Annotated in this window: 41 protein-coding genes (1 of these 41 running past the window's edge); 20 read left to right on the plus strand and 21 right to left on the minus strand. The window is 56.6% G+C overall.

Features of this window, described 5'->3' with window-relative positions; all coding sequences use genetic code 11:
* The 4 genes from VSS37_RS16860 to VSS37_RS16875 all read right to left on the minus strand — a co-directional run.
* Positions 1 to 904: DUF4340 domain-containing protein (locus VSS37_RS16860; RefSeq protein WP_324697081.1), on the minus strand; the 904-nt coding region annotated here is incomplete at its 3' end.
* A gap of 3 nt (positions 905 to 907) precedes the next feature.
* Positions 908 to 3,871: a Gldg family protein gene (locus VSS37_RS16865; protein WP_324697082.1), complete on the minus strand. Its 2,964-nt coding sequence runs from the start codon at positions 3,869 to 3,871 to the stop codon at positions 908 to 910.
* A complete protein-coding gene (locus VSS37_RS16870) occupies positions 3,864 to 4,790 on the minus strand; it encodes an ABC transporter ATP-binding protein (RefSeq protein ID WP_324697083.1) in 927 nt (308 codons plus the stop codon). Before VSS37_RS16870 ends, VSS37_RS16865 begins: the two co-directional genes overlap by 8 nt.
* Before the next feature lie 266 nt (positions 4,791 to 5,056).
* On the minus strand, positions 5,057 to 7,405 hold the full coding sequence (locus VSS37_RS16875) for a Tex family protein (protein ID WP_324697085.1): 2,349 nt from the start codon (positions 7,403 to 7,405) through the stop codon (positions 5,057 to 5,059).
* 393 nt (positions 7,406 to 7,798) lie between these two features.
* On the opposite strand from VSS37_RS16875, the gene VSS37_RS16880 reads away from it, so the two are divergent.
* Complete coding sequence (locus VSS37_RS16880; RefSeq protein ID WP_324697087.1) at positions 7,799 to 8,362, plus strand: YfbM family protein; 564 nt, start codon at positions 7,799 to 7,801, stop codon at positions 8,360 to 8,362.
* A gap of 63 nt (positions 8,363 to 8,425) precedes the next feature.
* On the opposite strand, the gene VSS37_RS16885 is transcribed toward VSS37_RS16880, so the two are convergent.
* Positions 8,426 to 11,662 carry an efflux RND transporter permease subunit gene (locus VSS37_RS16885; RefSeq protein WP_324697089.1) on the minus strand — a complete coding sequence of 1,079 codons (3,237 nt, stop codon included), beginning with the start codon at positions 11,660 to 11,662 and terminating at the stop codon, positions 8,426 to 8,428.
* Positions 11,655 to 12,749 (minus strand): efflux RND transporter periplasmic adaptor subunit, encoded by a 1,095-nt coding sequence (locus VSS37_RS16890; RefSeq protein ID WP_324697090.1) that lies wholly within the window; start codon positions 12,747 to 12,749, stop codon positions 11,655 to 11,657. The genes VSS37_RS16885 and VSS37_RS16890 overlap by 8 nt, the downstream gene beginning before the upstream one ends.
* 100 nt (positions 12,750 to 12,849) lie before the next feature.
* Here VSS37_RS16890 and VSS37_RS16895 point away from each other — a divergent pair, with 100 nt between their 5' ends.
* The 3 genes from VSS37_RS16895 (at position 12,850) to VSS37_RS16905 (ending at position 17,782) form a co-directional block, all read left to right on the plus strand.
* Positions 12,850 to 13,485 carry a DUF4124 domain-containing protein gene (locus VSS37_RS16895; protein ID WP_324697092.1) on the plus strand — a complete coding sequence of 212 codons (636 nt, stop codon included), beginning with the start codon at positions 12,850 to 12,852 and terminating at the stop codon, positions 13,483 to 13,485.
* A gap of 311 nt (positions 13,486 to 13,796) precedes the next feature.
* A complete protein-coding gene (locus VSS37_RS16900) occupies positions 13,797 to 17,171 on the plus strand; it encodes a chemotaxis protein CheB (protein WP_324697093.1) in 3,375 nt (1,124 codons plus the stop codon).
* Positions 17,168 to 17,782 carry a response regulator transcription factor gene (locus VSS37_RS16905; protein WP_324697095.1) on the plus strand — a complete coding sequence of 205 codons (615 nt, stop codon included), beginning with the start codon at positions 17,168 to 17,170 and terminating at the stop codon, positions 17,780 to 17,782. The genes VSS37_RS16900 and VSS37_RS16905 overlap by 4 nt, the downstream gene beginning before the upstream one ends.
* A gap of 475 nt (positions 17,783 to 18,257) precedes the next feature.
* On the opposite strand, the gene VSS37_RS16910 is transcribed toward VSS37_RS16905, so the two are convergent.
* Positions 18,258 to 19,169: a LysR family transcriptional regulator gene (locus VSS37_RS16910; protein ID WP_324697097.1), complete on the minus strand. Its 912-nt coding sequence runs from the start codon at positions 19,167 to 19,169 to the stop codon at positions 18,258 to 18,260.
* 147 nt (positions 19,170 to 19,316) lie between these two features.
* On the opposite strand from VSS37_RS16910, the gene VSS37_RS16915 reads away from it, so the two are divergent.
* From VSS37_RS16915 to VSS37_RS16935, 5 genes are all read left to right on the plus strand, one after another.
* Positions 19,317 to 20,738 (plus strand): form I ribulose bisphosphate carboxylase large subunit, encoded by a 1,422-nt coding sequence (locus tag VSS37_RS16915; RefSeq protein WP_324697099.1) that lies wholly within the window; start codon positions 19,317 to 19,319, stop codon positions 20,736 to 20,738.
* Positions 20,739 to 20,764: 26 nt separating this feature from the next.
* Positions 20,765 to 21,121: a ribulose bisphosphate carboxylase small subunit gene (locus VSS37_RS16920; protein WP_324697101.1), complete on the plus strand. Its 357-nt coding sequence runs from the start codon at positions 20,765 to 20,767 to the stop codon at positions 21,119 to 21,121.
* Positions 21,122 to 21,192: 71 nt separating this feature from the next.
* The gene (locus VSS37_RS16925; protein WP_324697103.1) at positions 21,193 to 21,507 is read left to right on the plus strand and encodes a hypothetical protein; all 315 of its coding nucleotides are present in this window, start codon (positions 21,193 to 21,195) and stop codon (positions 21,505 to 21,507) included.
* Between the two features lie 25 nt (positions 21,508 to 21,532).
* Complete coding sequence (locus VSS37_RS16930) at positions 21,533 to 22,348, plus strand: CbbQ/NirQ/NorQ/GpvN family protein (RefSeq protein ID WP_324697105.1); 816 nt, start codon at positions 21,533 to 21,535, stop codon at positions 22,346 to 22,348.
* 16 nt (positions 22,349 to 22,364) lie between these two features.
* Positions 22,365 to 24,704 carry a nitric oxide reductase activation protein NorD gene (locus VSS37_RS16935; protein WP_324697107.1) on the plus strand — a complete coding sequence of 780 codons (2,340 nt, stop codon included), beginning with the start codon at positions 22,365 to 22,367 and terminating at the stop codon, positions 24,702 to 24,704.
* 6 nt (positions 24,705 to 24,710) lie between these two features.
* On the opposite strand, the gene VSS37_RS16940 is transcribed toward VSS37_RS16935, so the two are convergent.
* From VSS37_RS16940 to VSS37_RS16950, 3 genes are read right to left on the minus strand one after another with little or no spacing between them, the layout of a single operon-like run.
* The gene (locus tag VSS37_RS16940) at positions 24,711 to 26,249 is read right to left on the minus strand and encodes a SpoVR family protein (RefSeq protein ID WP_324697109.1); all 1,539 of its coding nucleotides are present in this window, start codon (positions 26,247 to 26,249) and stop codon (positions 24,711 to 24,713) included.
* On the minus strand, positions 26,249 to 27,538 hold the full coding sequence (locus VSS37_RS16945) for a YeaH/YhbH family protein (protein ID WP_324697111.1): 1,290 nt from the start codon (positions 27,536 to 27,538) through the stop codon (positions 26,249 to 26,251). The genes VSS37_RS16940 and VSS37_RS16945 overlap by 1 nt, the downstream gene beginning before the upstream one ends.
* Positions 27,539 to 27,550: 12 nt before the next feature.
* Entirely contained in the window at positions 27,551 to 29,476 is a 1,926-nt protein-coding gene (locus VSS37_RS16950; protein WP_324697112.1) for a PrkA family serine protein kinase, read from the minus strand.
* A gap of 421 nt (positions 29,477 to 29,897) precedes the next feature.
* On the opposite strand from VSS37_RS16950, the gene creD reads away from it, so the two are divergent.
* Positions 29,898 to 31,271, plus strand: a complete 1,374-nt coding sequence (creD, locus tag VSS37_RS16955; RefSeq protein WP_324697113.1) for a cell envelope integrity protein CreD — start codon at positions 29,898 to 29,900, stop codon at positions 31,269 to 31,271.
* Here the strand turns inward: creD and VSS37_RS16960 are convergent.
* Positions 31,243 to 32,721, minus strand: a complete 1,479-nt coding sequence (locus tag VSS37_RS16960; RefSeq protein WP_324697114.1) for a DEAD/DEAH box helicase — start codon at positions 32,719 to 32,721, stop codon at positions 31,243 to 31,245. The genes creD and VSS37_RS16960 overlap by 29 nt on opposite strands.
* Positions 32,722 to 32,971: 250 nt before the next feature.
* Here VSS37_RS16960 and pckA point away from each other — a divergent pair, with 250 nt between their 5' ends.
* Positions 32,972 to 34,585 carry a phosphoenolpyruvate carboxykinase (ATP) gene (pckA, locus tag VSS37_RS16965; RefSeq protein WP_324697116.1) on the plus strand — a complete coding sequence of 538 codons (1,614 nt, stop codon included), beginning with the start codon at positions 32,972 to 32,974 and terminating at the stop codon, positions 34,583 to 34,585.
* Between the two features lie 254 nt (positions 34,586 to 34,839).
* Positions 34,840 to 35,172, plus strand: a complete 333-nt coding sequence (locus VSS37_RS16970; protein ID WP_324697118.1) for a hypothetical protein — start codon at positions 34,840 to 34,842, stop codon at positions 35,170 to 35,172.
* A gap of 53 nt (positions 35,173 to 35,225) precedes the next feature.
* On the opposite strand, the gene VSS37_RS16975 is transcribed toward VSS37_RS16970, so the two are convergent.
* The 6 genes from VSS37_RS16975 to sufB all read right to left on the minus strand — a co-directional run bounded on the left by VSS37_RS16975 (position 35,226) and on the right by sufB (position 42,217).
* On the minus strand, positions 35,226 to 35,795 hold the full coding sequence (locus VSS37_RS16975) for a YcjF family protein (protein WP_324697120.1): 570 nt from the start codon (positions 35,793 to 35,795) through the stop codon (positions 35,226 to 35,228).
* A gap of 30 nt (positions 35,796 to 35,825) precedes the next feature.
* Positions 35,826 to 36,446: a YcjF family protein gene (locus VSS37_RS16980; protein WP_324697122.1), complete on the minus strand. Its 621-nt coding sequence runs from the start codon at positions 36,444 to 36,446 to the stop codon at positions 35,826 to 35,828.
* Between the two features lie 217 nt (positions 36,447 to 36,663).
* Positions 36,664 to 38,553, minus strand: a complete 1,890-nt coding sequence (htpG, locus tag VSS37_RS16985; RefSeq protein ID WP_324697124.1) for a molecular chaperone HtpG — start codon at positions 38,551 to 38,553, stop codon at positions 36,664 to 36,666.
* A 141-nt stretch (positions 38,554 to 38,694) separates the two neighbouring features.
* Entirely contained in the window at positions 38,695 to 40,011 is a 1,317-nt protein-coding gene (sufD, locus tag VSS37_RS16990) for a Fe-S cluster assembly protein SufD (RefSeq protein ID WP_324697126.1), read from the minus strand.
* Positions 40,008 to 40,757, minus strand: a complete 750-nt coding sequence (gene sufC, locus VSS37_RS16995; protein WP_324697128.1) for a Fe-S cluster assembly ATPase SufC — start codon at positions 40,755 to 40,757, stop codon at positions 40,008 to 40,010. The genes sufD and sufC overlap by 4 nt, the downstream gene beginning before the upstream one ends.
* Positions 40,758 to 40,768: 11 nt before the next feature.
* Complete coding sequence (gene sufB, locus VSS37_RS17000) at positions 40,769 to 42,217, minus strand: Fe-S cluster assembly protein SufB (protein ID WP_324697130.1); 1,449 nt, start codon at positions 42,215 to 42,217, stop codon at positions 40,769 to 40,771.
* A 214-nt stretch (positions 42,218 to 42,431) separates the two neighbouring features.
* Here sufB and VSS37_RS17005 point away from each other — a divergent pair, with 214 nt between their 5' ends.
* Entirely contained in the window at positions 42,432 to 43,352 is a 921-nt protein-coding gene (locus tag VSS37_RS17005) for a pirin family protein (RefSeq protein WP_324697131.1), read from the plus strand.
* A 52-nt stretch (positions 43,353 to 43,404) separates the two neighbouring features.
* Positions 43,405 to 43,599: a hypothetical protein gene (locus VSS37_RS17010; protein WP_324697132.1), complete on the plus strand. Its 195-nt coding sequence runs from the start codon at positions 43,405 to 43,407 to the stop codon at positions 43,597 to 43,599.
* Between the two features lie 32 nt (positions 43,600 to 43,631).
* Here the strand turns inward: VSS37_RS17010 and VSS37_RS17015 are convergent, their stop codons facing one another.
* Complete coding sequence (locus VSS37_RS17015) at positions 43,632 to 43,970, minus strand: hypothetical protein (protein ID WP_324697134.1); 339 nt, start codon at positions 43,968 to 43,970, stop codon at positions 43,632 to 43,634.
* Between the two features lie 70 nt (positions 43,971 to 44,040).
* Positions 44,041 to 49,428 (minus strand): DUF7379 domain-containing protein, encoded by a 5,388-nt coding sequence (locus VSS37_RS17020; protein WP_324697135.1) that lies wholly within the window; start codon positions 49,426 to 49,428, stop codon positions 44,041 to 44,043.
* A 220-nt stretch (positions 49,429 to 49,648) separates the two neighbouring features.
* On the opposite strand from VSS37_RS17020, the gene VSS37_RS17025 reads away from it, so the two are divergent.
* From VSS37_RS17025 to VSS37_RS17050, 6 genes are read left to right on the plus strand one after another with little or no spacing between them, the layout of a single operon-like run.
* On the plus strand, positions 49,649 to 51,772 hold the full coding sequence (locus VSS37_RS17025) for a heavy metal translocating P-type ATPase (protein WP_324697136.1): 2,124 nt from the start codon (positions 49,649 to 49,651) through the stop codon (positions 51,770 to 51,772).
* The gene (locus tag VSS37_RS17030) at positions 51,772 to 52,530 is read left to right on the plus strand and encodes a maleate cis-trans isomerase family protein (protein ID WP_324697137.1); all 759 of its coding nucleotides are present in this window, start codon (positions 51,772 to 51,774) and stop codon (positions 52,528 to 52,530) included. Before VSS37_RS17025 ends, VSS37_RS17030 begins: the two co-directional genes overlap by 1 nt.
* A gap of 53 nt (positions 52,531 to 52,583) precedes the next feature.
* Entirely contained in the window at positions 52,584 to 53,225 is a 642-nt protein-coding gene (locus tag VSS37_RS17035) for an iron-containing redox enzyme family protein (protein WP_324697139.1), read from the plus strand.
* The gene (locus VSS37_RS17040; protein ID WP_324697141.1) at positions 53,203 to 53,955 is read left to right on the plus strand and encodes a nucleotidyltransferase domain-containing protein; all 753 of its coding nucleotides are present in this window, start codon (positions 53,203 to 53,205) and stop codon (positions 53,953 to 53,955) included. Before VSS37_RS17035 ends, VSS37_RS17040 begins: the two co-directional genes overlap by 23 nt.
* The gene (locus tag VSS37_RS17045) at positions 53,952 to 54,434 is read left to right on the plus strand and encodes a VOC family protein (RefSeq protein WP_324697143.1); all 483 of its coding nucleotides are present in this window, start codon (positions 53,952 to 53,954) and stop codon (positions 54,432 to 54,434) included. Before VSS37_RS17040 ends, VSS37_RS17045 begins: the two co-directional genes overlap by 4 nt.
* A 28-nt stretch (positions 54,435 to 54,462) precedes the next feature.
* Positions 54,463 to 55,416 carry a cystathionine beta-synthase gene (locus tag VSS37_RS17050; RefSeq protein ID WP_324697145.1) on the plus strand — a complete coding sequence of 318 codons (954 nt, stop codon included), beginning with the start codon at positions 54,463 to 54,465 and terminating at the stop codon, positions 55,414 to 55,416.
* A gap of 89 nt (positions 55,417 to 55,505) precedes the next feature.
* Here the strand turns inward: VSS37_RS17050 and VSS37_RS17055 are convergent, their stop codons facing one another.
* Both VSS37_RS17055 and guaA read right to left on the minus strand, forming a co-directional pair.
* Entirely contained in the window at positions 55,506 to 57,566 is a 2,061-nt protein-coding gene (locus VSS37_RS17055) for an acyltransferase family protein (protein WP_324697147.1), read from the minus strand.
* Positions 57,567 to 57,587: 21 nt separating this feature from the next.
* Positions 57,588 to 57,671 carry the 3' portion of a glutamine-hydrolyzing GMP synthase gene (gene guaA / locus VSS37_RS17060; protein WP_324697148.1) on the minus strand. It continues 1,494 nt past the right edge of the window, so 84 of the gene's 1,578 nt are visible here — the last part of the coding sequence; the start codon falls outside the window, past its right edge — the gene reads right to left on this strand; the stop codon is at positions 57,588 to 57,590.

Genomic DNA, 57,671 nt, shown 5'->3' on the forward strand with positions numbered 1-57,671 from the left:
CGCCATCCAGCAAGGGTTTGACGGCAAACCCTGCAAGTTGGAAAAATTCTGGCCGGTCAGAGACTTTCAGGACATAGTTATCGCCATCCTTGAGCTTGCCGAACTGATAGGAGCGCGCGCTTTTCCCATACGTCAAGGTGACCGTTAGCGCCGGTTTGTCCAGCCCGTAGTCGGGTTTGGCTTCCTTGCCCAACACCTTATCGAAACTGATCGCCGTCAGCTGTGACAACCACTGGTTCACCGCCGCCTGTTTGGGGCGCTTGCCCGCTTCCAGCGCGGATGCCTGCCAATCGACGGTTTTGTCCGCCGCCACAGTCCGGGTCAGTTTCAGGCCGCTGTTGAGGTCAATTGCGGAAACCTCCTTGTCGGCCAGACCCAGGACGGTTTTGTCTTCCCAGCCATCCGGATTGGTGGGCAAATCATATGTGCCAACCGCTGCATCATAGACCGCCTTGTCCTGGCTGATGCGGGCATAGGAGCGGTTCACCCCCGCCCCGTTGCCAAGATACAGGTCGGCCACGACATCATTGCCTTTTTTCAGCAGCACATGGCGCTCAAAGCTCTTGCCGTCCACCTTGAAGCGGGTGAAATCAGCCCCGCTGGCGGCAACCGGCAAACCCCGTTTCAGTCCGTGCAGGGTATCCAGCATTCTGCCAACCTTGGCCTGATCCGCCGGGAAACCGTCAGCTGCGGGCAAGACCCATTTGCCGCCCTGTTTGACGATTTCTGTCGAAGCCTGTCCTGCGTCATTCACCACCAGATGGTCAACCTGCCCAACCTCGAAACTGAGCAGGCTGCTGTTGGCAGGCGTGGCCTCCAGCGAGGAACGCCCCATCAGGCTATAGGCGGAAACGGCCGCCTGCACCGCCAGCACGATGGCAAGGATACGGATTGTCTTATTCATGGCTTATACCTCCGCCAGCACTGTCTGGTAATACGCCTGTGTGCGCTTGCGCGCCATGCGCCGCCACAACCAAACGGCCCCCAGCCCCAGCAAGGCCAGCGCGTAATTCAGGTATTCCCAGAACAGTTGCGCGGAATGGCCCATCGGCGCGAGGGTGCGGGCGAAGCTGGCGCGGCCACGGATACTGAGCAGCCCCTGGTCTTCCAGCGACCAGTCGAGCACATTTTGCAGGAAATCCAGCGGGCGGGTGTATTGCGCGCCCATCCCCTGTGAAGCCAGTTGCAACACATCATCGCTGGCGAAAGCGTTGCTGCTGACCAGGGTGATGCGGGCGGAATCCGGCGAACGGTCAATGATGCTGCTGACCACGGTTTTGTCCGCCAGTTTCGCATCCTTGCCAGCATCCGGGTTGGCAGGGTCGGAAGGCGCATCCTTGGCGGCGTCCTGCGGCTTGTCCTGGCTGTCCGTTTTGTCCGCCGTTTTATCCACCATTTTTTCCAGCAATGGCGACTGCTTGCCCTTGAACCAAGAATCGAAGCGGCCTTCCACCGTAACCCCCAGCAATTCCGGTGCGCGCGCGTCTTCAGGCCGGAAGCCAGTGTCCGGATACTGGCGGTAGTCCGGCAGGATGTTCAACTCGTTCGAAGTCCAACTCTGCGGGGAGGAATGCAGCAGTTCCGTCACCTTGCGGCCTTGGTTTTTGGTTTTGTCCACGTTGATTGGCGAAGCCCAGTTCAGGGTCAATTGATCCAGCGCCGCAGTCACCGGGCTGTCGGCATTCAGGCCCTCCTTGCGGATGTCGGGGAAATGCGGGTAAGGCATCATCCTGATTTCATCGACTGTAATCGGCCCGACCTGGCGGGGAACCGGAACCGGCAACTGCGCATTCTGCGGGTCCAGCACCATGCTGTCGGCCAGCGTCAGGCCATTGGCCTTGAGCCAGTCTTCCAGGCCGGAAGTGTTCTTGTGCGCCTCCAGCGACTGGCCGATGGCGACATCGAATGGCGAAGTCGCCACCACCACGGAGCCGCCTTTCATCAGGAACTGGTCCACCGCGAACAGTTGCTTCTGGTCGAGGTTTTCCGGTGCCAACAGCAGCAGCAGGTCAGCGTCCGCCGGAACCATGCCGGTTTTCAGGTCAGTGTCTTCCAGGCGCACATTGTCTTCCAGCGCCTTGCGCAGCTCTTCGTAGCGTTTGCTGCCCTGCGGGGGCATGTAGGGGTTGCCGCCTGCCGGAGCCGCTGGGGTGACGATCGCCACGGTCTTGAGGAAACCGGGTGCCATGCGTTGCAAACCGGCGTTGATGGCCTGCTTGAGGCTGTTGTTGTCCAACTGTTCAGGTAGGGGAACCTGCACGGTGGAGCCGTTGCCCTCCAGTTGCATGTAGAACCAGAACGGCTTGGGGTCAAACAGGCTGGCGATTTGCGGGCCGTAGCCATAATCATTCTGCAATTTTTTCGCCAGCGCGCCGCCATTGGCGTCAGGGTCTTCAAAGCTGACCTTCAGTTTGCCGTTGGCGGCCTGTTGCATTTCATTCAGGGTGGCTTCCAGCTCCTTGCGCAAATCCGCCAACGCTTTGGGCAATTTGTCGGCGGAGGAAACATAGGCATGGAAGGTGACCGGTTTGTCCAGGCTGGTGAAGGTGTTGCCGCCCGCCTGATAGGCGTTGGCCGTCTTGCGGATCGCGCGGGTGATGGCGTATTCGGGATTTTTCAGCAACACATCCAGGTCGCGTTCGCCGTTGGCCTTGACCTCAATCAGGTCTTCGTAACCCAGAGTCTGGAACTGGTCACCGTAAGACACCAGGATATTGAAGTAGGAATTGACCACGCCGGACTGGTAACGGCTGGCCATGCGGAATGGCACCGGACGGATACCGTATTTTTCAGCGGCTTCCGACTCCAGCGCCTGGTCGGTATGCGGGTCAACAAATTCCACCCGCACCTTGCCGCCACCCGCGACCTGATATTCCTTCAACAAGTCCTTGATCTGGGGAACCAGCGGCTCCAGCAGCGGATGGGTTTTATCCGAAAAATAACCACGGATCAGCAGCGGCTCCTGCAAGCCCGCCATATACTGTTTGGTGGCTGACGACAGCGAATAAATGTGCCCCTGGGTCAGGTCTAGCCGCGCCCAGCCGACGCTTTGCAGCCAGACATTCGCCAGCAACAGGTTGGCGACCGCCAAGCCAACCGCCCAATACCACGTTTTATGGCGGGGAGAAGCCGGATTGCCCGCCCAGCGCAGCCGTTCCAGCGTCAGCAGGTTCAGCGCCAAGAAAACGCCGGTGATCGACAGGTAGTAATACAAGTCGCGGATGTCCAGCACCCCGCGGGTAATGGAGTCAAAGCGTGAACCGCTGCCCAGCAACGCCAGCAAACCGCCCGCCTGTTGCCCGAACAGCGCGGTCAGCAGATTGGAACCCAGCAGATAAAACACGCCGCCGCCCGCCGCCGTCAGGATCAGCGCCACAATCGGGTTGTCGGTGCGGGCGCTCATGTACAGGCCAATGGCGATATACGCAGCCGCCAGGAACAAGCTTGCCAGGTAGCCGCCAAATACCGGCCCCCAATCCAGCGAACCCAGCCGCGCCACCGTCAGCGGCAACGGGAATGTCAGCAGCAACGCCAGCGCCACCAGCGCGAGACTGGCGGCGAATTTGCCCAGCACCAGTTGCAGCGGGCTGACTGGGCTGGTGAGCAAGCTTTCCAGCGTCCCGGCGCGGCGCTCTTCCGACCAACTGCGCATGGTCAGCGCAGCGACCAGGAAAATCAGCAGGATGGGCATCCATTCAAACAGCGGCGTGACATCCGCCAAGTTGCGGGCGAAAAAGGCTTCCGCCCAGAAAAAGATGAACAGGTTGACAGCGAGAAAAGCGCCGAGAAACAGCCACGCCGCAGGCGAAGCAAAAAAGCTGTTGAATTCCTTCCGGAAGACTGACAGCCATGGGGCAGAATGTTTAGCCATGCGCAACCTCCACGCCACCGCTGTTGACCTCGGCGAACACGTTTTCCAGGGTGCGGGATTCCGCTTGCAGGCTGAATAGCTGGTCACCGGCGGCATGCACCGCGGCGGCCACTTGCGGCGCGGTGGCGGGGTCGGCTTCCAGCGTGTAAATGTAGCGTCCGGCGCATGCCTGCTGCGCCTCCACCTTGCCCACGCCAGCCAGCGTATCCAGATAACGTTTGGCCCTGGGATTGTTGAGGGTCAGCAATAAATGTTTGCTTTGCTGTAGCGCATCCAACCGTGAATCCAGCACCAGCTTGCCGGAACGCATGATCAGCACCCGCTCACATACCGCCTGCACCTCTTGCAGGATGTGGGTGGAGAGGATGACCGTGGCGGATAGCGCAAGGTCATGGATCAGGCTGCGCATTTGGTTGATCTGCACCGGATCAAGGCCATTGGTGGGTTCGTCAAGGATGATGATGTCGGGGTTGTGCAGGATGGCTTGGGCGACGCCGACCCGTTGGCGGTAACCGCGCGAGAGGGTCTGGATCAACGCTGTCGCCTTATCCTGCAAAGCGGTGCGGCGGATGGCCCTGGCGACGGCGGTAGTTTGCTGGTCTGGCGTTATGCCGTGCAAACTGGCCTGATACGCCAGGTAATCGATAACGGTCATGTCCATCCACAACGGGCAGTTTTCCGGAAGATAACCGATGCGGCGCTGGATGGCCGCCGTGTCCGCGCCCATCGCCAGTTTGCCGATGGCGATGCCGCCTGCGGTTGGCTCCAGAAAGCCGCTGACCATTTTCATAATGGTGGTCTTGCCTGCCCCGTTGTGTCCCAGTAACCCAACCACCTCGCCGGGCTGGATACTGAACGACACATCATCAACCGCCTTGAATTCGCCGTAATGGCGGCTCAGGTTTGTGACTGTGATCATGTTCTACCCTTGCATGTCTGTTCGAATTATTTACAAGCGCCATGGAAGCAACAGCGGACAGGCAAGCTACGTGGAGGGAAACGTAGCCGCCTGCCTGTCTGCCCTTTCCAAATCAAAGACCAAACGCCGTTGCAGGGGTAATTCTAGGGAAGGGATGGAAGCAGACGCCAGTTACGGATTTTTAATCAGTTGGCAAGGTTCCGGTAAGGCGGCGCAAGCAGGTGGCGAGGTGCCGCCTTACCGGAGGATGGGGAGAAGATCAGGTTCTACTTTTGCAGGCGGGCAAAGGCGGCGGCCAGTGCGTCACCCATGGCCGAATTGGCCGCAGGCGCTTCCCGACCTGCCTTCTTCGCGGGTTTAGGGGCCTCCGCCTTAGGGCTGCGCGGTTCTGGCCTGCCTTGCCGTTTGCGGTTTTCGTGATTGGCAGGCTTTGGCGCGGCGGCTTTCTGGCCGCTGTCATCCAGACGCATGGTCAGGGAGATGCGGCGGCGCTGCACGTCCACTTCCTCCACCCGCACCTTGACCACATCGCCGGTGCGCACCACTTCGCGTGGGTCTTTGATAAATTTGCTGGTCAGCTGCGAGATATGCACCAGGCCGTCCTGATGGACGCCGATGTCAACGAATGCGCCGAAATTGGCCACATTGGTGACCACCCCTTCCAGGATCATGCCGGGTTGCAGGTCTTCCAGTTCGTTGACGCCTTCGCGGAAACTGGCGGTGACAAATTCGGGGCGCGGGTCACGGCCCGGCTTTTCCAGTTCGGCCAGGATGTCGCGGATGGTGGGCAAACCAAACTGTTCAGTGACGTAATCGGCAGGCTTGAGCTGGCCGACAAACTCGCTGTTGCCCACCAGCTCCTGCAAGGGGTGACGGTTGACCGCCGCAATTTGCTCCACCAGGAGGTAGGCTTCCGGATGCACGGCGGAGGCGTCCAGAGGATGTTCGCCATCGCGGATACGCAGGAAACCGGCAGCCTGTTCGAAGGTTTTTTCACCTAGGCGTGAGACTTTTTTCAATTGGTTGCGGTTGCGGAACGGGCCATTGTCATTGCGGAACGCCACGATATTTTCGGCAATCCCCTGGTTCAAACCAGCGACCCGCGCCATCAACGCAGCGGAGGCCATATTGACGTCCACCCCGACGGCATTCACGCAATCCTCCACCACCGCATCCAGGCTGCGCGCCAGTTCCGGCTGGTTCACATCGTGCTGGTACTGGCCAACACCAATGGATTTGGGGTCGATCTTCACCAGTTCCGCCAGTGGGTCTTGCAAGCGGCGGGCGATGGAAACCGCCCCGCGCAGGGAGACATCCAGGCCTGGGAATTCCTTGGCGGCCAGTTCCGATGCGGAATAAACGGAAGCGCCCGCTTCCGACACCACGACCCGTGACAGGTTCAGCTCCGGATGGCGCTTGATCAGGTCGGCGACCAGATGGTCGGTTTCGCGCGAAGCCGTGCCATTGCCGATGCTGACCAATTCGACGGCATGCTTGGCGCACATTTCCGCCAGCACTGCAATCGATTGCTCCCATTGTTTTTTCGGCACATGCGGGTAAATGGTGGCGAAATTCAGCAGTTTGCCGGTGGCGTCCACGACGGCGACTTTTACGCCAGTGCGCAGCCCCGGATCCAGGCCCATGGTGGCGCGTGCGCCCGCCGGGGCGGCCAGCAGCAAGTCCTTGAGGTTGGCGGCGAACACCCGGATCGCTTCAGCTTCCGCCTGTTCGCGCAGGCGCAGGTTGAGGTCGGTGCCCAAACGGCCATGCAGCTTGACTTTCCAGGCCCAGCGCACGGTGTCGAGCAGCCAGCGGTCTGCCGCCCTGCCTTGGTCGCGGATATTGAACGCAGCGGCAATTTTTTCTTCACAAGGGTGGCTCGCGCCTTCAGCGACCGGCACATCCAGCTTAAGGTCCAGGATGCCTTCATTGCGCCCACGGAATAACGCCAGCGCACGGTGGGACGGAATTTCGCCGACCGCTTCGCTGTAAGAAAAATAATCAGCAAACTTTTGCCCTTCCTGTTCTTTGCCCGGAATGACGCCAGATTCAAGGCCGCCCTGCTCCCACAGGTATTCGCGCAATTGCCCGCTAAGTTCGGCGTTTTCGGCGAAATCCTCCATCAGGATTTGCCGCGCGCCATCCAGCACCGCCTTGACATCGGCAAACTCCATGGCGGGGTTCAGGTAGTTTGCGGCCTCCGTTTCCGGGTCCAGGCGCGGATCAGCCAGCAACGCCTCCGCCAGTGGTTGGATGCCAGCTTCGCGGGCAACCATTGCTTTAGTGCGGCGTTTGGGCTTGTAAGGCAGGTAAATGTCTTCAAGTTCAGTGCGGGTCGCCGCTGCCAACACCTGCTGCTCCAATTCCGGACTCAGCTTGCCTTGCTCCCGGATGCTGTTGAGCACGGTTTCGCGGCGTTTTTCCAGTTCACGCAGACTGCCCAGACGCGCTTCAAGGAAACGCAGTTGGGTGTCGTCAAGACCGCCGGTCTTTTCCTTGCGGTAACGGGCGATGAAGGGGACAGTGGAGCCTTCATCCAACAATTCGACAGCAGCAGCCACCTGCTTGTCCTGAACCGCCAACTCGGCGGCAATGCGCGAGAGGATATTTTGCATATAAAACTCATTGTTGTGATCAGGTGGAGGATAATAGCAAAGTCATATATGGCTGCAAAACAAAAGCGATTAATATTATTAATCCATGATTTTGCGAATCTATTAATATTAAATAGATTTTACTAATAAAAACAGTAAATAGTAATATCAGCACCAATATGAAGATCCTCAAGCCGCTTTGGTGATTACTATCACAGCAAATCAATTTGCCTACTGCAATAATACGGCTACAAAGTGTTCAGATAGTCTTCGCAGACAGCTCTCTACAAGAATACTGAATCGACAAAACACAGACGATTGGAGAGAGCCAACCAATCTGAAACGACTAATTCGAAATTATTGATAAAGGCTTATATTGCCTAAATTTTTCTATTTTTTGCAAGGGGTCTATCCATGGATGTACATTTACATCTGGCTGCCATTTCGGATTCCAACATTGAGCAGTTAATTAAAAATCCAACATTGATTTGGACAGTTGTGTTTCCCAGCCAGGGCAATGCGTCAGGCTCCGTAGGCAAACAGGCCGTTGCGCGCAAAACCTTGCATCCTGAACCCATTTATTTGCGGGAGTCGTTGGGGGAATACTGGCACGGCATCCATTACCTCATGTGCGGGGAAGGGTGGAACGGGGCGTTCCCGACTTCTTTCCTGCTTGACGGCGGCAGTTATGTGGGCGATGTGGATCTGGGCTACGGCCCCGCCCGTATTTTTGGTTCCTGCGAAACCCGGAAAATTGCCCAGGACATCAGCCATCACACCTCCGCAGAACTGATGAAACGCTTCGACCCGTTGCAGATGCTGGATGACGACATTTACCCGGAACGGTTATGGGATGAAGATAAAGGCGCATTGAACGCCTGTCTGGAGCGGTTTGCCGCCATGCAGCACTTCCTGCGCCATGCCGCAGAAAACGGCATGGGCCTGACCCTGTACCTGACGAAGGCGTCTGAAACGTAAAACCCCAGTCCGCATACGCGGAGCCGGGGATTACGTCAGATTGAACACGGTCTGTAACAGGCCCTATACGGTTTTTCCGGTAATTATATCCAGCCGGTTATGGGCGTACATATAGTACATCAGCGGAATCAACACCAGTGTCAATACGGTTGACACCAGAATCCCAAAAATCAGGGACACCGCCAAGCCACCGAAAATCGGGTCATCAATAATGAAGAACGCCCCGACCATCGCCGCCAGCGCCGTCAGGGCGATCGGCTTGGCGCGGACAGCGCTGGAATTGATGACGGCGTCCTTCAACGCCATCCCACCCCTCACTTGCTCATTGATGAAATCCACCAACAGGATTGAGTTGCGCACGATGATGCCCGCCAGCGCAATCATGCCGATCATGGAGGTGGCGGTGAATTGCGCCCCCAGCAATGCATGCCCCGGCATGACGCCAATAATGGTCAATGGAATGGGCGACATTATCACCAAAGGGATCATATATGACCTGAATTGCGCCACGATCAGCAGGAAGATCAGGATCATGCCCACACCGTAGGCGATGCCCATGTCGCGGAAGGTTTCGTAGGTCACCTGCCATTCGCCATCCCATTTCATGCCATACAAATAAGGGTCATCCGGTTGGGCGATGAAATGCTGGTTGACCGGATTGCCATAGACAGACAAATCTTGGATGCCGGAGAAAATGCTGAACATCCCGTAGAGCGGGCTATCGGTTTTCCCCGCCATGTCGCCCATGACATACACAACCGGCAGCAAGTCCTTGTGGTAAATGGAGTTTTCCCGTGTGGTTTCCTGCACGTTCACCAGTTCGGACATCGGCACCAGTTCGCCGGACTGGCTGCGTACCCGCAAAGCCAGGACGGAATCCATCTTGTCCTTGAGCGCCACGGGGAATTCCAGCCGGATCGGCACGGCGTACTTGATGCCCTTGCCATGCAGGAACACCACGTCTTCGCCATGCAATGCCGTATCCACCGCCGAGGCGATCGCATCCTGCGACACACCCAGCAGCGCAGCCTTGGAACGGTCGACCTGCACCACCAGCCGCTTTTGTGGGTATTCCACGCTGTCGTCAATGTCCACAATGTCGTCCGTTTTTTCAAATACGCCGCGAATTTGTTTGGCGACCTTAATCTGCCCCGGATAATCCAGCCCGTAGACTTCGGCCACAATCGGCGACATGACCGGCGGGCCAGGGGGAACTTCGACCACCTTGACGCTGCCATTGTATTTTTGGGCAATTTCCTGCAAATGCGGGCGCACGTCCAGCGCAATGGCGTGGCTTTGGCGGTTGCGCTCATGCGCATCAGTCAGGTTGACCTGGATGTCGCCGACATTGGAGCCTTCCCGCAGGTAATACTGGCGCACCAGGCCATTGAAGTTGATTGGCGCCGCTGTCCCGGCGTAAATCTGGTAATCCGTGACATCCTCCACCTTACCAAGATAATCCGCCATCTCATTAAGGATGCGGGATGTCTGCTCCAGGGATGTCCCTTCCGGCATATCCAGCACCACCTGGAATTCCGACTTATTGTCAAACGGCAGCATTTTCAGCACCACCAGTTTGACCACCGCCAGCGAAGCCGACAGGGCAATCAGCAGGGTAATCACCAGGAACAGCGTGGCGCGGCGTTTGCCGCCTTTTTTGTCATCCAGGAAAGGCGACATGATGCGGCTGAAAAAGTTTTTCAGTTTGTTGCTGCCCTCAGCCTCATGCGCATGATGGCTGAAATCGACCCTGGCCAGCATCTTGTTGGTCATCCATGGCGTCACCACGTAGGCGACCGCCAGCGAAATCAGCATCCCCATACTGGCATTGATCGGGATCGGCGACATGTATGGCCCCATCAGGCCGGAGACAAAGGCCATCGGCAGCAAAGCCGCAATCACGGTAAAGGTCGCCAAGATGGTCGGGCCACCCACTTCATCGACCGCCAGCGGGATGACTTCCAGCAACTTTTTTCCGCCCTTCTGCATATGGCGGTGAATGTTTTCCACCACCACGATGGCGTCATCCACCAAGATGCCGATGGAGAAAATCAGGGCGAACAACGACACCCGATTGAGGGTGAAGCCATACGCCCAGGAAGCGAACAGCGTGACCGCCAGGGTGATAATGACCGCAGCGCCGACAATCAATGCCTCCCGCCAACCCAGCGCCAGCCAGATCAACAGGACTACCGCGATGGTTTCAATAATCAGCTTGTGGATCAGTTTTTCGGACTTGGCCTGCGCAGTTTCACCGTAGTTGCGGGTGACCGTAACCTTGACGCCTTCTGGAACAAAGGTGCCGCGCAGTTTTTCAAAACGGTCAATCACATTGTTGGCAATATCAACCGCATTGGTGCCCGGCTGTTTGGCCACCGCAACCGTCACCGCAGGGGCACGGATGCCACTTGCCAAACCCTTATGTCCCGCCGCCACTCCAGAGCCGAAACTGACGTAGGCTTCCGGTGAATCCGCAGAACGCTTCACCTCCGCCACATCCCTAAGGAAAACGGGTTTGCCGTCAAACACACCCACCATCAGGTCGCCCACTTCATCGGCGTCCATCAGGAATGTGCCTGCCTGCACTTGGATTTCCTCATTATGGTTGACCAGGGAAACCGCATCGCGTGCGGAGTTGCTGGCTTGTAGGGCGCTGCGCAAATCAGAAAGCGAGATGCCGTGTCCCGCCAGTTTGTCGGCATCCAGCAGCACATGCACCACCTGTTGCGGCCCGCCAATGGTGTAGATGTCGCGGGTTCCCGGCACCCGCTTGAGCTCGGCCTCAATCGCGTGGGCGACCTGGTTAAGCTCAAACGCGCCCCGTTTCTCATCATCCGTCCACAGCGTCAGCGCCACAATCGGCACATCATCGATGCCCTTTGGCTTGATCAATGGCGTGCCAACCCCCAGGTTTTTCGGCAGCCAGTCCTGATTGGAGGCAATCTTGTTGTACAGGCGCACCAGTGCGGCGGTACGCTCTTCGCCTACCTTGTACTGCACCGTCAGCACCGACATCCCCGGCATTGAAATGGAATAGATATGTTCCAGCCCTTCAATTTCCGACAGCACTTGTTCGGCAGGGGTGCTGACCAGGCTTTCCACCTGTTCAGCGCTCGCGCCCGGAAATGGGATAAAAACGTTGGCGAAGGTCACATTGATCTGCGGGTCTTCTTCTCGCGGCGTCACCATGACGGCGAACAGCCCCAACAGCAGGCCAACCAGCGCCAGCAGCGGTGTGATTTCCGTGGTCAGGAATTTTTTCGCAATTCCGCCGGAAACGCCAAGCTTTGGCTCATTCATCGTGTTTGGCCTCCGCTGTCTGCTGCTTCAGGAAAATGGCCGCCTGCACCGGGTCAAGCGCAATGGTTTCACCCGCATCCAGGCCAGCCAGCACGCTGATGTCCTTATCATCCAGTTTGCGCCCCAGACGGACTTGGCGCAGGGATGGCTGGCCATTGGCGTTGATGACGTAAACACCGATGACCTCACTGCGCACAACCACGGCGCTTTCCGGCACGCTGACCACGCCGTCCTGCTGCCCAATGACGAAGGCGACTTTGACGAACATGCCGGGGAACAGGTCTTTTGCGCCATCGGCCAGGTCAATCCTCACCTTGAACGCATTGGTTTTTGGGTCAGCATAGGGGAAGAACGTCAGGTCTTTGACCGGCAAGGATTTGTTGGAGCCATCTTGGAACACGAACGCCTTCTTTTCCTGGCGGACCTGGGCGATCAGGCGCTGCGGCACTTCCACCACGACCCGTAACTGGTCAAGCGAAATGCCGGTCATGATGGGCGTGCCAGGGTTGACGGCTTCACCCAGTTCCACATGCCGTTTGGTGACAATCCCACCATAAGGTGCGATCAGGGACGTATACCCGAGCTGTTCCCCCGCTTGTGTCACCTGCGCTTTGGCGGCGTCCAGACGCGCCTCAGCGGCTTTCAGGCTTGCCTGGGCGGAATCAAAATCCGCTTTTGGCACCAGTTTCCTGGCGTAAATGTCACTGATGCGCTTGAATTCGGCCTCGGCCTCCTTGTAGCGTGCATCCGCCTCATCCAGCGCTGCCTGCGCCTGTTGGACGCCCGCCTGCTGGCTCTTCGATTTGATGCGGGCGATCACCTTGCCCTTTTCGACGTAATCGTCCACATCGTAGAACAACTGTTCGATGACACCGCTGGTCTGGGCAGAGATGGTGCTTTGGTTGACGGCTTCCACATGACCATCCAGATAATGCATTTCTGGCATGCCGATTGCGCTGGCCTTGGTTGTCTGAAGGCCGGATTTGACCTGCTGCCCGCTTGCAGGCTGCCCTGCCTGTTCCGAGCCGCCACAGGCGACAAGCGTGGACAATCCGACGATCAGTACCCATTGTTGTAGGATTTTCATGGCATACTTACTCTAAATAACACTGGAAATTGACGCATCCTATCAAAGAATATTAGAAAATACTAATATGCAGTCAACTATTAACGTAATAAGGTGCCCCATGAAAAAAACAATCCTGACGCCTGTCGCGCTGCTGGTAAGCTTATTTTTTATTCAAGATGTTTCCGCTGAAATGTACAAGTGGACGGACAAGGACGGTAAAACCCAATACACGCAAACGCCTCCTCCGGCCAACGTCAAAAGCAAGGATATTGAAGACGATATCAAGCTTTCCACCGGCAAACTGGGCGACACCGCCCCAGTTCCAGAAAAGAAACCGGATCAGGATGAAATGGCCGCAGCCAAGGAAGCGGGTGCCAAAAGCGAACAAAAGCACCGTGATTTTTGCGCGCAACAGGCTAAGGTCTTAAAACAAATGACTGCCAACTCCCTGGTCAAATGGAAGGATGCAAAGGGTGAACGCATCCTCACGGCTGATGAAAAAGATGCCAAAATAAAAGAGCTGCAAAACGATCTCGATACGATGTGCCAGCCAAAAATGTTCAGCAGTAAAGACAAGGGCAGTGACAAAACCAGCCAAACAGAACAGGCTTCAGACGCGCGCTTTTCAACGGACAACACTGCACTCAACCAGGGGAGCGACGATGCTACTGGGAAAGATGCCATTACGGATGATGGCAAGGGAAGCAATGATAGCGCAAACGGGGCGGCGGCGCTGGTTCCGTCCACAAATTGACATAGATCATAAAAGAGTAACGCAACCTAGCAACAACCCTTGGAAAACAACCATTTTCCTCTGGAAAGTAAGGTTTGTTTATTAGGGTGCGCTAATTATACTTCACCTTGTATTCCACAGAAAGAAAGCGCTTGACGCAATGCTAGGAGTGAGGGCTGTGGGTATATTCACGTTGTGATAACGTCGCACAAAGAGTTAAGACAGACCGAACCAAGAAAAACTTGACAGGGGAGCCAGAACGCAGGCTCCCCAATTTTTTCGGGTTGTGCATCTTTCGATAAGCTAGAATCTGGCTATGCGAGAGTGACGCCATGACCATCGAAAACGAAGCCGCCCAAATAGAATCAGATACAGACGACGCTAATCCCATGATCATTGTGGGGATCGGTGCTTCCGCCGGAGGGCTGGAGGCATTGCGTTTGTTAGTCCCGAACCTGCCCATTGACAAACGGGTGGTTTATATTCTCGCCCAACATCTTGACCCCAAACGCAGCAGCATGCTGGCTCCCATTTTGGCGCGGGAAACCAAACTGCCGATTCAGGAGTTGGAGCATGAACAGGTGCCAGAGCCGGGCACCTTCTACATTATCCCCCCCGCAATGGATGCCTTCTATGTCAATGGCCGCGTCCATTTGGAAAAGGCCATTGGGATCGGCCCCAAGCCGTCGGTTGACCGTCTGTTCGCTTCACTGGCGGAACATCACGGCAGGCGCTCCATTGGCATTATCTTGTCAGGCACCGGCCTTGATGGCGCGCACGGCATCCGCGCCATCAAGGCCGAGGGCGGCATCACCATTGCACAACTGGAATCCACCGCCCGCTTCGACAGCATGCCGCACGCCGCCATCAGCACCGGGCATGTTGATCTGGCACTGCCCCCTGAAGAGATTGCCCAGCAAATTCACGACTTGTTGGAAGAATCTGCCGGTTCATTCCTATTCGCCCGCAAGCCGGAGCCGAGTGAGGATGACATCCAGGAAATCCTGCGCATGTTGCTGGAACAGACTGGCAGCGATTTCCGCGACTATAAACGCAATACCCTTCTGCGGCGTCTAGAGCGGCGCATGACCCTGCATAAATGCAAGCAACTGGAAGAATACTGCGCCTTCCTGAAACAAAAGCCGGAAGAATTGTATGAGCTGCATAACGACATCCTGATTTCTGTCACCAGTTTCTTCCGCGACTTCGATGTGTTCCAGTCCTTACGCCGGGTGCTGGAAGACATTGTGCCGAAAAACGGCAACGATATTCGTATCTGGGTGGCGGGCTGCGCCACCGGAGAAGAAGCCTATTCCATCGCCATTATGTTGGCGGAATACCTCGGCAACCGGATCGCCCGCTATAAGGTGCAAATTTTCGGCACAGACCTATACGATGGCGTACTGGCCGTCGCCCGGCAGGCGCGTTATTCCAAAGCCTCGGTTTCCGGCATTGACCAACGCATCATCGACAAGTATTTCATTCAGAAAGATGGCGAATACCACCTTACCCAGGCCATCCGCAACATGGTGCTGTTTGCCCGGCACGACCTGGTGCGCGACCCGCCGTTTTCACACCTGAACCTGGTCTCATGCCGCAATGTGCTGATTTACTTCAACCAGACCTTGCAACGCAATGTGCTGGAATCGTTCCATTATGGGTTGGAGGACAGCGGCATCATGTTGCTCGGCAAATCCGAGACGGTCGGCGGCAGCGAGCATCTGTTTGTCGCCGTTGACCGCAAAGCACGTATCTACCGGCGTCGCGGCGATATGAAAGGCCATCTGCCCTATTTGCTGCAAAACCGCCTGCTGCGGGAGCCGCGCAACCATTACAACAACCGCAACCGGGACAAGCCCCGTATCAAATTGCAGGATGTCATCGACAAATTGCTGGTCAGCATTTACCAGCCTTCCTGCATTATGCTGGACGAGCGGCAGGAAATCATCTACGTGCGCGGCAATGTTGACCCATTCCTGGGCTTCTCCGAAGGGCGCACGGTGCTCAATGTGCTGGAGCTGATTCGGCCAGATTTACGTCAAGATTTACGCGGCATGCTCTATAAGGCGCGCCGTAGCGAAGACGTCATCAGTAGCCGCCACATACACTTCACATTGAAAGATGAACCGACGCAATTGATTATGCGCGCCTGTTACTTCCCCGCTGGCAAGCTGACTGAAAATGAAGTCAGCGTTGTCATTTTTGAAACCTTGCCAATCGATGACGACTCCACTGATTCTGAGAATAAATTCATACAAATCAGCGACGCCCCTCGCATCAAGGAACTGGAGGGGGAACTGCGCGAAGTCCGGGAAAGCCTGCAAACCACCATCGAAGAGCTGGAAACCTCCAACGAAGAACTGCAATCCACCTACGAGGAAGCCCAATCCACCAATGAGGAACTGTTCACCTCCAGTGAGGAGTTGCAGACCTCGAATGAGGAACTGCAATCCACCAACGAAGAATTGCGCACAGTCAACCAGGAGTTGAGCGTCAAAAGCAGCGAACTTGAAGCCGCCAACCAGCAGCTCAAGGCCGCCAATGAGCGCCTGCTGCACGAAGTCGAGGAGCGCCGGTGGGTAGAGGAACGGCTGGAAATCGGGCGCGCCAAACTTGACACCATCTTCCGGAGCCAGCCGAACTGGATCAATATCTGCGGCCTGGACGGCTCCATTCTGGAAGTCAATCCGGCTGGCCCCATCATCATGGAAGCGGACAACCCTGAACAGCTGATCGGCCATTCCATGCGGGACTTTGTCTTCCCCGAATACCTGCCGGTCATTGAAGAGTGCATCAACAGCATCAATGCGACAGGCGAACTCCATGCCCGTGAGGTGAAGGTAAAGACATTCAAAGGCAAAGTCCGCTGGCTGGAAATACGCCCGGTGCTGATCCACCTCGACGATGATGAATTGCGCATCATGTCGATCATTGTCGACCACACCGAGCGGAAACTCGCCCAGGATCTTCTGGCCGAACGCCAGCAGGAGCTCGCCCACATCATGCGCCTGAATACGCTCGGGGAAATGGCTTCCGGCATCGCCCACGAACTCAACCAGCCGCTCTCCGCCATCGCCAATTACATCCGTGGCTGTGAGTTGCGCATGCAAAGCGGCGAATGCAGCATGACGGACATTGGCGATGTCATGCAACTGGTGGGCAAACAGGTGCGGCGGGCGGGTGAAATCCTGCGTTACGCCAAGGATTTCACCCGCAAAGACCAGGACATTGAGTGGCGGGAACAGGACATCAACAGCATCGTAGAGGAAACCCTGCACTTGCTGGACACCACTGAGCAATTCAAGCAGGTCAATTTGATCAAGCACCTGAGCCATGAGCTGATATTAGTCAATGTGAACAAAATCCAGATCGAGCAGGTCATCGTAAATATGATCCTGAATGCGTTGGAAAGCATGCAGGAAGCCTCGCCCAACAACCTTGGCTCCCTGCAAATTTGTACTGAAGCTGTCGGCGGGCAGGAAGCACGGGTTTCAGTAATTGACGAAGGTGTTGGATTACCACCGGATTTCGCCCAGAAAATTTTCCGCCCATTTTACACCAGCAAGAAAAACGGCATGGGTATGGGGCTGGCGATCAGCAGTTCCATTATTGAAGTGCATGGTGGTAAGCTTGAAGCCAGCAATAACCAGGACAAGGGCGCAACCTTCAGTTTTACACTGCCAATAAAAGGGAACATGCGGAAATGAATTACCAGCCGACCGTTTTCATTGTTGATGATGACCCAGCCGTGCGTGACTCCTTGCGTTGGCTATTGGAATCCATGCGCCTGAATGTGGCGACCTTTGAGTCTGCGGAAACATTCATCAAGTTCTACACCATGCATATGGTTGGTTGCCTGATTCTGGATGTGCGGATGCCCGGAATGAGCGGCCTGCAATTGCAGCAATACCTGACCAAGCAAAAATATTCCCTGCCGATTATCTTCATTACCGGACACGGCGACATCCCAATGGCAGTGCGGGCGATGCAGGCCGGAGCCATGTATTTCCTGGAAAAGCCGTTCGAGGATCAGGTGCTGCTGGATTATGTGCATGAAGCGCTGGCGCTGGACAACTCCCATCAACAGGCGCGCATCCGGCTGGCGACGATCGAAGCGCGTATCGCCAACTTGACCGAGCGTGAGCGTGAAGTCATGAACCTGGTGATCGACAACCACTCCAACAAAGAAATTGCCGCCAAGTTGGGCGTCAGCATTAAGACCGTTGAATTCCATCGCAGCCACATGATGGAAAAAATGCATGCGACTTCCTTGATTGAACTGGTCAGCATGGCACGGGAAACCGCCCCCTTACAATGACCTGCCCAGTAGGCACACCCCACAACATAAACAGACATATGCGCGCCATACCAGCAATACTGGTACAGCGCACATAATCTGACACTACCACACTCTCACCTTTCTGCGCCTCGCGCGTCTGGTCTGGGTATAATGCAATATGCTTGCCAAAAACCTCATATGCGCCTATATGCCCGTATGGTGTGTGCACCGTAGCTGGCCTACCGACCTACGCCGCCCCATAATGCCCTTATTTGGGGAGTGGATATAATTCATGCCCTGATTTAATTCAGATGGCAAGGCCATGTATAATTCATTAGCAACCCAATAAATCACTGAATTGATTTGTTTTCCAACAATTTTATCAATGTAATGCCATACGGAGAAATATCTTTATTAAACTGCCAGAAGTATTGCTAGCTTGGAATAGCCCTGAATTTATCCAACTGTCGGCAAACGGCGGAAACCACCGTCACCCTGTTGGCCGACTGACGCCTCAAGCCCAGGCCTGCACGAAACGGGGAGCTTCCTGCATGACAAAGCGCTTGAATTCCTGCGCAATCGGCGACAGGCGTTTGCCCTTGCGCATGACGATGTGCCAATAACGGCGAATCGGAAAATGCTCCACATTGAGCGTCGTCAACCGTCCGCTCTCCAGTTCGGGCTGGATGGTGTGCAGGGAAACAATGCCTAACCCCAGGCCTGCCTCCACTGCATGCTTGATGGTTTCGTTGCTGCGCATTTCCAGCGTGGAGCCGCAGGTTTTATTGAAGTTTTGGATATGGCGCTCAATCGCGCTACGGGTGCCGGAGCCTTTTTCGCGGATAATGAAGCGCTCGCTCAACACTTCATCCAGCGTAAGTGTTGCTTGCTGCCGGGCAAACGGATGATCAGGTGCCGCGATCATCACCAACGGGTTCTCCATCAGGCGCTCGGATTGCAGGTTGTAGCCCTTGGGCGGCTCGCCCATGATCACCATGTCAGGCTCGTGATTTTCGAGCTGATCCAGCAACATATGGCGGTTGGTCACATCCAGGGTGACATTGATGCCTTCATGCAGGCGTGAAAACTCAGCCAATAACTGGGTAACAAAATAATTCGCCGTGGTGGCGACCGACACGATCAGATGCCCCCCCTTGACGCCCTTGCGTTCCTCCATCGCCACCAACAGATCGTTATACGCCTGCAACACCTGGCTGGCGTGATGCAACAGGTCATGCCCGGTCTGGGTCAGGCACATGCGCTTGCCTTGCCGCTCAAACAGCGCCAACCCGCTGTCTTCCTCCAACTGCTTGATCTGCATGGAAACGGCGGGCTGCGTCATGTGCAGCTTTTCTGCCGCCCGGGTGTAGCTTTGGTGCTGGGCGACAGCTTCAAATATCCGTATCTGGCGTAACGACAGGTGCATTATGACTCCTCAAAACATCAGCTTTACTTATTTTTAACGTGTTAACTATTGAGTTTCAATTATACATACAGTTTGCCATACTAAATCCATCAACTATTCGAGTTGTTTAAACAAAAACCTTTCAATCAACCTCGTTGGAGGCGCTTCATGGCAGTTAGAAATTACAGTGCGGGTGTCAAGGAATACCGCGAAACCTACTGGATGCCGGATTATACCCCGAAAGACACCGACATCCTGGCATGCTTCAAAGTCACCCCGCAGCCCGGCGTGCCGCGTGAAGAAGTGGCGGCGGCAGTCGCTGCGGAATCTTCCACCGGCACCTGGACTACCGTATGGACTGACCTGCTGACCGACCTGGACTATTACAAGGGCCGTGCCTACGCGATTGAAGACGTGCCAGGCGATGACACCTGTTTTTACGCCTTCGTGGCTTACCCAATTGATTTGTTTGAGGAAGGCTCTGTCGTTAACGTCATGACCTCGCTGGTCGGCAACGTGTTCGGCTTCAAGGCCTTGCGGGCGCTGCGCCTGGAAGACGTGCGCTTCCCAATCGCCTACGTCATGACCTGCAACGGGCCGCCACAAGGCATCCAAGTGGAACGCGACATCCTCAATAAATATGGCCGTCCGCTGCTGGGTTGCACCATCAAGCCGAAGCTGGGGCTATCCGCCAAGAACTATGGCCGCGCCTGTTACGAAGGTTTGCGTGGCGGCCTGGATTTCACCAAGGATGACGAAAACGTCAACTCGCAGCCTTTCATGCGCTGGAGACACCGTTTCGACTTCGTTATGGAAGCGATCCACAAAGCGGAAGCCGAAACCGGCGAACGCAAGGGCCATTACCTGAACGTAACGGCACCGACCGCCGATGAAATGATGCGCCGTGCCGAATACGCCAAGGAAATCGGCGCGCCGATCATCATGCACGACTACATCACCGGCGGTTGGGCGGCCAACACCCAGCTGGCGCAGTGGTGCCAAAACAACGGCATGCTGCTGCACATCCATCGCGCGATGCATGCCGTGCTCGACCGCAACCCGCACCACGGCATCCATTTCCGGGTGCTGACCAAGATCCTGCGCCTGTCCGGCGGTGACCACCTGCACTCCGGCACCGTGGTCGGCAAGCTGGAAGGCGACCGTGAGGCCACCCTGGGCTGGATCGACATTATGCGCGACAGCTTCATCAAGGAAGACCGTTCCCGTGGCATCTTCTTCGACCAGGACTGGGGCTCCATGCCGGGCGTGTTGCCGGTGGCATCCGGTGGCATCCATGTCTGGCACATGCCTGCGCTGGTCACCATTTTCGGGGATGATTCCGTCCTGCAATTCGGTGGCGGCACCCTCGGCCACCCCTGGGGCAACGCCGCTGGCGCCGCCGCCAACCGGGTCGCGGTTGAGGCTTGCGTTGAAGCGCGCAACCAGGGTCGGCAGTTGGAAAAAGAAGGCAAGGACATCCTCACCACCGCCGCCCGGCACAGCCCGGAACTGGCCGCCGCCATGGACACCTGGAAAGAAATCAAGTTTGAATTCGACACCGTCGACAAGCTGGACATTGCCCACAAGTAACCTGAACTTATCTGGAGTACATCACAATGAGTGGTATGCAAGACTACAAATCAAGCCTGAGCGATACCGGCAGCCGCAAGTTTGAAACCTTTTCCTACCTGCCGCCGATGACGGATGGACAAATCCGCCAGCAAATCCAGTACATCGTCAACAAAGGCTGGAACCCCGGCATCGAACACACCGAGCCTGAAAATGCCTTTGGCCATTACTGGTACATGTGGAAACTGCCGATGTTTGGCGAAACCAATGTTGACGCCATTCTGGACGAAGTGGAAAGCTGCCGCAAAGCGCACCCGAACAACCACATCCGTTTGCTGGGTTTCGACAACTACGCCCAATCCGCCGGTGCGGCCATGGTCATCCATCGCGGCAAGCCCGTCTAAAACATCCAAAACCGCACAACGCTGCGCCGCACGATCCGGCGCAGCGTCACCACCAACAACAGGATATTTTCATGGCCAGCAGACCCGACCGCTACGTAGGCATCGATAACGATATCAACGGCGGCATGACCACCATCGGCAAGATCATCCGCGACGCCTGGGTGTTCAGGCTGATTCCTGAGACGGAAACCTGCAAAAACTGGAATCTGGCCGGGATTGACTCGCTATTGCAGAAAGTCAACGCCGAGTGGGACAAATATGGCTGCTTGGTCAGCCACCTGCCGCCTGAACTGGCCGCCCGCCACAGACAGATTCACGACCCCGCCATTGCCCAGGCACGCGTAGCCGGTTGGTCGGGTGAACACGAAACCGACTACGAAGAATAACCCTTGCAGAATAAGAGGCCATCTTATGTCCGATTACACTGTTGACCCAACCCAGTATTTCGTCAGAAGGCAACCCTACTACGAAGCAGTAGGCGATGAAATCGTGCTCTACGAAGCTGCCTACAGCGCGCGTATGCCGATGATGCTGAAAGGCCCGACTGGTTGCGGCAAATCACGTTTTGTTGAATATATGGCCTGGCGATTGGAACGTCCGCTGATTACGGTTGCGTGTAACGAAGACATGACCGCCTCCGATCTGGTAGGCCGTTTCCTGCTCGACAAGGACGGCACCAAATGGCAGGACGGCCCGCTGGCGACCGCAGCCCGGATCGGTGCGATCTGCTATCTGGACGAAGTGGTGGAAGCCCGCCAGGACACCACCGTTGTCATCCACCCACTGACCGACCACCGCCGTGCTTTGCCGCTGGACAAAAAGGGGGAACTGATCGAAGCGCACCCCGATTTCCAACTGGTCATTTCCTACAACCCCGGCTACCAAAGCCTGATGAAGGATCTGAAGCAGTCCACCAAGCAACGTTTTGGCGCACTCGATTTCGACTATCCGGCAGAAAGCATTGAGGTCGCGATTGTTGCCAAGGAATCCGGTGTGGATGAAAAGACCGCAGGCAAACTGGTGCAGATTGCCCACCGCGCCCGCAACCTGAAAGGCCACGGTCTGGACGAAGGCATTTCCACCCGTCTGCTGGTATACGCTGGGCAATTGATTGTGAAAGGCATTTCCCCACAGGCGGCGTGCACCATGACCATGGTGACGCCACTGACCGACGACCCGGATATGCGCGATACGCTGAACGCAGCCGTACAAACCTTCTTCGGGTAAGAAAAGGCGGCAGCTCATGACGATTCAACTGGAAGATTATCAATCGTTTCTGGAGAAACTTTCCCCCGATGCCCGCGAAATCCTGGAGAGTTCCTGGCAGGAAGCCTCACGGGTGATGTCGCCCGCTGGTTTGCAGGATTATCTGGATGGTGCGCAAGGCCTGCATAAACTGGGGCGTGGCAAAGATCTGGTGATGACTTACTTGCAGGAGATGCCGCTGGTCGCCAAGGAATGTGGCGAAGACATTATTCCCGATGTTGTGACCGCCGCCATGAAACTGTCTTCGATGGTGTCCGGCGAAGTCATTACCCTGATGCTGGGCAGCCTGCCGACGGCTTCGCGGCATTTGGGCGATGCGGAGCTGGTGCGTGGTTACCTGACCTTTATTCACCAATTATCGTCGACGGCTGCGCGTGGTTTGCGCCCGATGCTTAACCACATGGACGATTTGCTCTCCAAGCTGACCCTGAGTGGCCTGCGCCGTTGGGCAAACTTTGGCGCACAGGCTTACCGGCGTGATTTCAACAATTTGGTTGCGTATTTCAATCTGGAATCGGCGGATAGCAAGGCAACCCTGCAAAAAGAACGGCGTGGCGTGCTGTTCGTCAAGACACAGCGCAAACTGAATTTCTACCTGCGCGCCTTGTGGGGACGTGATTTTTTCCTGCGTCCTACGGGGGCGGATTACACCGATTTTCGCCCGTATATCGAGCACCGGATATTCCACCTGCCGGATGCGGTGGATGACATAAGCGATATTCCAGGGCTGGAACTGTATCGCGCCACTGCCGCGCACATGGCTTCGCATCTGATGTACGCCAAGGCCGCGCTTTCCGCCGAGCAACTCAGCCCGGCGCAGATGTTTTTCATCGGCTTTCTGGAAGATGCGCGGGTGGAATACAAGGCTGTGCAGGCTTTTCCTGGCCTGAAAACCCTGTGGATACGGCTACTTACCGCGGACTATGAAGGCAAGGTCGAACATCCGACCATGGCGATTCTGGAGCAGGTGGCGTTGATGTTGCTGGATGCCTCCGTGCATGCGGATGATGAGGAACTCAACCGTTTCGCCGCCAGTTTTCATGCCAATATCAACGCGCGACAGGATGACCAGCACTATTCCTGGCTGATGGGAATGGAGCTTTACAATATCTTCGCTGCCCGTCGGGAAGTGCCGAGCCTACGCATTCTGGAGCGTATCCGTATTCCGTACCGCGATGACAACCGCTTTGTGTGGGAGTTCGAGGAACTGACCTGGGATGTCGGCTTTGAATACGTCCCAGCCAGCCAGCGGCAGGTACGCAAGCAGGTCAGCGTGATTGAAATGGCCAACGAAGTCGATTGCGAACTGGCGGGCGATGATGCGCAGGAAATCTGGACGTGTTCCACCGAAATGTTCCCTTACGAGGACGATCTGGAAAATACGGAAAGTTTCAATGATATGTGGGGCAAGGAGCCGGTTTCTGACCCATTTCATTACCACGAATGGGATTACCAGATTCAGCTGCATCGCCCCGATTGGGTGACGCTGTATGAACGTCGGCAGAAAAAAGGCGACCCGGATGACATCCGCGCCATTGTCGATGCTTACCGCCCGGTTGCACACCGTATCAGGCAGATTATCGACCTGTTGACGCCGGAAGGTGTGCAGCGTCAGCGGGGGCTGGAAGACGGCGACGAAATCGACATCAATGCGGCGGTCGATGCGATGATTGCCATTCGTATGGGGGAGCAGCCAAGCCCGCGTATCACCATGCGTAACGTGCTAAAAAGCCGCGATCTGGCGGTCGTGGTGTTGCTGGATTTGTCCGAATCCACCAATGAACCGATGAAGGGTTCCGATAAAAGTGTGCTGCAACTGACCCGCGAGGCTTCCACGCTGGTGGCGACGGCCATTGAAGGCATCGGCGACCCTTACGCGATTCACGGCTTTGCCTCCGACGGGCGTCATGATGTGCAGTATTACCGCCTGAAGGACTTTAACCAGCATTTTGATGATGAAGCCAAATCGCGATTGGCAGGAATGAAGGGGGGCTTATCCACCCGCATGGGCGCGGCATTGCGTCATGCCGGACACCACCTGCACAAGCAGCCGGAACGCCGTAAACTGATTTTGCTGGTAACAGATGGCGAGCCTGCCGACATTGACGAGCGCGATCCGCAGCACCTGCGTTTCGACACCAAAAAGGCGGTGGAAGAACTGTATACCACGGGTGTGCTGACTTACTGCCTCACCCTTGATCCGTATGCAGATGATTATGTAAAGCGGATTTTCGGGCAGAACAACTACACGGTTATTGACCATGTGGATCGTTTGCCGGAACAGTTGCCACTGCTGTTTGCTAGTCTGACAAGGTAAACAGAATCAGGTGTTCTGGTACTCGCCGACCAGATGATAGCTGCGCACGGTGCGGCCATCCGGCTCCACGGAGTGCAAATGGACGTCATATCCCCACAGGCGGTGCACATGGCGCAGCATTTCGTTGACCTCGTTGTTCAACGGACGGCGCTCATTCAGCACATGCTGCAAAGTCAGGGAACGATCGCCACGCACATTGACCTTGTACACCTGGATGTCCGGTTCCTGCTGGCTGAGGTTGTATTGTTGGGAAAGCATTTCCCGTATCCGCCGGTAGCCTTCGTCGTTATGGATGGCCATGACATCGATGGTGTTCTTGCGGTCATCGTCTTCCAGCGCGAAGAAACGGAAATCACGGATCACCTTCGGCGACAGGAATTGCAGGATGAAGCTTTCATCCCGGTAATTGCGCATTACGTGATCCAGCGTCTCCAGCCAGTTGGAACCAGCAATGTCCGGGAACCAGCGCCGGTCTTCATCCGTCGGGTTTTCACAAATGCGGCGGATGTCGCCCATCATGGCGAACCCCAACGCATACGGATTGAGGCCACTGTAATAAGGGCTGTCAAAAGCAGGCTGCATCACCACATTGGTATGGGAAGTCAGGAACTCCATCATGAAGCCTTCGTCCACCAGCCCTTCGTCATACATTTCGTTGAGGATGGTGTAATGCCAGAAAGTCGCCCAGCCCTCGTTCATTACCTGCGTCTGGCGCTGCGGATAAAAATATTGCGCCACTTTGCGGACGATGCGGATGATTTCACGCTGCCACGTTTCCAGTGACGGCGAGTTCTTTTCGATGAAATACAGCAAGTTTTCCTGCGGATCTTCCGGAAAAATTTTGGCCGCCTTTTCTTCCTCGCGCTCTTTGCCCCGATGCGGCAAGGTGCGCCACAAATCATTCAGATGTTGCTGGATGTAAAGCTCGCGCTCTTTCTGGCGTTGCTGTTCCTCCGCTGCGGAAATGGGTGCCGGACGTTTGTAGCGGTCGACGCCGTAATTCATCAGTGCATGGCAGGAATCCAACAACACCTCCACCTGTTCGACGCCATAGCGTTCTTCGCATTGCGTGATGTACTTTTTGGCGAACATCAGGTAGTCGATGATGGCCTCGGCGTCCGTCCAGGTGCGGAACAGGTAGTTGCCCTTGAAGAAGGAGTTGTGCCCGTAGCAAGCGTGCGCAATCACCAGCGCCTGCATGGTCAGGGTGTTTTCCTCCATCAGGTAGGCAATGCAGGGGTTGGAATTGATGACGATTTCATACGCCAACCCCATACGCCCTCGGGTATAGTTCTGCTCCACATTGACGAAATGCTTGCCATAAGACCAGTGGTTGTAGAACACCGGCATACCGATGGAGGCGTAAGCGTCCATCATCTGGTCGGAACGGATGATCTCGATCTGGTTCGGGTAAGTGTCCAGCTTGAACTTGTCACGGGCAATACGGGCAATTTCACGCTCGTAGGTCTCGATGGTTTCAAACGTCCATTCCGAATCAGTCGAAATGTAGTGTTTTTCCCCATTTTCTGCCGCCATGTTGTCCATCAATCGACCTCCTCACCGGCATGTTTCCGGAACAACTCACGGAACACCGGGTAAATTTCGGCATTGTTGCGCACCCGCTGAATGGCGAAACGGTCGCCGAAATCACGCTGCAAGTGTTCATACAGATACCAGAGCCCCTGCGGGTCCCGGTCACCGATTTCGATATAGGTGTAATACTGGACGAAAGGCAGAATGCTGCTTACCAATGCATCGTGGCAATGTTGGTTATCTTCATGCCAGTTGTCGCCGTCGGACGCCTGCGCCACGTAGATATTCCACTGGTTGGGTGAATAGCGTTCCTCAAGGATTTCGCCCATTAGGTTGAGCGCGCTGGAAACCACTGTCCCGCCAGTCTCGCGGGCGTAGAAAAAGGTTTCCTCGTCCACTTCCTGCGCCTGGGTATGATGGCGGATGAACACCACCTCAATTTTTTCGTAATTCTTTTTCAGGAACAGATACAGCAGGAAAAAGAAACGTTTGGCTGTGTCCTTGATTTCCTGGGTCATTGAGCCGGACACATCCATCACACAAAACATCACCGCCTTGGGGGATGGCCTCGGCATCTTGACCTTGAGGTTGTATTTCAGGTCGAAATCATCCAGCCACGGGATGGCGTGTATCCTGACATTCAGGTGCGCCAGTTCCGCCTGCAACAAATCACGCTGTTCCGTCGCCTCATCATTGGGGTCACAACGGTCGAGCGCCGCCAGTTCCTCCAGTATTTCGCGGCGGCGGCGGCGATCCTTGCCGCGCAGGGCGATACGGCGGGCATGGGCGCTGCGCATGGAACGCACAATGTTGATCTGTGATGGGTTCCCAACTTCGCTGACACCGGCCCTGTGATAATCGAACGAATCCATGCTCAACAGTTGGCGCTTGACCATATTGGGCAGGGCAAGGTCTTCAAACAGGTATTCAAGAAATTCTTTCTGTGAAATCTGGAAAACGAAGTCATCCATCCCCTCGCCGCTGTTGGAGGCGTCGCCTGAGCCACTACCGCCTCCCCCACCACCGGGCGGACGCTGGATCCGGTCGCCCTCGATAAACTCCTTGTTGCCGGTATGTACAATATTACGTTTTCCACCCTGACCATGACGGAAAACCGGCTCGGAAATGTCGCGTTTGGGGATAGTGATGCTTTCCCCCTGCTCCATGTCCGTGATATTGCGGCGGCTGACGGCATCTGACACAGCGCGGCGAATCTGTTTCTGGTAACGCTTGAGGAAGCGCTCCCGATTCACCAGGCTCTTGTTTTTACTGTTCAGACGACGGTCAACGATATAAGCCATGTATGACGCTCCTTACTGCGACTTGCGCACACGCAGGTACCATTCAGCCAACAGGCGCACCTGTTTCTCAGTGTAGCCACGCTTCATCATGCGGTCGACGAAGTTGTCATGCTTGCGTTGCTCGTCCGCGCTGGATTTCGCGCCATAGGAAATGACCGGCAGCAGGTCTTCGGTGCTGGAGAACATTTTCATCTCGATCACACGGCGCAGTTTTTCATAACTGGTCCAGGCTGGGTTGCGGCCATTGTTGTTGGCGCGCGCGCGCAGCACAAAATTGACGATCTCGTTGCGGAAATCTTTCGGGTTGCTGATGCCTGCCGGTTTCTCGATCTTTTCCAGATCGGCGTTGAGCGCCGCCCGGTCAAGGAATTCGCCGGTTTCAGGGTCACGGAATTCCTGGTCTTGAATCCAGAAGTCGGCGTAGGTGACGTAGCGGTCGAACAGGTTCTGGCCATATTCGGAATAGGATTCGAGGTAAGCAGTCTGGATTTCCTTGCCGATAAAGTCCACATAACGCGGGGAGAGGTATTCCTTGATGAAGCGGATATAGCGCGCCTGGATTTCCGCCTGGAACTGTTCCTTCTCAATCTGGCGCTCCAGCACATACATCAGATGCACCGGATCAGCCGCCACCTCGGTGGCATCGTAGTTGAACACCTTGGAAAGAATCTTGAAAGCAAACCGGGTGGAAAGCCCACTCATGCCCTCATCCACGCCTGCCGTATCCTGGTATTCCTGGATAGTTTTGGCTTTTGGATCAATATCCTTCAGGTTCTCGCCGTCATAGATGCGCATTTTGGAATAGAGGCTGGAGTTTTCCGGCTCCTTCAGGCGTGACAGGACGATAAACTGCGCCAACATTTTGAGCGTATCCGGCGCACACGGGGACTTCGCCAGAGAGCTGTTCACCAGCAGCTTGTCATAAATCCTGATTTCTTCCGTCACCCGTAGGCAATAAGGCACCTTGACGATGGAAACGCGGTCAATGAATGCCTCATTATTGCGATTGTTTTTGAAACTTTGCCATTCTGATTCATTGGAATGCGCCAAAATGATGCCTGAGAATGGAATGGCACCGATGCTTTCCGTGCCGTTGAAGTTGCCTTCCTGGGTGGCGGTCAGCAACGGGTGCAGCACCTTGATTGGCGCCTTGAACATTTCCACGAACTCCATTAGCCCCTGGTTGGACAAGCACAACCCTCCGGAATAGCTGTAGGCGTCGGTGTCGTTCTGTGGGTAATCCTCCAGCTTGCGGATGTCCACCTTGCCGACCAGGGAGGAAATGTCCTGGTTGTTTTCATCACCCGGTTCGGTTTTGGAAACGGCAATCTGGTTGAGGCGTGAAGGGTGGCGTTTGACCACGCGGAACTTGGAAATGTCGCCGCCAAACTCGTGCAGGCGCTTGACCGCCCACGGCGACATAATGGTCTTCAAGTAGCGGCGCGGGATACCGTAATCCTCTTCCAGGATTGCGCCATCCTCTTCCACATTGAACAAGCCCAGTGGGGATTCATTGATAGGCGAACCCTTGATGGAATAGATCGGAGCCTTTTCAATCAGTGCTTTCAGGCGCTCTGCCAATGAGGATTTGCCGCCGCCCACCGGCCCCAGCAGATACAGCACCTGTTTGCTTTCCTCCAGCCCTTGCGCGGCATGGCGGAAGAAGGAGACGATCTGCTCAATGCAGTCTTCCATGCCATAAAATTCGGAAAAAGCCGGGTAACGGCGAATGATCTTATTGGCGAAAATCCGGCTCATACGTGGGTCGCGGGAGGTGTCGATCACCTCCGGTTCGCCGATGGCGTACAGCATCCGCTCCGCCGCAGTGGCGTAGGCCATCTGATCACGTTTGCAAATATCCAGGTACTCTTGCAACGAATATTCTTCTTCTTGTAAGGCTTCGTATCGGGACTGATAGTGATTGAATATGCTACTCATTTTGTACCCCTTTCACGGTGACTAACTGGGCGGTCATCTGCCCTGAGATTTCTTGCGCCAGACGACGATCATCATCTGATATTGACAGCTTGCAAGCCAAATGCCAAGTGACATGAAGCTGGGTGTTGTTGAATTCCTGTATGCACTTGAGGTTAGACTACAGTTATCAGAAAAAGTGTAATGGCTGACTTATTTTTAGATGCATGACTTTTCTAACCTTGCCGTCGTGTTCACAATTTACCCTTAAATTTGTTTTGCGCGCACCAATTAGCAGATAAACGGAGACACTGGGCAGCGCCGCCCAACGTTTTCCAAGACGCGAAACCAACAGGGGGAACAGGCGGCTGCAATCCCCCCGAAGTATAAGTTTGCGCCGGGTTTCATGCTATGATCTGCCCCGTCAACATCAGGATCAAGGAACATGTCGGAGCAGATTCCCCCGCCCCCCATCCTCACCAGCCGTGTCCGCACCCTGTCACGCTCCTCCGGCCTGCGTGTGTTCGCCGTTGCCTTGCTGGGGCTGTTGATGCTGGCCCCTCTGTACCTGGTAAGCAAGGTCGTGAACGAACGCAGTGCCTACTACAACAACGCCTTGCATAACATCGCCAGTTCCTGGGGGGGCAAACAGACGTTGGTTGGCCCGATATTGGTCATCCCTTATGTTGAACACCTTACCAGCGTCGACACGCTCACTGATGAAAATGGTGAAAATCGCGTGGTCAGCAAGGACATCTACAATGACCGGACTGCCGTCCTGTTGCCCGAAATGCTGGAAATCCGCACTGACCTGAAAGAGGAACATCGCCAGCGTGGCATCTATGATGCATTGGTTTATACCGCCAACCTGAGCCTCACCGGCAAATTCAACCATGAAGCGCTATCGGGTTCGGGCGAAGGGGAAAAGCGTATTTTGTGGGACAAGGCATTTGTCGCCATTGGCCTGGATGACACCCGCGCCATCGATACGGCTTCCAGTTTCTTCTGGAATGATGGCCGTATTGGGCTGGAGCCTGGAACCCTGCTTAACAAGCTGGCTCCAAACGGCTTCCATATACCCTTGCCAGTCAGTGCCAGCAGCAACACCACCAATGAGTTCAAGCTTACCCTCAGCCTGCGCGGCAGTGATGGGTTGTTCTTTGCGCCATTAGGGGAAAACACCGCCATCCGCATGACTTCCCCTTGGACACATCCGAGCTTCCAAGGTGAGTTGTTGCCGGACAAGTATGAAGTCAATGAACAAGGTTTCCATGCTGAATGGGACATCCCACATTTGGTGCGCAATTACCCGCAATCCTGGGTCATGGACGACAAGCAGGAATACGACCTGCGCCAGGCAACGGCGGGTGTGAATCTGTATGAGCCGACGACTTTGTATAGCCAGGTTATCCGTGCGGTAAAATATGGGGCATTGTTTATCGGCCTGACTTTCCTGGTGTTGCTGGCGATTGAACTTAGCCTGAAACAGCGTTTGCATGTCCTGCAATACGCCCTTGTCGGCGTGGCGTTGTCGCTGTTTTACCTGATCCTGTTGGCGCTGGCGGAGCAAGTCGGTTTCCTCTACGCCTATCTGGCCGCTTCGGCCACAACAGTCCTCATTATCACGCTGTATATCGGGGCCATACTGCGCAACAGCCGCCAGATCCTGATTATTTTCCTGACGTTGGCGGCGTTGTATGGATTCCTGTATCTGCTATTGCAGATGGAGGATTACGCCCTGCTGGCAGGTGCCGCCCTGCTGGCGCTGACAACCAGCATCATGATGTATGTCACCCGTCATCTGAAACCGAATGGCTGACAGCAGTTTCCTGGGCAGATGAAGTGGAACCGTCAACCGGCTTTTTGCGGGGCCGACGGCGGCGTCTCTTTTTCTGCTCGCCATTGCCTTCGGCTGCTGCCTCCACCACTGAGGAAACCGCCTCAGCAGGAACAGCAGCGGCGGGCGGTTCACCATCGCTTTTCGTTTTTTCCCTGTGCCGGGTTGGACGTTTGTCGTTACGGCGGCCATCCCCCCGCCTGTTGTTGTCATGCGGACGCCCTGCCCGCTCCCGCTGGGTGCGTTGCGGGCGCTGCAAATCGGTGGGAAGCAGATCCGCAGTGATTTTTTCCACCGGCACGGCTTTGCCGGTGTATTCCTCGATTTCCGGCAGGTAGAAAGCGGTGTCTTCGCAAGCGAAACTATGCGCTTCGCCGGAGGCACCTGCACGGGCGGTGCGCCCGATCCGGTGAACGTAATCCTCCGCCATTTGCGGCAGGTCGAAATTGAACACATGGGAAACATCCGGAATGTGCAGCCCGCGTGCGGCCACATCAGTGGCGATCAGCACCTGAAACTCGCCGGACTCGAACGAACGCAGCAATTTTTCGCGCTTGTTCTGCCGCACATCCCCGGAAATCAGGTCGGAACGGACGCCATTCCCCCGCAGGTAATCATCAATTTTTTCCGCAATGTGTTTGGTGTTGACGAATACAATCGCCCGGAACGGGTTCAGCTTGCGGATCAGGCCAATCAGCAGGGGGATCTTCTCTTCATTCGCCGGGAAGTAGACATGCTCGGCTATGTTGTCAGCCCGCACGGATTCCGCCTCGATCTGAACCTGCTGCGGATTGTTCATGTGCTCATAAGCCAGTTCCAGCACCCGCTGCGACAGCGTGGCGGAGAACAGCATGTTCAAGCGTTTGGTCGGTGGCGGCATTTTACGGATGAGATAGCGCACATCTGCAATGAAGCCCATGTCAAACATGCGGTCGGCCTCATCCAGCACCAGCGCCTGCGCATATTGCAGGGTAAAAACATGCTGTTTCCAATAGTCGATCACCCGCCCTGGCGTACCGATCAGGACATCCACCGGGTCTTCGAACTGGCGGCGCTGTTTGTCATAGCCTGCACCACCATACACCAGCACTGGACGCAATCCTGTGTGCTTGCCTAACTCCTCAGCGTCACGGGCAATCTGGATGGCCAGCTCACGGGTCGGAGCCAGAATCAGGCTGCGCACCGCCCCCCCTTCCGGATTTGGCAATGGATTATTCAGCAAATGTTGGAAGACTGAAACCAGAAAAGCGCCGGTTTTGCCCGTGCCTGTCTGCGCCTGTCCTGCGACATCCCGGCCTGCCAATGCCAAGGGCAGCGTCTCCGCTTGGATGCGTGAGCAGAATTCAAAACCAGCCTCCTGGATAGAGGCCAACAAGCGCCCATCCAGTTGGAACTCATCGAAACGTGTTTGACTTAAGTAGAGATTTTCCATTCTGCGAGAATATCACACTGACCCTGCATGGCGTCACAAAAAGCAAAGCGCCACGCCATTTTTTCAGGAAGCGCATTTGGCAGCGCATATTGTCGACAGACAAACCAATTAATGTCGACAATGTTCTAATATTTTGATGGAAATCAGATAAAGCGTATTCTAAAAGTCAACATTATGGACTATTATCTTTCGCCTCCTTTTAACATCCAGGCAATATTGTCGACATCGAACGCGCTACCGGAGGCGTATTATGACTGCAACAGCCGCACTGGCAGAACATCTCGCCAGCACATTGGGACTTCAAAATCTGCAACACATTTATTGGAACCAGTCTTCGCCAGTTCTATACGAACAGGCTCTCAACCGGAGTGAGGGTAAAATCAGCGAAGATGGCGTATTCGTTGCTTATACCGGTTCTTTTACCGGACGCGCGCCCAATGACAAGTTTACGGTCGATGATGTTGGCACCCACGACAACGTCTGGTGGGGAAAGGTCAACAAATCCTTGTCTGAAGAGCAGTTTGACCGGCTACTGGCAGAGGCTCTCCAGTTCCTGGAAGGAAAGGAAGTTTTTGTGCAGGATCTGTTGGCCGGTGCCAGCACGGCTGACGAACTGCCAGTCCGTATCATCACCCAATATGCTTGGCACGCCTTATTCTCCCGCAATATGTTCATCCGCCCGGATGACCTTGGCCGCACACTCGAGGTGACAGATCCAAAATTTACGGTCATCCATGTGCCCGACATGCAGGCTGACCCAGCGGTTCATGGCACGCATTCCAGCACTTTCGTCCTGCTGAACCTGACTCGTGGCCTGATCCTGATTGGCGGCACCCATTATGCGGGTGAAATCAAAAAATCCATTTTCTCAGTGCTGAATTACCTGTTGCCGCAACGCGGCATCATGTCCATGCATGCCTCCGCCAATGTTGGCAAGGATGGCGATGTCGCTATCCTGTTCGGCTTGTCCGGCACCGGCAAAACCACCTTGTCCGCTGACCCTAACCGCGCCCTGATTGGTGACGACGAGCATGGCTGGAGCGATCACGGCGTCTTCAATCTGGAAGGTGGCTGCTACGCCAAAGTCATCAATTTGTCGCCAGAGCAGGAACCATTGATCTATAAAACCACCCAGACATTCGGCACTGTGCTGGAAAACGTGGTCATGGATCAGGTGACCCGCAAGCTAAAGCTGGATGACAACAGCATTACCGAAAATACCCGCGCCAGCTACCCAATCACCCAGATTCCTGGAGCCTTGTACCCAGGCAAAGCAGGCCACCCCAAGCACATTATCATGCTGACTTGCGATGCTTTCGGTGTATTGCCGCCGATTTCAAAATTGACGACCGAACAGGCGATGTACCACTTCATTTCTGGCTACACCGCCAAAGTGGCGGGCACGGAAAAAGGCGTCACCGAGCCGAGCGCCACGTTCAGCACCTGTTTCGGCGCGCCGTTCATGGCACTGCATCCGTCGGTCTACGCCGGATTGCTCGGCAAGAAAATCAATGAACATGGCGTTTCCTGTTGGCTGGTCAACACCGGCTGGAGCGGCGGCGGCTATGGCGTTGGCAAGCGTATGAACATCCACCATACCCGTAGCATGGTCAATGCCGCGCTGAACGGCGAACTGAATGAGGTGGAAACCCGTACTGACCCGATTTTTGGGCTGAATATTCCAGTGTCCTGCCCTGACGTTCCGGCTGAAGTGCTTGACCCCTCTTCCACTTGGGCGGATAAGGCGGCTTATCAAGACAAAGCCACCCAATTGGCGATGTCTTTCCACCAGAATTTCACCCAGTACAGCGATGGCGTTGCAGAAGAAATTTTGGCCGCCGCCCCGCTCGCAGGACGTTCCTGACCCCATTGCTCTGTTTTGATTTTTTTGAAGGCCGTGTTGACACAGTGAACACGGCTTTTTTTATGCGCCCAAACATCACATCCCATCTATAAAACGAAAAATATTTCGATAAATATATTTTGCTTACTTGATATACAAAATCCCCTCCATTTCACCTTGATATGTACTATTTTTAAACAATAGATAACAGAGAGAAAAGGCTCCAACAGAGCAATTGGAGCAGTAAGGTCAAACAATGGAAAAGGATGGTTGTTATGGATGCAAAGAAAACCCTTATAGTTCCTTTATCAGTCCTGCTGTTTTCCGGCACAGTGTTTTCCGCGCCTGAAAACAAGACTGACAAAGCGGCTGACACGATTATCATGACGACATGGAACCGTGGGCCTGTAATGAGCGCCATTGAGCTGGAAATCAGGCAGCTCGACAATAATAGTGTTGTTGAAAAGACAAAAAAACATTCCACCGTGCTCGCATTGGCACCGGGGAACTATATGGCGACGGCCAAGATGAACAATATTGTCCGCAACCGCACATTTTCTGTCATAGACCATACGCCCGTGAATGTTGTCATTGCGATGGATGAATAATCAAGCATCAACCATAACAGATGGCTGGCGCATCAAGCTGTTCAGCCTGGATATCAAGAAGGCGCAGGCAATTGCGGGGCATTTATCTTTTGTTTGGCAAACTGCTTGCCCCGCCGAAATTCCTGTAAAAAATACTGCCGTGCTTTTTTCATATCAAAGTCTTGCAATGTCCCTCCGGCAGCGAAATGCCGGGTAAAAACCTTGCCCGTCGCATAAGTTAATCCACCCGCAGTCACACTCACGCCAGCACCACCGACGATGGAGCCAACACCAGGCAAAGCCTTGAAGACACTGGAAACACCTGCCACACCTGCCACTGGCAACACCCCCAGAATAAAAGAACGCGCGACCGCCCTTTCAATCTTTGAATAACGTATGTCATATAATTTGACCAGATCATCCACCATTTTGAATTGGATATTGGTCAAGGCCACGACATCCAACAACGGCACGGGAATCAACCCCATCGCCATTGCCTGCACAACATTGGATTTGACGATACTGTCGGCTTTTGCCACGCAAGCAGCCCGTTTGCCAGCTTTCAGGCGCGCCTGTTCAGATTGCTCCGCCAAGGCTGAACCTTCAGCCACGGGTTGCCAGCCATCCCCGGTTTCTTCCGCCATTTACAACACCCCTCCTTTGAGCTGTCGAGATTACGAGGCTGACGCGCGTGCGTTGTTTCGTTTTGTCCCATTGATTTCGCTGCGGATGTCCTGCACGACGCGTTTGCCTGCCTCCAGTTCGCGCCGGAAGAACGCCTGCACCGATTTGGGATCAAAATCTTCCAAGGTTCCGCCTGCTTCAAAATGCAGGATAAAGGTTTGCCCTACCGCATACGCGATGGCTCCCGCCAGCACGCTCAATCCGGCGCTGCCCGCCAGTGAGCCGATGCCGGGCATCAACTTGGCGAAACTGCTCAACCCAGCGATCGCCATGACCGGCGTTGCCCCTCCCAACAAGGAAAACAATAACGGCTTGAGCTCCCGCTCCCGCACCGGCACGCCATAATGCGCGCCAAGGCTGCGCAACAGGCTGATTTGCACAGCGGTCAGGGCAGACACGTCAAACAGGGGAATGGGCACCAACCCCACGCCAAGGCTCGCAATGATGTGATTTTTGACGATGCTGCCAGCAGTGATTTCCTGCACCTCGGCAGCGATCATTTCAGCTTCCGTCACAGCGTCCACAACTGGGTTTCCCTGGATAACCTCAGTGGGGTCAATGGGCGCATTGCCGCCCTGCCCTGCTGTTGATGCTGCTTCTGATGATGACATTTTTCCCAACCTCACACGCAAGTTGCAACACTAGCCTTTTCTGGCTTGCACAAAATGCCATAACTCTACCATAGTCAAAATAAGGGGAATGCCGGGAGAAGGGTGGCTTGTAACAAAAATTAACAATTCCGTCTGCACCATCCGAAATATTGGCGGCGTTTGAAACAACAAAGCCGCCCAATGGGCGGCTCTGCATGTTGGGAGCGGTGTTGCGGCTTTACGCCATCGCCAGCATCAGGCTGTTCAGGCGATGCACGAAACCTGCCGGGTCTTCCAACTGCCCGCCTTCGGCCAGGATCGCCTGATCCAGCAGCACGCTGGACCACTCGGCAAAACGGTCGTCGTCGGTTTCCGCTTCCATGCGCTTGAGCAATGGATGCGTCGGGTTGATTTCCAGCACCGGCTTGTTGACCGGCATTTCATGGCCTGCCTGCTTGAGCAGTTGCTGCATGTACAGCGCCATGTCGTGTTCGCCCAACACGATGCAGGAAGGCGAAGAGGTCAGGCGGTGGGAAACCTTCACGTCTTCCACTTTCTCAGCCAACACTTTCTTGATGTGCTCGACGATGTTCCGTGCTTCGGCTTCGACTTTTTCCTGTTCCTGCTTGTCTTCTTCCGTTTCGAGCTTGGACAGATCCAGGTCGCCCTTGGCGACGGATTGCAGGGATTTGCCATCGAATTCCATCAGGTGCTGCACCAGCCATTCGTCCACACGGTCGGAGAGCAGCAGCACTTCGATGCCTTTCTTGCGGAACACTTCCAGATGCGGGCTATTTTTCGCCGCAGTGTGGGTGTCGGCAGTGATGTAGTAGATTTTGTCCTGGCCTTCCTTCATGCGGGCGATATAGTCCGGCAGGGAAACTTTTTGCTCGGTGTTGTCATCCAGGGTGGAGGAGAAGCGCAGCAGTTTGGCGATTTCTTCACGGTTGCTGAAGTCCTCGCCGGGGCCTTCCTTGAGCACACGGCCAAACTCTTTCCAGAATTTCTGGTATTTTTCCGGCTCGTTAGCCGCCATGTTTTCCAGCAGGCCAAGGATTTTCTTCACCGAACCGCTTTTCATGCTTTCGATGACCTTGTTGCCTTGCAGGATTTCACGCGACACATTCAACGGCAGGTCGTTGGAATCCAGTACGCCGCGCACGAACCGCAGGTAACGCGGCATCAGCTTGTTTTCCTTGTCTTCCATGATGAAAACGCGCTGCACGTACAGTTTCAGGCCGTGGTTATGGTCGCGGTCAAACAGGTCGAACGGCGCTTTGGATGGCAGATACAGCAACGACGTGTACTCATATTTGCCTTCGACACGGTTGTGGCTCCAGGCCAGCGCATCTTCCCAGTCGTGGGAAACGTGCTTGTAAAATTCCTGGTATTCCTCTTCCTTGACGTCTGACTTGGAGCGCGTCCACAGCGCATTGGCCTTATTGACGGTTTCCCATTCTTCCGTCTGCTTGCCTTCTTCCTGTTTGCGCATGTTGACTGGCAGCGGGATATGGTCGGAATACTGGCGGATAATATTGCGCAACCGCCAACCGTCGGCCAGCAGCTTTTCCTCTTCCTTCAGGTGCAGCACGATCTCGGTGCCGCGCGTGGTTTTGTCCACCTGCTCCAGTGTGTAGCCGGATTGCGCGTCGGATTCCCAGCGCACGCCTTCGGACGCAGCAGTCCCCGCACGTCGGGTGGTCAGCGTGACCTTGTCAGCGACGATGAAGGAGGAATAAAAACCGACCCCGAACTGGCCGATCAGGTGTGAATCCTTCTGCTGGTCGCCGGTCAGTTTGCTTAAGAATTCCTTGGTGCCGGATTTGGCGATCGTGCCAATATTGGTGACGACTTCATCACGGCTCATGCCGATGCCGTTGTCGCGCACGGTGACCGTGCCTGCCTGGCTGTCGAATTCCACCTCCACGCGCAGGTCGCCATCGTTTTCGTACAGGCTGTCATTGCCAATGGCTTCGAAACGCAGCTTGTCGCAGGCGTCTGAACCATTGGAAATCAGCTCGCGCAGAAAAATTTCCTTGTTGGAATACAGCGAGTGGATCATCAGATGCAAAAGCTGGTTCACTTCCGTCTGGAATTGCATGTTTTCCTTGTTGGCGGAGTCAGTCATCGGTTGTTGGTCCTCATAATCTTGTTCGTTTGCTGAACGAAATGTGGGGCTGGGGGCAGGGATTTCAAGAGCATATTCTGACTCACCCACCACAAACTTACCGCTGGCAATTTATTCTGCCGACAAACAGGGGACTTGCTTCTAGGCAGAAAGCGCCTGAACCAATTGGCGGGACAACAGCTCACGGGCTTGGTTTTCCAACGTTTCCAGGCCACATGCGCCGATAATTTCGTCCGCAAAGCCGCTGCAAATCATATTGACTGCCTGGGCGTGCGGGATGCCGCGTGAACGCAGGTAAAACAGCATTTCCTCATCGATTTGCCCAACCGTCGTCCCATGGCTGCATTGCACATCATCGGCATAGATTTCCAGCCGGGGCTTGGTGGCGATTTCGGCGTCACGCGACAGCAACAGATTGTCGTTGCTGAGACGGGCATCGGTTTTCTGCGCATCCGGCCTGACTTCGATATTGCCGTCGAACACCGCCTTGCCCTGGCCGTGCAGGATGCCCTTGAAACGGGAACGGCTGACGCAGCCGGGAAGGTTGTGGATCACATCCAGATGCATGCCGTGCGATTGCCGGTCGCCGGACAGATAAAAACCATCCAGCCCGCAATCCGCCCCTGCCCCGCTGAAGCCAACATGGAATTCCGAGCGTGACCAAGCGCCGCCCAATGCCAGCGTGACGCCCCGGTAACGGCTATCCGCCGCTTGCCGCAGGTACAGGCTGTTCAGGTGGCGGGTGCGCAAGCTTTCATTCTGCAAGCGTGGGTGATGCAGTTGCGCCCCAGCTTCCAGAAAAATCTCCGTCACCACATTGTTCAGGCGCAGGGTATCGCCAACGTGGGCGTAATGCTCAACCACCGTCGCCTGTGCGCCTTCCTCCAGCACCAGCAGCAGGCGCGGCTGGGCGAGGCGCTCGCTTTCGAAGCTGACGCTGATGTGCAAGATTTCCAGCGGGCTTGCCAACACCGCGCCCGCCGGAATCCGGACATAAACGCCCTCGCCCAACATCGCCATATTCAGTGCGGCAAACAAATGGGCTTGTTCGCCGCTGAGTTCGCCCACCCGGGCCAACACCGTCTTGTCGCCGCCCGCCAACGCCGTGCGCAACGGCTGAATCTGCACCGAGCCATCATCCGGCAGGGTGGAAAAGCCGGGCATAAAGAAACCGTTCAGCAGGACGATGCACGGGTTGCCTGCATCCGTCAGCCGCAGTTGCGCCACATCATCGGCGTACAGCAATTCTTCTTCCGGTTCCGCCGGTTGGAACAGTTGCTCCAGCAACGGCGGCAACGGGGTGTAACGCCAACTTTCGCTGCGCCGGTCGGGCAAAGGCAGTTCCTGCACCTGCATAACCGCATGCAGCTGCCGTCGGCTGAGCCAGTCATGCGCAACGCCGGACTGGTCTGCCGCCAGCCGCCGGTAATGTTGCAGGACGTTAGGCGCGCTGTTCATGCCGCCTCCTGCTGAATCCAGCCGTAACCTTTTTCCTCCAGCTCCAGCGCCAAGGATTTGTCACCGGTGCGGATGATTTTGCCGCCACTGAGCACATGCACCACATCCGGCTCGATGTAATCCAACAGGCGCTGGTAGTGGGTGATCACCAGCATGGAGCGTTCCGGGTTGCGCAGGTTGTTGACGCCTTGCGCGACAATTTTCAGCGCATCAATGTCGAGGCCGGAATCGGTTTCATCCAGGATCGCCAGCGACGGCTCCAGCAGCGTCATTTGCAGGATTTCGTTGCGTTTCATCTCGCCGCCAGAAAAGCCGGTGTTGACATAACGCTTGAGCAGGGTTTCGTCCATATTCAGCGCTTTCAGTTTGCTGCGGACTAGCCGCATGAACTCCACCGACGTCAGCTCAGGCTCGCCGCGCGCCTTGCGGATGGCGTTCAGCGACTGGTGCATGAAATAGGTGTTGTTGACGCCGGGGATTTCCACCGGATACTGGAAAGCCATGAAGATGCCCCGATGGGCTCGCTCTTCAGGCTCCAGTTCCAGCAGGTTCTCGCCCTTCCAGGTAACGGTGCCCCCAGTGACCTTGTATTCCTCACGGCCCGCCAGCGCCTTCGACAAGGTGCTTTTGCCGGAACCATTTGGCCCCATGATGGCGTGGACTTCGCCCGGCTTGATCTCCAGGCTCAACCCTTTGAGAATTTCCTTCCCATTGACGGCCACATGCAACTCTTTGACTGACAACATTGTTTTGCTCCTCACCCAACTGCGCCTTCCAGGCTGATCGCCAACAGCTTGCGCGCTTCCACCGCAAACTCCATCGGCAGTTCCTTGAACACTTCCTTGCAAAAGCCGTTGACGATCATCGACACGGCGTCCTCTTCCGCCAAGCCGCGCTGACGGCAATAGAACAACTGGTCTTCACCAATCTTGGAAGTGGTGGCTTCGTGCTCAACCCGGGCGGTCGGGTTGGCCACTTCGATATAGGGGAACGTGTGCGCGCCGCATTTGTCGCCAATCAGCAGCGAGTCGCACTGGGTGTGGTTGCGGCCATTTTCCGCGCCCCGATTCATCCGCACCAGCCCACGGTAGGCGTTCTGCCCACGGTCGGCGGAAATGCCTTTGGAAACGATGGTGCTGCGGGTGTTTTTGCCGACATGGATCATTTTCGTGCCGGTGTCAGCCTGCTGCGCGCCGCGGGTGACGGCGACGGAATAGAATTCGCCGACCGCATCATCGCCCTTGAGGATGCAACTGGGGTATTTCCAGGTAATCGCCGAGCCGGTTTCCACTTGCGTCCAGGAAATGTGCGCCCGGTCGCCTGCGCACAGGCCGCGCTTGGTGACGAAGTTGTAAATGCCGCCTTTGCCGTTTTCATCGCCGGGATACCAATTCTGCACGGTGGAATACTTGATGTGCGCATCCTCCAGCGCGATCAGCTCGACCACGGCGGCGTGCAGTTGGTTTTCATCCCGTTGCGGCGCGGTGCAGCCTTCCAGATAGCTGACATAGGCACCCTTCTCGGCAATGATCAAGGTGCGCTCAAACTGGCCGGTATTGCGTTCGTTGATGCGGAAATAGGTGGAAAGCTCCATCGGGCAGCGCACGCCCGGCGGTATGTAGACGAAGGTGCCATCGGTGAATACGGCGGCGTTGAGCGCGGCGAAATAATTGTCGCCCTGCGGCACCACGCTACCGAGGTATTGTTGCACCAGACCGGGATATTCCCGCATCGCCTCCGAAATCGAGCAGAAAATCACGCCAGCATCCGCCAATTGTTTGCGGAAAGTGGTCGCCACCGACACACTGTCGAACACTGCGTCAACCGCCACCCCGGCGAGCATTTTCTGCTCTTGCAAGGGAATGCCGAGTTTCTCATAAGTGCGCAGCAATTCCGGGTCGACCTCATCCAGGCTTTTCGGCGCGGTATTGGCGGATTTGGGTGCGGAAAAATAGGAAATCGCCTGGTAATCGATCCGCGGATAATGCAGGTGCGCCCACGTCGGCTCCTCCATCGCCAGCCACTTGCGGAATGCCTGCAAGCGCCATTCCAGCATGTAGGCGGGTTCAGCCTTTTTGGCGGAAATAAAGCGGATGACATCCTCATCCAGCCCCGGCGGCACGGTGTCGGATTCAATCTGCGTGGTAAAACCGGCTTCGTAGCCTGTGCGGCGCATTTGTTCAATTTGCCGTTGTGCTGCGTCCATTCCCTCTGCCTTTAATAGTTGAGTAATTCACTGAGGAATATAGGCATGCTGAGGGTAACCCGCAAATAGGCTTGTGGAATGTGGATGAATTGCTGGCCGCTACGCCGTTGGGCAGAGGAACCTTTCCTTAACAGTAATCCCAGCGCCAGGCAGGTTTCTGCGCCACTAACGTTGGCCCAGCTATACTGATGGGCAAGAAAACTGGAGGAAACCCATGAGCACTGAAACACACCTGACCCCTGATGCCCAGCAAACAGAAGCACCCGCCTGCAACGCGATTGACCGCATCCTGCACTCCCGCAGCAAGGATTTGGGTGGATTTTCCGTGCGCCGCCTGTTGCCGGACAGCAAGCAGCGCAAGGTCGGCCCGTGGGTATTCTTCGATCACATGGGGCCCGCTGAATTCGCCCCAGGCCCTGGCATCAATGTCAGGCCGCACCCGCATGTCAATTTGGCGACGGTGACTTACCTGTTCGAAGGCGAGATCCTGCACCGGGATTCGCTGGGCAGCCTGCAAACCATCCGCCCTGGCGACATCAACCTGATGGTGGCCGGTCGCGGCATCGTCCATTCCGAACGGGAAACACCGGCGGCGCAGCAAACCACCCGCCGCCTGCACGGCCTGCAACTGTGGCTGGCCCTGCCTGACGCTGATGAGGAAACCGACCCGGCTTTCCTGCATTACCCATCCGCAGACATCCCGACGGTGATGGTGGGCGATGTGCCGGTGCGGGTGATGGTCGGCAGCGCCTACGGTGTGGCCTCCCCGGTCAAAACTTTCGCCCAAACCCTGTACTTGGAAGCTGACCTGAAAACCGGCCAGCCATTGACCCTGCCGGATACGGTGGCCGAACGCGCCCTTTACATCGCGTCCGGCGGCTTGCAGGCGGATGGCGAAAACCTGCCGGAATATTCCATGGCCATCCTCAAAACGGGCGCTGAAGCAACGGTCACCGCCACACAGGACAGCCGCATCGCCCTGATCGGCGGGGAAGCCATGCCTGAGCGCTATGTCTGGTGGAATTTTGTTTCAAGCCGCAAGGAGCGCATCGGACAAGCCGCCCAGGCGTGGAAAGATGGGCTGTTCCCACTGCCGCCGGGGGATGAGGAAGAATTTATTCCCTTGCCGGAATAAGCCATCTTTTTGCTAGAATAAGCGCACTTGGGTTTCAGGGAGAATCAATAGGATGGCATTGCTGGCTTCCATGGGCATCATGCTGGTTTTGTTTGGCGTGACCGCGCTGATTATCGGCGGCGCACGCCATTTCTTCCCATTTGTGGAGGAATATATCCCGGAAGAATTCAAAAAACCGCTGTCAATCCGGTTTTCAGCCTATTACCTGCTGGCCGGGTTGCTGCTGATACTGATCCAACCGGTTTGAAGGTTGTGTCAGGCAAACCGCCAACCGCAGCATCAGAAACGGTATTGCCATTCCAGCCGGTTTTTCTTCATCCGCCAATGCGTCTTCCCACCGCCATCCTGGGTGAACAGCCGGTCATACAGGCTGTCGTAAACATTTTCACGCACATTGTCCCGCATGCTGTTATAGCTGGCGCGTCTGGCCTCGCAATCCGCCAGATACGGCGCTGCGCTGCGGCATAAGCGCAGATCCAGATCCGGGTTGCTGGAGCGCAGGGTGAAAGGCTGTTCCATCAACTGTAAATCCCGATAGGCGACCCGGCTGGTTTCACAGCCGCTGACAACCAGCAGCATCCCTCCTGCCAGCAAGCCCTTTACTAATGTCTGTTTCATTGTTGGATACTCGTTATTAATTTTGCTTACGGGAATATTTTAATCCTAATTACACTGAACCATGTATTCCTTAAGCAGATAATTTTTCATTAATTTCCAACAGGGCCATGACCACCGGCCCCAGTTGGGGTTTGTCCTGCTGATGTTCGGCCAACATTTGTTGCAAGAAGGTGAGATGTTCGGCCACAAACCGCATCTGCCGTGGCGGCGCGCCCCGTCCGGCCGCCAGTGCGTAATCATCCACCACTTTCTGCACCCTGGCGGTTTCATCCAGCCGCGCGCCGAGAATGTAATTCACCAGCCCGCATTCCGCCCGGGTAATGCCGGAACCGAAACTGGGCGCAGCCTTGTCGGCCTGGTCGGAACACTGCTTCGCCTGGTCTAGCCAGTATTTCAGCTCCTGCCGGTCAAGCTGCGCCACATCGCCGCGCAGGAAGCGCACCACCTTGCAGGTCAGCCAGTTGATCAGGGGATAGCCCGCCACCGTATGGGTCTGTTGCATGGCGAAGTCGTGCGCCCGCTGGTAGGCGTTCTCCATTTCCAGCAGGGCATTGGCGCGTTCCTCCCCGAGCGTCATCATCGCCTTGCGCTTCCAGAATTTGCCGGTTTCCTCGAAGCGTTGCAGGCTGTTGCCCAGTCCATCCAGCAGGTGCAGGATGTCCCACGCCTGCCCCATCAGGGCGGTGGGGTCGGCGGCTATCCGTTTGTCCGGCGGCTCCAGTTTGCCCTGCGACCAGCCCAGCGCCCAGGCGGTCAGCAGGCTCGCCTTGTCCTCCAGCAGGATCACCGGGTAATCGGCCTGCGGGGAATCCTGCGCCGCCGTATAGGCGTCAATGGCTTGCAGAAACATGTCCAGCTTGCCGTAAGCCCGCCCCAGCGCATACAGGATTTCCGCATGGGTCAACCATTCGGAAGGAATCGCCCGCTGCAACTGTTGCAAGCGCTCCTGCAACCACGGCACATCGCCGGTTTGCGCGGTGTCCGCCGCATTGATCAGGTTTTGCAGCTCGGCGATCACTTCCACTTCCGCAACAAACCGCCAGTTGTCACCTGCCTGCCCGCCGCCACCGGGCTGACGGCTCAACAGCTTGTAGTCCGGGTCACCGTAGCATTGGTAAGCACCCCAGGTGTTGCAGTTCGGGTATTGCTTCCAGGTTTCCAGCCGCGCCATCAGCAAGGCATTGCCAAAGGTGTAGCCTTGCAGCAGCGCGTTGTAGCACTGTTCGGCGAACACCTTGGCCGCATTGTCGTTGATCGCCCAGCCCGCCGCGATGACCGCCCGCACGCCCATGCGGATCAATTCCTGCGCCAAGCTGGCCGCCAGTTTGCTGCGGTCGGCAGTGACAGCGGTCTGGATGTCGGCCTCCATGAAATCCATCTGCGCCAGATGGCAACAATTGATGAACGCCAGTTCCGGCACCTTGCGCATCTGGCCAATTTCCACTGGCGTGAGGAAAATGCCGTCACCCAGCACCATGCCGCTGACTTCCAGCGCCGCATTGTCCTTGTCTGGCTTGTAACGGTACACCCCATGCCCGGCCAGATGCAGGACGCGGTAATCATTGGTGTTCAGGGCTTTGAGGATGGACTGCGAATCCGAGCCGATTTCGCGCGTCACTTTGGAAAAACCGCCCGCCTCCAGCAGCTTGGCGACGGTTTCGGCCTCCTGCCGCGCAGCGGGCAACGGCACGAATTCGCCCCCGACCGGCGGATCGCCGACCACCAGCGCGGAACGCTCCAGCGGGCTGACCACCCGCTGGCGGTACTGCCCGACCTGCAACTGGCGCACCATGCCGAAGCGCACCGCCAGCGGCTGCGATTCATGGTCAAGGCGGTTGTACAGCAACTCCCACGGGTAGGCGGACGACGCCGCGTCCAGCACCATCACCAAGTTTTCGGCGTTCGGTGCCTGCTCCTTCATGGCGGCGGGCAACAGCAGCTCGAACAGGATTTTGCCGGTGTCCGGGTCATCCGCGCTGGTGGTGATGGCCTTGTCGATGAACTGGTCGACCAGTTTGCGCTGGGTGGCCTGCAACACCAGCTCTGCGCGCGCCTTGTCGGTCAGGGTGGTGTATTTCAGGCCGCTGTCGCTGGCTTCCACCTGGATGCGCCGCCACCAGCCCGGCGGGTCGTTGTACATCACCCGGCGACGCTTGCCCGGCAGGCTCTGCATCAGGCTCTTGACGGTGAAATCGCTGCGGAATTCGGGCAACTGCACAAAATCCTGCACCAGCCGCGCCGCCTCCACCGCCCGGTCTTCGTACAACTCGATGAACTCCACCACCTGCAAGCGCAGGCGCACGCCCTGTTCGCTCTTGTCCAGCGCCTGGTTGGACTGGACGATGGCGCGCAAAATGGCGGTGATGGAATCCGCCAGCGTCACGCTGCCGCCGCCGACCGTGCCAATCAGCAAGGTGGCGACGTGCACCGGGAAACAGTCCCCGATCATCTGCGCATCGTCGGGTGGGTTGCGCTCCAACTCCTCACGGATTTTCAGGGAATAATCCATCATCGCGCGGATGAAGCTGGCGGTCAGCACCCCGCTGGTCAGCTTGCCGACTTCCCCCAGCCCAACGATCACCGCGCCGCCCGGTTTCCGGCCAGGGTTCAGGAACACATGCGAAGTGCCCGGCAGGCCCGGATACAGCCCCATGCGCTGCAATTCGCTCATGCGCTTGCCCAGCCGCTTGTCCAGCAACGCTTCGGCGCTAAGGATGGAGTCGCCCTCGTAATGCCCGACCACCACCGGATGGCTGACCTGCTCCAGATTGCCATGCACCACCCGCACTTCCACCTGCGGGCGCACCTCTTCCTGCGTCAGGTTGGTATGGTAGCCGAGCGCGGCGGCCAACAGTTCCGGCTCGTCCGGGTACAGTTCGGTGCGGATCACCGGCAGCCACTGGTCCGCCGACTGGCCGATCTGCGGCGGCTGTTGCTCCAACTGGCGGGAAACGCCGTCATCCAGCAGGTATTGCAGGGTCTGGAAATATTCGCTGTGGCTGGCCATGCGCCCGTGCTCCACCGGCATGAACCAGGTCGGCAGTTTCGCCCCTGTGTCCAGCGCCGACCACAAGGCGACGCCATCGCCCGCGCCGCTGGCATGGAAACGCCATTCCCCCTGCTGCTCCAGCAGGTCGGCGGGCGTCAGCGCGGCCTTGCCGTAAAGGTAGATCAGGCGTTGCGCATCCAGCTCCACCTGCTGCAACTGCTGGCGCACCCGCAAAGCGTCCGCCAGCAGGGCGCGCGCAGGCCAGGCGTAGAAAGCGTCGCCCAGCACCGCCTGCCAGCGCTCCTCATACAGCCAGGCGGCAGGCAGCAATTCCAGCACGCCGGGGTAACGCGCGAACTGGTCTGCCAGCCGTTTGCCTTCATCCTCATCCATGCGGCCATCCAGCATGTTCAGCAGGCTCAACAAGCGGTGCCGCCCGTACAGGAGCTGCACGGCGGCGTAAGTCCCTTTCAACGGCGTACCCAGCAGGACGATGCGGCAGTCAGCCTCTTCACGCAGGCGCTTCCAGACTCCCGGCGTTTCGCTCATCATCGCAATCGCGGCCAGCCCGCCGCTGGAATGCGCCAGTATCCGCAATACCAGCTGTTTCCCGGCATTTTTGGCGGCGTCCAGTTCGCGCTCCAATGCTTCGCCCAGACGGCGGCCTGCATCCGTGAACGAACGCCGCCAGTCATAGGCGAACGCCGTCACATTGTGGTTGTCGTCCAGCATGTCCAGGAGCGGGCCGTAAGGCGCAGCCAGCACGCCCTCCGGCTTGACGCCCGCGCTGTCGATCGACAGACGGGTGAAGTCACCCCAACTCAGCGCCGAAAAATCCAGCCATACCGGCGAGCCATTCACCAGCAGTTTCGAACCCATGAAGCCGGGCAGGAAATAGATTGTGCTGGCCTTTTCCTTCGCCTGCCCACGGCTGGAAGGCCGCGCGCTGGCGGTTGGCGGCACCTGCGTCCCGATAGGCAGCGGCAGCAGGCGCAGGTCGGTGTCCGGATGCTGCAAGGCGTTGAGCAGGCGTTCGCGGATTTCAGTCTTGCGGAAATAACCGAAATGGCTGCTGTCATCGCCCTGATCCAGATAAAAGCGCATCCCCTGCAAGCGCTGCGCGCCGCCGTACATCCCGGCGGTGTTGACCACAAAGTCGTTGTCCTCGCCGAAGAAGCGCTGCGTCGCCCATTCCTTGAAACTGCCCAACAGGGTGGAAGCCTGCATATCCCCGGCGATGATGGTGATGTCGGAATCCAGTTGCACATTCGGGCGGTTCAGCAGCCGGATCAGCGGGGAACTCGGCATCATCGCCTCAATCCCCGGCAACTCCTGCGGGTCGGTGCGTTTGCGGGCCAGCGCCATCAGCACCAGGCGCACGAATTCCGCCAGCGCCTGGAAACGCGGCGCGGGAATGAAACTGAGCACATTGAACACCAGCGACAGGTTGTCTTCCAGCCGCTCCGACGCCAGCACGGTGCCGCGCCCGGGGCAGGCCACACGCGCGAAACGCTCCACCCGGATCTGCTTGTCGCGGAACAGGTTTTCCATTTCCTGCAAGCCGTCCAGGTCGGATTTGCGGGTGGTGGCGTCAAACGCGGCCAGTTCATCGCTAGCGAAAATGTCATCGCTATCCAGGAACTTGTCGCCGGAAGCGCGGGTGCGGCGTTTCAGCGCGCCCTGGCACAGCAGTTCGCCAACCAGCCCCCCGCGCGAATGGCTGACAATATGCAAGCGGGTATGCGGTGGCAGCAGGCGCAACACTTGCAGGGCGTTTTGCACCGGGCTGACGGTCAGGGTGTGGTGCTCCAGCGCGAACACCTGCTGGTCGTAGGGCGCGAACAGGCGTTGCAGCCAGGCGGGCGCGTTGTAGCCCTGGCGTGACTCCCACAGGTCGCCGAAACTGCCGTCAGTGCTGGAAAAGGTGCCATGCAGGAACAGCAGCACCGGCTTGCCCGTGTCAATGTCGCCCGCCTCCTTGACCGGCAGCAGCTCCAGCAGGTCGGGGTTGGCGCAGCGGAACACGCCGGGTGCCGCAATCTTGCGGGTTTCCAGCTTCCCGACCAGCACGCTGGCGATGGCGTCGCTAAGGTCGCCCACCGGGTCGATTTTCAATATACGCAGGAATTTCAGCACCAGCCCGACCGCGCCGCGTTTGGCGCTGACATCGAAACTGGCGGGTGTGATCAGGAAATCGGCGGAAGCGGCGGCGTCACGGGAGGCCTGCTGGCCTGCCTGCGCGCGCAGGTCGCCCGCCCGCGCCCAGCGTTTGTAGCCGCCTTCGAATTCAAGCTCCACCAGCGCGTCATCGGCCACATCCGGCAATTCGACCGCCGCGCCGCCGCTGCGCACTGCGTCCACCGCCACTTCCCGCTGGCAGGTCACGGTCAGGATGTCGGCGTAATCTTTGCTGGTTTGCAGCGGAATGTCTTGCCCGGTCAACTTTCCGCTAATCTTGATGGATGCCATGCTTCCCCCGCCTCCTTTTTTAGCCTGATTAATGTTTAGTACAAGAACGGGGTTTGGGCAATGGTTACGGGTTGATAAGCCAGCCCCCGGGCTTGCTTGCCTTCTAACCAAAGCAAAGCCACGCCCAACTAAAGTGTGAAGAAGTGTCACGCGCGGCCACCCCGCAAGCTGTATTTGTTAAAATACTCCAATAGACATAACTTCTGGCAGGAGGAAATCGATGCCGGTGATGTTTTTGGCAGCAGGTGCAGTGGCTGCGGGATGGGGCATGGTCAAGGTTCTTGCAAAGAAAAAAAAGGCTGATCACCCCAAACGTCTTCCAACGTCGGCAAGCGCGGTGCCTGCCTCCGTCGTGGACGTCAAACAGGATGATGCGGCGTCCCAGGCCATTGACCGGGGAATCAAACAAAATCTGGCGCTGTCCGCCGGTTCCCTGGCGTTGATTTCCGGCAGTACGGTAGCACCTGTCCTGCTGGTGCCTGGCGTCGGGTTGTTGACGGTTTCCCTGGCGCGCACCCTGTACAAGGTCTGGCGGCAATTCAGCGACGAACGCAAGGTTGGCGTGACGCTGCTGGACGGGGTCGCTTTCCTGATGCCGATGTTGCTGCACATGTGGGCAATGGCGGCGCTGACCGGCTCGTTCATTTCCGGGGCTGGCTGGATGGCACGGCGTACCGAACGGCGCTCGCGCGAAGATTTGGCCTTGCTGTTCAGCCAGCAGATCCGCACTGCCTGGGTGGAACACGACGGTGTGATGCTGGAAGTCGCCTGTGCCGACCTGCAGGCTGGTGACCGAGTGATCGTCGATGCAGGCATGGTCATTCCGGTCGATGGGTTGGTGGTCGGTGGCGTTGGGCGGGTTGACCAACAGGCACTGACCGGCGAATCGCAGCCGATTGACAAGGCCGCAGGCGACGCCGTGTTCGCCGCCACCCTGTTGCTGGATGGGAAATTGGTCATTGAACTGCAAAAGGCCGGTTCCCAAAGCATGGCGGCGGAACTGGCCGAATTGCTGGAAGAGGTCGAGCAGAGCCGCCAGGACAGCCAGACCCGCGCTCAGGAGGTCATCGACAAATGGGTGCCCACCACACTGGGAGCCTTCATATTGGCGTTGACAACCAACGGCGTGAATGGCGCACTGGCCATTGTCTATTCCAGTATCGGCTACCCTTTACGTTACGCGGGGCCCACCAGCCTATTGAATTACATGCATATCGCCTCACGTAGCGGTGTGCTGATCCGGGATGGCCGGGCGTTGGAGAAGCTGGCCAAGGTTGACTTGGTGGTGTTCGACAAAACCGGCACCTTGACCAGCGCCGTGCCGACCGTGCACCGTGTGACGGCGATCGGCAGTTTCGACGCCCTCGCGGTGTTGCGGCTGGCGGCCACCGCCGAACGCCAGCAATCACATCCGCTGGCTTACGCCATTTTGCAGGCGGCGGAAGCTTCCGGCATCAACGCCGCCACCTTGGATGCGATGAAGGTGCGCCCCGGGTTCGGCCTGCATGTCAGGATTGATGGCCGGGACGTGCTGGTCGGCAGCGAACGCCTGCTGACATCCGAAGGCGTCAGCATTGGGGCGTATACGCAGGACGCCGCGCCGGAAGACATTGTGGTGTACGTGGCGGTGGATGGTGAACTGGCCGGTTTCATTGAGCTTGCCCCCTCCATCCGGCCGGAAGCCGCAGCCGTGGTCAAGGCGTTGCAGGCGACTGGCGTGGAAGTGGTGGTGCTGTCCGGCGACCGCGAAGCGCCTACCCGGGAGTTGGCGGAAACCCTGCAACTGGATGGCTATTTCGCTGAAGTCCTGCCGCAGGAAAAGGCGCATTTCATCGAACGCCTGCAAACGTCCGGCCGCAGCGTCTGTTTTATCGGCGACGGCATCAACGACGCAGTGGCGCTGCGCACCGCCGATGTCGCCGTTTCCCTGAAAGGCGCAACCAGCATCGCCGAAAGCGCGGCTTCCATCCTGCTGCTGGACGGCGGCCTGGGCAATTTGCCCGGCCTGTTCCGTCTGGCACAGAGCAACGAGCGCACCACCAAACGTTCCACCACCATTACGACGGTAGCCGGAGTCGGCTCGATGGCGGGCGTATTCCTGCTTGGTATGGGCGCAGGCCCGGCGATGGCCCTGAATGTGTTGGTCATTGGCGGCTGCATGCTGAACGCCACCTCACCATTGTTGAAAAAATTTACTGCGCAGTGGCAGGCCCTGCCACCACCGGGCAAGGATGATGTGCGGCTTGGGAAACAACCGCCTGTCCTGCGGCATTATCCCCGTCGCCAGGCGCAGGCATTAATCTGTTCGCAACAACCTGAAGTGTTGTTCAAGGAGTGCGCCTGATGACTGAGTGGAAAACTGTGGGTTGTGATGTTGACGGCGGCCCTGCCCACCGTGCCGCCATTGGCCTGATTGCCCTGGCCAGCGACACGGTTTCCGAACCGGAGGCGCGCGCTTTCCTGCCTACCGATGGCGTTGGCCTGTATGTCAGCCGGGTTCCCATGTCGGATGTGGCCACCGTCGAATCGTTGGGGCAAATGCAGGACAACCTGCAAAACGCCGCCGCCCTGTTGGTGCCAGATGACCACCTGGATGTGGTGGCTTATGGCTGCACCGCCGGGGCGACCCTGATCGGTTCGGACGCCATCGCCCGCATGGTCAACGCCACCCGCCGCACACCTGTCGCCTATACCGACCCAATCCTGGCGGGCGTGGCCGCCTTGCAGGCGCTGGATTGCCGCCGGATTGCGCTGCTGACGCCTTATGCAGATACGGTGGGCGATGTCGTCGCCAACCATTTCACCGCCAATGGCTTCGACATTGTCGCCAAAGCCAGTTTCAAAAAACTGGGTGACCCTGATATTGCGCGTATATCCCCGCTATCGATTTACCGTGAAGCTGTCGCTTTGGGCAGCGATGAACGGGTGGATGGCGTCTTTATTTCCTGCACGGCCTTGCGTGTTTCCGGGGTGATTGAAGCCATTGAGCGTGATCTCGGCAAACCAGTCGCCAGCAGCAATCAGGCTTTGGCATGGCAGTGTCTGCGGCTTGCCGGATACCACGATGCCCTGAATGGCAGAGGACGTCTATTCAGGCTCTGAATCTACCAGAGCCTGAATGTCGGTATTTTATTGTTCTTTGAGAGGTTCAAACCATGACCAACCTTATCCAGCCCGTGCGCGAATCCTACGCCCACAACAGCCGTTTGTATGACTACATGGCGAAGCAGGCCGATCTGAAGCAAATTGTTGAGTTCCTGACCTGGGATGCGGAACAACCGGCTTTCTATGTCTACCTGCGTCATTGGCTAGACAAGACGCCAGCCGAGATTCGCCCGGCCTTGCAGGAGCACATCGACGAGGAAGAAGGCGAAGACCATTCCGGTATGTTCAAGCGCATGTTCACTGGCTTGCAGGAACTGGCCGGAAACCCACAGGTGGAAATGGATCAGCAGGTGTTGGAGCGCCTGAACTACGTGTTTTCCGCCCAATGCGCGCAGGAGCAGAACCTTGGTTTCTTCCTCGGCGGTTTCCTTGCCACTGAATTCATGTCGCAAAAACGCTGCCAGCAATTGTGGGATGGCCTGCGCCGTTTGCAGGCGGAATTCGACCAGGAATACCTGGCGCTGCATGCCGAAGCCGACGCCCATCACTGGATTGAGGTGGATGAGAAACTGATTGAACCGGCGCTGGCCAAGGGGTTCGCCAGCATCGACACCATTCAGGTCGGCATCAACCATCGCCTGCAATCCTCCGCCAACTTCCTGAAATATTATGAAACCAAGCATTTATTCTGAGTTTGTGGCGCAAGCCGTCCAGCAGTTGCGGACGGTGTTTGGCGGTGAGTTATTAAGCGTTGTGCAGCTCGGCAGTCTGGCGCATGGCGGTTTCAGCGCCCGCTTCAGCGACATTGACTTGGCGGTGATCCTGTCAGCGCCGGTTGCGGGCAGCGTGGTAGGAACCGCCCAACAGCAGCTTGCCGCGCTGGAGCCGATGGAGCTGGCCAAACGGGTGTCGCTGTTTTGGACGGTGCCAGATTTTTCCTGGGGCCGGATGCGCCCGGTGGATCAGGTGGATCTGCACGACAACGGGCAGGTGCTGTGGGGACAGGCGCTGGACGGGCTGGCACCGCGCCCGTCACTGGCGGAAGTGCGCGCTGACATGCAGCTGCATTCCCTGCCTTACTGGGCGGACAAGACCCGTTTGTTTGCTGCGCGCTTGCCCGCCAATGACAGTGAGTTCAAGGAATATGTGCGCTGCCTGCTCTACCCGGCACGCCTGATCTTTACTTGGCAGACTGGCAAGCTGGGCGGCAATGATGAGGCTGTCGCCTACCTGGAACAGCTGGCCCCGCCGGGGGTGTGGCTGGACATGGCGCAAGCGGCGCTGGGCTGCCGTCATGGCGCGCTGGCTGACAGTGAACTGTTTGTTTTCCGGCAGGCGCTGGTTCCTCAGCAGCTTGCCACCCTGCAATCCCTGGGGCTGACGATGGTCGAATCCGCCCCTACCACGGAGAATGTTTCATGAAAGTACGTTATGTCCACACCAATATCGTCACCAAAGACTGGCAGCGACTGGCGGCTTTTTATCAGCAGGCGCTGGATTGCGAACGCCTGGAACCCGGCCTCGACATTGGCGGCAAATGGCTGGCGGATGGCACTGGCGTACCGGACGCCAAACTGACCGGCATCCACCTGCGCCTGCCGGGATATGGCACAACTGGCCCGACCCTCGAACTGTTTGAATACGTGGAACAGCCTGCCCGCCCCGAACCACCAGCCGCCAACCGCCCCGGCTATGGGCACATGGCGTTTGAGGTTTCCGACGTGGAAGCGGTGCGCAGCCGCATCCTCGAACATGGTGGGCAGGATTTGGGTGTGCCGGTGGCCCATCCGCTGCCCGGGCACGGCACCATCACCTTCACCTATATGACCGACCCGGAAGGCAATATCCTCGAATTGCAAAGCTGGGACGGCGTATCACGTTACGGCGCACTGGATTCCTGAGCCACAGTCAAATCCAAGGAGAGAGGCAATGCTTTATCAGAACATCACCGAAGTCGTCGGCAATACACCCCTGGTCAAATTGCAAAACATAGGCCGTGAATTCGCCTGCAACCTGTACGCAAAATGCGAATTCCTCAACCCTGGCGGTTCGGTCAAGGACAGGATCGCGGTGCGCATGATTGAAGAGGCGGAAAAGGCGGGGCGCATCAAGCCCGGCAACACCCTGATCGAACCGACGTCTGGCAATACCGGCATTGGCCTGGCCATTGCAGGTGCAGTCAAAGGTTACAAGGTGCTGATCACCATGCCGGAAAAAATGAGCCGCGAGAAACAGGTGGTGCTGGAACGTCTGGGGGCCGAAATCGTGCGCACCCCCACCGAGGCTGCCTGGGATTCGCCGGAAAGCCACATCGGTGTCGCCAAACGGCTGGAAAAGGAACTGCCCAACGCCCACATCCTCGACCAGTATTGCAACCCGCACAACCCGCTGGCGCATTATTACGGCACCGGCCAGGAAATCATTGACGACCTGGAGGGCAAGGTGGACATGGTGGTGCTGGGTGCAGGCACAGGCGGCACCATCACCGGCGTGGCCCGCCGCCTCAAGGAGCACAACCCGAAATGCATAATTGTCGGCGCAGACCCGGTCGGCTCCATCCTCGCCAATGAAGAAGATGAAGTCGGCACCTACAAGGTGGAAGGCATCGGCTACGATTTCATCCCCAATGTGCTCGACCGTTCGCTGATTGACGTGTGGGTAAAGACCGAAGACCAGCCTGCGTTTGCACTGGCGCGGCGCCTGATTGCCGAGGAAGGCTTGCTGTGTGGCGGTTCATCGGGGTCGGCCATGTATGCGGTGTTCGACCAGGCCAAACAGTTGCCCGCCGGGGCAAACTGCGTTGTGATCCTGCCGGATGGGTTGCGCAACTACATGACCAAATTCCTGGATGATGGCTGGATGAAGGAACACCAGTTCATGTAAACAAGCGTTGCATCGCCCAAACTTTTGGGTCTGCAACTTCCCGGCAAGCAGGCTGCTATTGGCTGCAAGCACCTTTCCTTTCTGCCGGGTCAATTGGACTCAAGGAACGCATTCAAACCTTTACCGACCAACCCCGATGCAAAGTCAGAAATATGGTCGGTGTAGGCATATAAAAACCTGCCATATTTCCTGTGTGTGCATATCCCATTGTTGACATCACACAGGTAATCCGTCGTATCAAATAACGTGACCGTATCAGGAAAACGGGATTTCACTGCATTCAACAACGCACGGTAAGAGGATGACAGTTCCAAGTGCCTCTTTAAAGGCAGGACACATTCCGGCAATTCCCTAACCAGCAGGTCATTGACAATACCGAAAGTTGTCCTGCGGTTAAGGCAATCTTCCGGATGTGGCAGCGTGGGATTGTCCACCACCAATATGACTTTCTTCCCTGCCTGTGCGAAGACTTTAACGGTGTTTTCAAGCCCATTGAGCGCTATGGCGTAATTTTTACTGGATGGCAAGTCTTCAATATCCTTGTCATTGGCCAGCGCGAATAACGCCCTGGCCGCTGTCACCAGCGCGACCTTTTCAACATCCTTGTTATTGGCAATGGCGGTTATCGCCGGAACACTAAACTTTTGGTAAACCTTGTAAATATCCGCGTCTGAAATCACAGGGACAGGGGCACCTTCCGGCCCCGCGCCGCCAATAAACAGCCAGCGGCCTTTTTCATTCGATGTCCTGACCAATCCGGGAAACAATGCAGCCGCTTTACTGTCGCCCAAGAGCGCAAACCGTGGAGGTTCCCGGCTGTCGGTGACACAATTGCCGACATGCGCATTTAAAAACGCATCATTGCTTCCACAGCCATGAACCATGAAAGTGCCAGCACCGCCATCCTCACCCGACTTTATTGAGGCATTGATTTTTACGAGGTTCCTGAAGGCAAGCCCGTCCCGCGCGTAAGTATTGTAACCTGCATAACCAACCACCAGCATCAACAACACCAGACCGGCAACCTTCACGTTGCCATGCCCGCCAAAGCGGATGCGCTTTTCAAGGAACTGATAGGTCAGCCAAGCAAGCGCCACCGACAGCGCCACCGCAGCGGCGCGAATGCCCCTGCCAGGCACCTCGCTGGCGACAATCCGTGCAAACGACAGTGTTGGCCAGTGCCACAAATACAATGGGAAACTGATCAGCCCAAACCAGACAACCACTTTATTAGCGAGAATGGTGCGGTTTACCCAGGCTTCAGGGCCTGCTGCAATGACCAAAACGCTGCCTAATACTGGTGCCAACGCCCATATGCCCGGAAAACCCAAGCCCTTATGGATATGCCAAAATCCGTAAAGCAGCAGGCATAAACCTGATAAGGCAAATAGGTTAGCCAACGTGTCGCCACCCGCATCCTGCCTATTTCTGTAAATGACCGCTGCGAACCAAGCATTGGCCTTTTGTTTTACCCGCGCATAAGCTTCCCTGTTATGCAGCATCCCCCATGCCAATAAACTTCCGCCCAACAATTCCCAAAAACGGGTTTGCGGCGAATAGAAGGCCGCCGTTATATCTTGTTTGACTTCCCGCAGATTCAAATAAAAAGAAACGGCGGCAACCAATAATGTCACGGCCAACAAACCCAGCTTGCGTTTCCATGCCAGCCAGAGCAGCAAAGGCCAAACCAAGTAGAATTGCTCCTCGATGCCCAAGCTCCACAAATGCAGCAATGGTTTTGTTTCTGCTGAATTATCAAAATAACTGACTTCTTGCCATAGCACAAAGTTAGACACAAAACCTGCGCCCGCCGCAATATGCTTGCCTAATTGCTTATATTCATCCGCGAATAAAGCCCCCCAACCAAAACTATAGGTGGCAGCCAAAACCAATATCAGCGCCGGGAAAATGCGCTTGATCCGCCGCGCATAAAACGCGGTAAAGCTGAATGAACCTTTCTCCAGGTTTTCAAAGATGATGGTTGAAATCAGAAAGCCGGAAATGACAAAGAAAACATCAACACCGATGAAGCCTCCCCGCATCCAGTTGGGAAACGCGTGGAAGGCCACTACGGAAAGCACCGCAATGGCCCTCAAACCATCAATATCAGGACGATATTTTGGATGTGACAAAGGGGTGTGATTGGCCATCACTGCCTAATCCACAAACCCTCATTCCCACTCAATTGTGGCGGGCGGCTTCCCGGAAATGTCGTAAACAACCCGTGAAATGCCCTTGATCTCATTGATGACCCG

The organism is Candidatus Thiothrix phosphatis (assembly GCF_035668035.1).
Classification (GTDB): domain Bacteria; phylum Pseudomonadota; class Gammaproteobacteria; order Thiotrichales; family Thiotrichaceae; genus Thiothrix; species Thiothrix phosphatis.

Coding starts and splice junctions, on each gene's coding strand:
- VSS37_RS16865 (WP_324697082.1), bottom strand. CDS start 3,871: ATGGCTAAACATTCTGCCCCATGGCTGTCAGTCTTCCGGAAGGAATTC.
- VSS37_RS16870 (WP_324697083.1), bottom strand. CDS start 4,790: ATGATCACAGTCACAAACCTGAGCCGCCATTACGGCGAATTCAAGGCG.
- VSS37_RS16875 (WP_324697085.1), bottom strand. CDS start 7,405: ATGCAAAATATCCTCTCGCGCATTGCCGCCGAGTTGGCGGTTCAGGAC.
- VSS37_RS16880 (WP_324697087.1), top strand. CDS start 7,799: ATGGATGTACATTTACATCTGGCTGCCATTTCGGATTCCAACATTGAG.
- VSS37_RS16885 (WP_324697089.1), bottom strand. CDS start 11,662: ATGAATGAGCCAAAGCTTGGCGTTTCCGGCGGAATTGCGAAAAAATTC.
- VSS37_RS16890 (WP_324697090.1), bottom strand. CDS start 12,749: ATGAAAATCCTACAACAATGGGTACTGATCGTCGGATTGTCCACGCTT.
- VSS37_RS16895 (WP_324697092.1), top strand. CDS start 12,850: ATGAAAAAAACAATCCTGACGCCTGTCGCGCTGCTGGTAAGCTTATTT.
- VSS37_RS16900 (WP_324697093.1), top strand. CDS start 13,797: ATGACCATCGAAAACGAAGCCGCCCAAATAGAATCAGATACAGACGAC.
- VSS37_RS16905 (WP_324697095.1), top strand. CDS start 17,168: ATGAATTACCAGCCGACCGTTTTCATTGTTGATGATGACCCAGCCGTG.
- VSS37_RS16910 (WP_324697097.1), bottom strand. CDS start 19,169: ATGCACCTGTCGTTACGCCAGATACGGATATTTGAAGCTGTCGCCCAG.
- VSS37_RS16915 (WP_324697099.1), top strand. CDS start 19,317: ATGGCAGTTAGAAATTACAGTGCGGGTGTCAAGGAATACCGCGAAACC.
- VSS37_RS16920 (WP_324697101.1), top strand. CDS start 20,765: ATGAGTGGTATGCAAGACTACAAATCAAGCCTGAGCGATACCGGCAGC.
- VSS37_RS16925 (WP_324697103.1), top strand. CDS start 21,193: ATGGCCAGCAGACCCGACCGCTACGTAGGCATCGATAACGATATCAAC.
- VSS37_RS16930 (WP_324697105.1), top strand. CDS start 21,533: ATGTCCGATTACACTGTTGACCCAACCCAGTATTTCGTCAGAAGGCAA.
- VSS37_RS16935 (WP_324697107.1), top strand. CDS start 22,365: ATGACGATTCAACTGGAAGATTATCAATCGTTTCTGGAGAAACTTTCC.
- VSS37_RS16940 (WP_324697109.1), bottom strand. CDS start 26,249: ATGGACAACATGGCGGCAGAAAATGGGGAAAAACACTACATTTCGACT.
- VSS37_RS16945 (WP_324697111.1), bottom strand. CDS start 27,538: ATGGCTTATATCGTTGACCGTCGTCTGAACAGTAAAAACAAGAGCCTG.
- VSS37_RS16950 (WP_324697112.1), bottom strand. CDS start 29,476: ATGAGTAGCATATTCAATCACTATCAGTCCCGATACGAAGCCTTACAA.
- creD (WP_324697113.1), top strand. CDS start 29,898: ATGTCGGAGCAGATTCCCCCGCCCCCCATCCTCACCAGCCGTGTCCGC.
- VSS37_RS16960 (WP_324697114.1), bottom strand. CDS start 32,721: ATGGAAAATCTCTACTTAAGTCAAACACGTTTCGATGAGTTCCAACTG.
- pckA (WP_324697116.1), top strand. CDS start 32,972: ATGACTGCAACAGCCGCACTGGCAGAACATCTCGCCAGCACATTGGGA.
- VSS37_RS16970 (WP_324697118.1), top strand. CDS start 34,840: ATGGATGCAAAGAAAACCCTTATAGTTCCTTTATCAGTCCTGCTGTTT.
- VSS37_RS16975 (WP_324697120.1), bottom strand. CDS start 35,795: ATGGCGGAAGAAACCGGGGATGGCTGGCAACCCGTGGCTGAAGGTTCA.
- VSS37_RS16980 (WP_324697122.1), bottom strand. CDS start 36,446: ATGTCATCATCAGAAGCAGCATCAACAGCAGGGCAGGGCGGCAATGCG.
- htpG (WP_324697124.1), bottom strand. CDS start 38,553: ATGACTGACTCCGCCAACAAGGAAAACATGCAATTCCAGACGGAAGTG.
- sufD (WP_324697126.1), bottom strand. CDS start 40,011: ATGAACAGCGCGCCTAACGTCCTGCAACATTACCGGCGGCTGGCGGCA.
- sufC (WP_324697128.1), bottom strand. CDS start 40,757: ATGTTGTCAGTCAAAGAGTTGCATGTGGCCGTCAATGGGAAGGAAATT.
- sufB (WP_324697130.1), bottom strand. CDS start 42,217: ATGGACGCAGCACAACGGCAAATTGAACAAATGCGCCGCACAGGCTAC.
- VSS37_RS17005 (WP_324697131.1), top strand. CDS start 42,432: ATGAGCACTGAAACACACCTGACCCCTGATGCCCAGCAAACAGAAGCA.
- VSS37_RS17010 (WP_324697132.1), top strand. CDS start 43,405: ATGGCATTGCTGGCTTCCATGGGCATCATGCTGGTTTTGTTTGGCGTG.
- VSS37_RS17015 (WP_324697134.1), bottom strand. CDS start 43,970: ATGAAACAGACATTAGTAAAGGGCTTGCTGGCAGGAGGGATGCTGCTG.
- VSS37_RS17020 (WP_324697135.1), bottom strand. CDS start 49,428: ATGGCATCCATCAAGATTAGCGGAAAGTTGACCGGGCAAGACATTCCG.
- VSS37_RS17025 (WP_324697136.1), top strand. CDS start 49,649: ATGCCGGTGATGTTTTTGGCAGCAGGTGCAGTGGCTGCGGGATGGGGC.
- VSS37_RS17030 (WP_324697137.1), top strand. CDS start 51,772: ATGACTGAGTGGAAAACTGTGGGTTGTGATGTTGACGGCGGCCCTGCC.
- VSS37_RS17035 (WP_324697139.1), top strand. CDS start 52,584: ATGACCAACCTTATCCAGCCCGTGCGCGAATCCTACGCCCACAACAGC.
- VSS37_RS17040 (WP_324697141.1), top strand. CDS start 53,203: ATGAAACCAAGCATTTATTCTGAGTTTGTGGCGCAAGCCGTCCAGCAG.
- VSS37_RS17045 (WP_324697143.1), top strand. CDS start 53,952: ATGAAAGTACGTTATGTCCACACCAATATCGTCACCAAAGACTGGCAG.
- VSS37_RS17050 (WP_324697145.1), top strand. CDS start 54,463: ATGCTTTATCAGAACATCACCGAAGTCGTCGGCAATACACCCCTGGTC.
- VSS37_RS17055 (WP_324697147.1), bottom strand. CDS start 57,566: ATGGCCAATCACACCCCTTTGTCACATCCAAAATATCGTCCTGATATT.